Annotated in this window: 43 protein-coding genes and 3 pseudogenes; 28 read left to right on the top strand and 18 right to left on the bottom strand. The window is 43.7% G+C overall.

Annotated elements, in window-relative coordinates; all coding sequences use genetic code 11:
* Both LYNGBM3L_RS25755 and LYNGBM3L_RS25750 read left to right on the top strand, forming a co-directional pair.
* Positions 1-2,068: CBS domain-containing protein (locus LYNGBM3L_RS25755; protein WP_008188366.1), on the top strand; the 2,068-nt coding region annotated here is incomplete at its 5' end.
* 322 nt (positions 2,069-2,390) lie between these two features.
* Positions 2,391-3,548 carry a histidinol-phosphate transaminase gene (locus LYNGBM3L_RS25750; protein ID WP_008188364.1) on the top strand — a complete coding sequence of 386 codons (1,158 nt, stop codon included), beginning with the start codon at positions 2,391-2,393 and terminating at the stop codon, positions 3,546-3,548.
* Between the two features lie 96 nt (positions 3,549-3,644).
* On the opposite strand, the gene LYNGBM3L_RS25745 is transcribed toward LYNGBM3L_RS25750, so the two are convergent.
* The 3 genes from LYNGBM3L_RS25745 to LYNGBM3L_RS44320 all read right to left on the bottom strand — a co-directional run bounded on the left by LYNGBM3L_RS25745 (position 3,645) and on the right by LYNGBM3L_RS44320 (position 5,605).
* The gene (locus LYNGBM3L_RS25745) at positions 3,645-4,856 is read right to left on the bottom strand and encodes a site-2 protease family protein (protein ID WP_008188362.1); all 1,212 of its coding nucleotides are present in this window, start codon (positions 4,854-4,856) and stop codon (positions 3,645-3,647) included.
* 69 nt (positions 4,857-4,925) lie between these two features.
* The gene (locus tag LYNGBM3L_RS25740; protein WP_008188360.1) at positions 4,926-5,297 is read right to left on the bottom strand and encodes a hypothetical protein; all 372 of its coding nucleotides are present in this window, start codon (positions 5,295-5,297) and stop codon (positions 4,926-4,928) included.
* Positions 5,298-5,458: 161 nt separating this feature from the next.
* Positions 5,459-5,605 (bottom strand): hypothetical protein, encoded by a 147-nt coding sequence (locus LYNGBM3L_RS44320; protein WP_154659917.1) that lies wholly within the window; start codon positions 5,603-5,605, stop codon positions 5,459-5,461.
* A gap of 65 nt (positions 5,606-5,670) precedes the next feature.
* Here LYNGBM3L_RS44320 and LYNGBM3L_RS25735 point away from each other — a divergent pair, with 65 nt between their 5' ends.
* From LYNGBM3L_RS25735 to LYNGBM3L_RS25715, 4 genes are all read left to right on the top strand, one after another.
* Positions 5,671-6,516 carry a pentapeptide repeat-containing protein gene (locus LYNGBM3L_RS25735; RefSeq protein ID WP_008188357.1) on the top strand — a complete coding sequence of 282 codons (846 nt, stop codon included), beginning with the start codon at positions 5,671-5,673 and terminating at the stop codon, positions 6,514-6,516.
* Between the two features lie 569 nt (positions 6,517-7,085).
* On the top strand, positions 7,086-7,304 hold the full coding sequence (locus tag LYNGBM3L_RS46115) for a hypothetical protein (protein WP_131827195.1): 219 nt from the start codon (positions 7,086-7,088) through the stop codon (positions 7,302-7,304).
* A gap of 561 nt (positions 7,305-7,865) precedes the next feature.
* A complete protein-coding gene (locus tag LYNGBM3L_RS25720) occupies positions 7,866-8,957 on the top strand; it encodes a hypothetical protein (RefSeq protein ID WP_008188351.1) in 1,092 nt (363 codons plus the stop codon).
* A gap of 415 nt (positions 8,958-9,372) precedes the next feature.
* A complete protein-coding gene (locus LYNGBM3L_RS25715; RefSeq protein WP_008188349.1) occupies positions 9,373-10,626 on the top strand; it encodes a tetratricopeptide repeat protein in 1,254 nt (417 codons plus the stop codon).
* Here LYNGBM3L_RS25715 and LYNGBM3L_RS48975 read toward each other — a convergent pair.
* On the bottom strand, positions 10,603-10,728 hold the full coding sequence (locus tag LYNGBM3L_RS48975) for a hypothetical protein (protein ID WP_267872096.1): 126 nt from the start codon (positions 10,726-10,728) through the stop codon (positions 10,603-10,605). The two genes, LYNGBM3L_RS25715 and LYNGBM3L_RS48975, sit on opposite strands and share 24 nt — an antisense overlap.
* Positions 10,729-11,068: 340 nt before the next feature.
* Positions 11,069-11,224 (bottom strand): hypothetical protein, encoded by a 156-nt coding sequence (locus tag LYNGBM3L_RS44315; RefSeq protein ID WP_154659916.1) that lies wholly within the window; start codon positions 11,222-11,224, stop codon positions 11,069-11,071.
* A 194-nt stretch (positions 11,225-11,418) separates the two neighbouring features.
* Here LYNGBM3L_RS44315 and LYNGBM3L_RS25705 point away from each other — a divergent pair, with 194 nt between their 5' ends.
* Complete coding sequence (locus tag LYNGBM3L_RS25705; RefSeq protein WP_052308480.1) at positions 11,419-12,324, top strand: AAA-like domain-containing protein; 906 nt, start codon at positions 11,419-11,421, stop codon at positions 12,322-12,324.
* Here LYNGBM3L_RS25705 and LYNGBM3L_RS25700 read toward each other — a convergent pair.
* A complete protein-coding gene (locus tag LYNGBM3L_RS25700; RefSeq protein ID WP_008188345.1) occupies positions 12,267-13,487 on the bottom strand; it encodes an RNA-guided endonuclease InsQ/TnpB family protein in 1,221 nt (406 codons plus the stop codon). The genes LYNGBM3L_RS25705 and LYNGBM3L_RS25700 overlap by 58 nt on opposite strands.
* A gap of 64 nt (positions 13,488-13,551) precedes the next feature.
* Between LYNGBM3L_RS25700 and LYNGBM3L_RS50610 the strand changes: the two genes are divergently transcribed.
* From LYNGBM3L_RS50610 to LYNGBM3L_RS25685, 3 genes are read left to right on the top strand one after another with little or no spacing between them, the layout of a single operon-like run.
* Positions 13,552-13,725, top strand: a complete 174-nt coding sequence (locus tag LYNGBM3L_RS50610; protein WP_008188343.1) for a plasmid mobilization protein — start codon at positions 13,552-13,554, stop codon at positions 13,723-13,725.
* Positions 13,722-14,222, top strand: a complete 501-nt coding sequence (locus LYNGBM3L_RS25690) for an AAA-like domain-containing protein (protein WP_008188340.1) — start codon at positions 13,722-13,724, stop codon at positions 14,220-14,222. Before LYNGBM3L_RS50610 ends, LYNGBM3L_RS25690 begins: the two co-directional genes overlap by 4 nt.
* Complete coding sequence (locus tag LYNGBM3L_RS25685) at positions 14,219-14,563, top strand: hypothetical protein (protein ID WP_008188338.1); 345 nt, start codon at positions 14,219-14,221, stop codon at positions 14,561-14,563. The genes LYNGBM3L_RS25690 and LYNGBM3L_RS25685 overlap by 4 nt, the downstream gene beginning before the upstream one ends.
* On the opposite strand, the pseudogene LYNGBM3L_RS25680 reads toward LYNGBM3L_RS25685, so the two are convergent.
* Positions 14,524-15,746, bottom strand: a pseudogene (locus tag LYNGBM3L_RS25680) (IS4 family transposase). The gene LYNGBM3L_RS25685 and the pseudogene LYNGBM3L_RS25680 overlap by 40 nt on opposite strands.
* A 68-nt stretch (positions 15,747-15,814) precedes the next feature.
* Here LYNGBM3L_RS25680 and LYNGBM3L_RS47855 point away from each other — a divergent pair.
* Positions 15,815-18,163 carry an AAA-like domain-containing protein gene (locus LYNGBM3L_RS47855; protein ID WP_324293512.1) on the top strand — a complete coding sequence of 783 codons (2,349 nt, stop codon included), beginning with the start codon at positions 15,815-15,817 and terminating at the stop codon, positions 18,161-18,163.
* Between the two features lie 82 nt (positions 18,164-18,245).
* Here the strand turns inward: LYNGBM3L_RS47855 and LYNGBM3L_RS25670 are convergent, their stop codons facing one another.
* Together LYNGBM3L_RS25670 and LYNGBM3L_RS25665 are read right to left on the bottom strand one after the other, a co-directional pair.
* Positions 18,246-18,686: an FHA domain-containing protein gene (locus LYNGBM3L_RS25670; protein WP_008188331.1), complete on the bottom strand. Its 441-nt coding sequence runs from the start codon at positions 18,684-18,686 to the stop codon at positions 18,246-18,248.
* A 416-nt stretch (positions 18,687-19,102) separates the two neighbouring features.
* A complete protein-coding gene (locus LYNGBM3L_RS25665; RefSeq protein ID WP_008188329.1) occupies positions 19,103-21,502 on the bottom strand; it encodes a heavy metal translocating P-type ATPase in 2,400 nt (799 codons plus the stop codon).
* A gap of 674 nt (positions 21,503-22,176) precedes the next feature.
* Here LYNGBM3L_RS25665 and LYNGBM3L_RS25660 point away from each other — a divergent pair.
* From LYNGBM3L_RS25660 to tftA, 7 genes are all read left to right on the top strand, one after another.
* Positions 22,177-23,571 (top strand): methyltransferase domain-containing protein, encoded by a 1,395-nt coding sequence (locus LYNGBM3L_RS25660; RefSeq protein ID WP_008188327.1) that lies wholly within the window; start codon positions 22,177-22,179, stop codon positions 23,569-23,571.
* A 24-nt stretch (positions 23,572-23,595) separates the two neighbouring features.
* A complete protein-coding gene (locus tag LYNGBM3L_RS25655) occupies positions 23,596-24,201 on the top strand; it encodes an ureidoglycolate lyase (RefSeq protein WP_008188325.1) in 606 nt (201 codons plus the stop codon).
* Positions 24,202-24,724: 523 nt separating this feature from the next.
* Entirely contained in the window at positions 24,725-25,210 is a 486-nt protein-coding gene (gene panD, locus LYNGBM3L_RS25650) for an aspartate 1-decarboxylase (protein WP_008188324.1), read from the top strand.
* A 175-nt stretch (positions 25,211-25,385) separates the two neighbouring features.
* Positions 25,386-26,705: a TauD/TfdA family dioxygenase gene (locus LYNGBM3L_RS25645; protein ID WP_008188321.1), complete on the top strand. Its 1,320-nt coding sequence runs from the start codon at positions 25,386-25,388 to the stop codon at positions 26,703-26,705.
* 47 nt (positions 26,706-26,752) lie between these two features.
* On the top strand, positions 26,753-28,054 hold the full coding sequence (locus LYNGBM3L_RS25640) for a TauD/TfdA family dioxygenase (RefSeq protein WP_008188319.1): 1,302 nt from the start codon (positions 26,753-26,755) through the stop codon (positions 28,052-28,054).
* Between the two features lie 605 nt (positions 28,055-28,659).
* A complete protein-coding gene (locus tag LYNGBM3L_RS25635) occupies positions 28,660-29,766 on the top strand; it encodes a peptidoglycan-binding protein (RefSeq protein ID WP_008188316.1) in 1,107 nt (368 codons plus the stop codon).
* 233 nt (positions 29,767-29,999) lie between these two features.
* A complete protein-coding gene (gene tftA / locus LYNGBM3L_RS25630; RefSeq protein WP_044494802.1) occupies positions 30,000-31,313 on the top strand; it encodes a hormogonium tapered terminus morphoprotein TftA in 1,314 nt (437 codons plus the stop codon).
* A gap of 75 nt (positions 31,314-31,388) precedes the next feature.
* On the opposite strand, the pseudogene LYNGBM3L_RS50605 reads toward tftA, so the two are convergent.
* Positions 31,389-32,997, bottom strand: a pseudogene (locus LYNGBM3L_RS50605) (CPBP family intramembrane glutamic endopeptidase).
* A gap of 230 nt (positions 32,998-33,227) precedes the next feature.
* Here LYNGBM3L_RS50605 and LYNGBM3L_RS25620 point away from each other — a divergent pair.
* The 3 genes from LYNGBM3L_RS25620 to LYNGBM3L_RS25610 all read left to right on the top strand — a co-directional run bounded on the left by LYNGBM3L_RS25620 (position 33,228) and on the right by LYNGBM3L_RS25610 (position 35,497).
* Positions 33,228-34,589 (top strand): histidine phosphatase family protein, encoded by a 1,362-nt coding sequence (locus LYNGBM3L_RS25620; RefSeq protein WP_008188306.1) that lies wholly within the window; start codon positions 33,228-33,230, stop codon positions 34,587-34,589.
* Between the two features lie 161 nt (positions 34,590-34,750).
* Positions 34,751-35,047 (top strand): acylphosphatase, encoded by a 297-nt coding sequence (locus LYNGBM3L_RS25615; protein ID WP_008188303.1) that lies wholly within the window; start codon positions 34,751-34,753, stop codon positions 35,045-35,047.
* A 141-nt stretch (positions 35,048-35,188) separates the two neighbouring features.
* Positions 35,189-35,497, top strand: a complete 309-nt coding sequence (locus LYNGBM3L_RS25610; RefSeq protein WP_044494800.1) for a P-II family nitrogen regulator — start codon at positions 35,189-35,191, stop codon at positions 35,495-35,497.
* A 37-nt stretch (positions 35,498-35,534) separates the two neighbouring features.
* On the opposite strand, the gene LYNGBM3L_RS25605 is transcribed toward LYNGBM3L_RS25610, so the two are convergent.
* A complete protein-coding gene (locus LYNGBM3L_RS25605) occupies positions 35,535-35,945 on the bottom strand; it encodes a J domain-containing protein (protein WP_008188298.1) in 411 nt (136 codons plus the stop codon).
* 631 nt (positions 35,946-36,576) lie between these two features.
* On the opposite strand from LYNGBM3L_RS25605, the pseudogene LYNGBM3L_RS25600 reads away from it, so the two are divergent.
* Positions 36,577-37,754: pseudogene (locus LYNGBM3L_RS25600) on the top strand (pyridoxal phosphate-dependent aminotransferase).
* Between the two features lie 229 nt (positions 37,755-37,983).
* Here LYNGBM3L_RS25600 and LYNGBM3L_RS25595 read toward each other — a convergent pair.
* The 4 genes from LYNGBM3L_RS25595 to LYNGBM3L_RS25585 all read right to left on the bottom strand — a co-directional run bounded on the left by LYNGBM3L_RS25595 (position 37,984) and on the right by LYNGBM3L_RS25585 (position 40,741).
* Positions 37,984-38,415, bottom strand: coding sequence for a helix-turn-helix domain-containing protein (locus LYNGBM3L_RS25595; RefSeq protein ID WP_008188291.1), 432 nt, complete (start codon positions 38,413-38,415; stop codon positions 37,984-37,986).
* A gap of 79 nt (positions 38,416-38,494) precedes the next feature.
* Positions 38,495-38,695, bottom strand: a complete 201-nt coding sequence (locus LYNGBM3L_RS41730; RefSeq protein ID WP_131827196.1) for a hypothetical protein — start codon at positions 38,693-38,695, stop codon at positions 38,495-38,497.
* A gap of 235 nt (positions 38,696-38,930) precedes the next feature.
* A complete protein-coding gene (locus LYNGBM3L_RS25590; protein ID WP_008188289.1) occupies positions 38,931-39,251 on the bottom strand; it encodes an NfeD family protein in 321 nt (106 codons plus the stop codon).
* Between the two features lie 239 nt (positions 39,252-39,490).
* Complete coding sequence (locus LYNGBM3L_RS25585) at positions 39,491-40,741, bottom strand: RNA-guided endonuclease InsQ/TnpB family protein (protein ID WP_008188286.1); 1,251 nt, start codon at positions 40,739-40,741, stop codon at positions 39,491-39,493.
* A gap of 69 nt (positions 40,742-40,810) precedes the next feature.
* Between LYNGBM3L_RS25585 and LYNGBM3L_RS41725 the strand changes: the two genes are divergently transcribed.
* The 3 genes from LYNGBM3L_RS41725 (at position 40,811) to LYNGBM3L_RS25580 (ending at position 42,560) form a co-directional block, all read left to right on the top strand.
* The gene (locus LYNGBM3L_RS41725; protein ID WP_071986943.1) at positions 40,811-40,984 is read left to right on the top strand and encodes a ribbon-helix-helix domain-containing protein; all 174 of its coding nucleotides are present in this window, start codon (positions 40,811-40,813) and stop codon (positions 40,982-40,984) included.
* A gap of 66 nt (positions 40,985-41,050) precedes the next feature.
* Positions 41,051-41,176, top strand: a complete 126-nt coding sequence (locus LYNGBM3L_RS48970) for a hypothetical protein (protein ID WP_267872095.1) — start codon at positions 41,051-41,053, stop codon at positions 41,174-41,176.
* The gene (locus LYNGBM3L_RS25580) at positions 41,166-42,560 is read left to right on the top strand and encodes a sugar porter family MFS transporter (RefSeq protein WP_008188284.1); all 1,395 of its coding nucleotides are present in this window, start codon (positions 41,166-41,168) and stop codon (positions 42,558-42,560) included. Before LYNGBM3L_RS48970 ends, LYNGBM3L_RS25580 begins: the two co-directional genes overlap by 11 nt.
* A 171-nt stretch (positions 42,561-42,731) precedes the next feature.
* Here the strand turns inward: LYNGBM3L_RS25580 and LYNGBM3L_RS25575 are convergent, their stop codons facing one another.
* Positions 42,732-44,786, bottom strand: coding sequence for a M48 family metalloprotease (locus LYNGBM3L_RS25575; RefSeq protein ID WP_008188282.1), 2,055 nt, complete (start codon positions 44,784-44,786; stop codon positions 42,732-42,734).
* 870 nt (positions 44,787-45,656) lie between these two features.
* Between LYNGBM3L_RS25575 and LYNGBM3L_RS25570 the strand changes: the two genes are divergently transcribed.
* From LYNGBM3L_RS25570 to LYNGBM3L_RS25560, 3 genes are all read left to right on the top strand, one after another.
* A complete protein-coding gene (locus LYNGBM3L_RS25570) occupies positions 45,657-47,099 on the top strand; it encodes a sensor histidine kinase (protein ID WP_008188281.1) in 1,443 nt (480 codons plus the stop codon).
* An 80-nt stretch (positions 47,100-47,179) separates the two neighbouring features.
* Positions 47,180-47,593 (top strand): element excision factor XisH family protein, encoded by a 414-nt coding sequence (locus LYNGBM3L_RS25565; RefSeq protein ID WP_008188279.1) that lies wholly within the window; start codon positions 47,180-47,182, stop codon positions 47,591-47,593.
* The gene (locus tag LYNGBM3L_RS25560; RefSeq protein ID WP_008188276.1) at positions 47,581-47,922 is read left to right on the top strand and encodes a XisI protein; all 342 of its coding nucleotides are present in this window, start codon (positions 47,581-47,583) and stop codon (positions 47,920-47,922) included. Before LYNGBM3L_RS25565 ends, LYNGBM3L_RS25560 begins: the two co-directional genes overlap by 13 nt.
* Positions 47,923-48,026: 104 nt before the next feature.
* Here LYNGBM3L_RS25560 and LYNGBM3L_RS25555 read toward each other — a convergent pair whose 3' ends face one another.
* Positions 48,027-48,479: a MerR family transcriptional regulator gene (locus LYNGBM3L_RS25555; protein ID WP_008188274.1), complete on the bottom strand. Its 453-nt coding sequence runs from the start codon at positions 48,477-48,479 to the stop codon at positions 48,027-48,029.
* A 65-nt stretch (positions 48,480-48,544) separates the two neighbouring features.
* Positions 48,545-48,682, bottom strand: a complete 138-nt coding sequence (locus LYNGBM3L_RS44310; RefSeq protein ID WP_154659915.1) for a hypothetical protein — start codon at positions 48,680-48,682, stop codon at positions 48,545-48,547.
* Between the last annotated feature and the right edge of the window lie 481 nt (positions 48,683-49,163).

Genomic DNA, 49,163 nt, shown 5'->3' with positions numbered 1-49,163 from the left:
AACAACCAATAACCTTGGCCAAAAGGCCACGCTTCGCGAACAACCAACAACCGACACGAACCTACCCTACTCGAAGGCCAAGGGTGAACAACTGTCAACCTCAGTTACAAAGCTAACGATAATTGGGCGGACGCGAATTGAGGGAACGGATTTGAACCAGTTGTTGCAACCCTTAGGAGGGGGTGGACATTCCCAAGCCGCTGCGGTTACCTTACGAGACTGTGAGGCCCAGACAATCCTAGAGCAGCTGGTCAACCAACTAAAAGACCAAATTCCCCAACCTCTGACGGCTCGGGATTTAATGTCATCCCCCGTGCGCACCATTCGCCCCAATACCAAGATTAAGGAAGCCCAGAGAATTTTGTTGCGCTATGGTCATTCGGGGCTTTCAGTAGTAGATCAACAGGACCAGCTGGTAGGAATTATCTCCCGACGAGACCTGGATTTAGCCTTGCACCACGGTTTTGGCCATGCCCCAGTCAAGGGCTACATGACGAAGCATATTAAGACCATTACTCCAGAAACCTCGATGGCAGACATTCAGTCCTTGATGGTGACTTACGATATTGGGCGTTTACCCGTTCTAGAGGATGGGCAACTAATGGGGATAGTGACCCGCACTGATGTATTGCGGCAACTGTTTCAGGAAGAGTTGAATGTTAAGCAGTTGAAGGTTGACGGGTCAAACCTGAAACCGGCGAACCTTAAACCAGCTAACATCAAGCCTCTGTTGGCTTCGAGCCTGTGGGAACTTTTGACCATAGCTGCCGAAAAAGCTCAGGAGCGGGGTTGGCATCTGTACGTAGTTGGAGGAGCTGTCAGAGACTTGTTACTAGCGGATGGGAACAAGCCACTACTGCTAAATGATATAGACTTGGTCGTAGATGGCTTTCACCGCTCAGCGGATGCGATCGCAGGAGTCACCCTGGCCAAGGAACTCCGTAAAATTTACCGTAAGGTGCGCTTGGAAGTACACGGGTCTTTTCAAACCGCTGCCTTGCTATGGCATAATGACCCGAAATTTGGCTCCCTTTGTGTAGATATTGCCACTGCTCGTACCGAGTTCTATCCTTATCCCGCTGCTAATCCTCAAGTCGAAGCTAGTTCCATTCGTCAAGACCTTTACCGCCGAGACTTTACCATCAACGCCATGGCAGCAAGGCTGACAAAGGTTAATCCCCAAGCTCAATTGCCCCTGTTGGACTTCTTTGGGGGTATGTTAGATTTGCGATCGCAAAAAATTCGAGTCCTACACGCCAATAGCTTTATTGAAGACCCAACCCGAATCTATCGAGCGGTAAGGTTTGCGGTGCGATTGGGATTTGAAATTGAACCCCAAACCAGGGAATATATCCACTATGCCATTCAGAGTGGGGTATATGAGCGTACTAAAGCGGAAAACACCAAAGTCCCAGCACTCCAAACCCGACTCAAAGCAGAACTTAACTATATGTTGCAAGCCCCCTACTGGCAACCAGCATTGCAGTTATTGTCATCATTAGGAGCGTTGCGGTGTCTTCATCCTACCCTGACCCTAGATAAACCATTATGGTGGCGAGTGCGTTTGGTTGGGCGCTGGCTACAGAGATTTGACCCAAAGCAAACCTTAAGACACTGGCAGATGCGTTTGGAAGTATTGATTGCTGATCTAGCACCAGACGAACGGGTTAAGGTAGCCAAGAATTTACAGTTGCCCGTAGACAGTGTTGAGCGTCTTCAAAAACTTGAGGGATGGCAAGGGGATTTCCTAGAATCTCTACCAACATGCCAGCTAAACAGTCAAATCGTCCACATGTTGCGCGAGTATAAATTACCTACCTTAGTATTGATTGGGGTGTATAGTCCTAGAGCGATCCGACGTAAAATTTGGCAGTATCTCACCACTTGGAGGAATGTTAAAGCGCCACTGGATGGCAATGATCTCAGAAAGTTAGGCTATAAGCCAGGAGCACACTATCGGGAAATTCTGGATGCACTCTTAGAGGCAACCCTAGACAGGGTGATTCAGGATCAGGCTGATGCTAAAGCATTTCTAGCCATACACTATCCACCTCTTGAGAAAGAATAAGGTAAAAGGTATAAAGGCGTAAGCATTCAGCAATCAGCTATCAGCAATCAGCTGATGCGCTACGCCCACGCTAGGCGAACAGCTTTTGAATAAAACAGGTAAGGATTGGAATAATGCTGAGTTACCGGAAGCTGCGATGGGATTCATAGTCTTTGGCTGATGGGCAAATCCCCAGACTTCCAATTCTCATTAATCTCGAATTATTAAATTGTCCCGTTCGCCTAGCGTGGCCATAGGCCTGCATAGGTTTATTTTAAGCTGACGGCTGACAGCTGACGGCTGAATGCTTAGATAAAGGCAAACCGACAACAGAGAACTGATAATGCTAGAATTCATCCGGTCTGATCTATCCGCATTAACGGCCTACACACCTCATCCTGGGGGCGAGGAAGGGAAAACACCAGAATCAACGGTTCCCCTAGATCGCCTGGATACGAATGAATGCCCCTTTGACTTACCAGGAGAGTTAAAGGAAAAATTAGCTTGGAGCTATCAACAGCTGATTCAAGCTAATCGATATCCCGATGGCGGACAGGGGAAACTCAAAAATGCGATCGCAGAATACGTTAACGAATCTGCTGCCCTAGACGACCGAGTAACAGCAAACCAGATTTCCGTAGGCAACGGTTCCGATGAACTAATTCGTTCTATCTTAATTGCCACCTGCTTAGGAGGAGAAGGCTCGATCCTAATCGCTAATCCCACCTTCTCCATGTATTCGATACTGGCACAGACCTTAGGAATACCAGTAGTGAGTGTAGGGCGTCGGGAAGAAAACTTTGAAATCAAGATCGACGATGCCCAAGCAGCCATTGAACAGACCCTCACAGAAACCTCGACCCAACGAGCAGCAATACGAGTAGTATTTGTAGTTCATCCTAACTCTCCCACCGCCAACCCCTTGACTCCCCAGGAATTAGACTGGTTGCGTGGTCTACCAGAGAATATTTTAGTAGTTATTGATGAAGCCTACTTTGAATTCAGCCAAGCCTCAGTAGTCCAAGAATTAGCCGACCATCCCAACTGGGTAATATTGAGGACATTTTCCAAAGCATTTCGTTTAGCCACTCACCGTGTTGGTTATAGCATCGCTGACCCAGAACTAATTGCTGCTCTCGAAAAAATGCGCTTACCCTACAACTTACCCAGCTTTTCTCAAGCTGCTGCCATAGTCGCTCTCAATCACAGACAAACTCTGCTAGCATCAATTCCCCAGGTTATCGCCGAGCGAGATAAGTTACTAAAAGCCCTATCAGAACATCCAGCCTTACAGGTTTGGCCAAGTGCTGCCAACTTCATCTACCTGCGTCTACGACAATCCGGCAACGAGTCTACTAGCAAAGACCTGACTCAGGTAACTCAGGCCATGAAAGATCAAGGCACCCTAATACGTCATACTGGAGGAGGATTGCGGATCACTGTGGGCTCTCCTGAGGAGAATACTCGTACATTGCAACGATTACAAGCAGTTCTGGGCTGAAAAGCTATTCATAGTAAACTTTTGCCTTTTGCCTTTTGCCTTTTGCCTTTTGCCTTTTGCCTTTTGCCTTTTGCCCTTGCGGGTAGCGCTATATCCTCAAGTGTTTGTCACCGAACTTAGAGTTTTAGCAATCTCTACCAGCTGAAACCCAGGAGGATAAACCCCCTCAGCTTTGATGCGCTGGATAGCAGCCGGTGGGATAGCCAAATTTAGCTTTCTAGCAACAGCTCTGACTATATCACCCCGGTCAATGACACCTGCCACAGTTTCTGCGGGAGAAAGTACGCTTACACGCTTAATGTTAAGCTCCTCTAAGCTGTTAATCACCTCCACCAAAGGTGTTTTCTCCTCCACTGTGGGAATTTCTGATAAAGGACGCACTATAGTTTCCAAGGTCTCAGTGTCCCAACGACTACGCTCCACAAAATGTAAATCCTCAATTTTCACTAGCCCACGATAGCGTCCATTAGTTGCAGCGTAGTAGGGCATTGGGTTTTGCCTATCGGTTAAGATATACTCATCAGCAAAAGAACGTAAGGTCTGGTTGGCTTCCACCACCCGAAAGTCACGGGTCATGGCATTAGATGCCATCAGCTTAAGTAAGACTTCTTGCAAGGTGGTTAGCTGGTCATAGGCACTGGCATTGCGAAAAATAAACCAGCCAATCAGAGTTGGCCAAATGAATGCCAAGGTACCGGTCAGCAGAGTCATGCCTAATCCTAGGGATAGGGCTATCAGCCCAAACCCCTTACCCGTTCTGGCAGCCCAACGCACACCTGTAAACAGATCTCCAGTTAGTTTCCAGACTGCTGCTTTCAACACTTGTCCACCATCTAAAGGTAGACCAGGAATTAGGTTAAATAATGCCAAGACTAGGTTGATTCTCGCTATCTCATTGGCGATAGTATATGCCCAAGCCGAGGTGGGTAATGTCAGAGTTAGGACATAAAACAGACCAAAGAGGATGAAGCTCACTAATGGTCCTGCGATCGCTACTTGAAAGGCTTCTCCTGGAGTCTTCGATTCTCGGTCAATCGACGCAATCCCGCCAAATATAAATAGGGTAATCGAATTAACTTTGATACCCTGGGAGAGGGCAGCTAGACTGTGACCTAATTCATGTAAAAGTACAGAACTAAATAACAACAGTGCCATCGCCAATCCAGCTACCCAAGCTAAAATCGACCCTAGGCTAGAGTCGAACTCTCGCGCATTAATCATCGTTACCAGTAGCAAGATGAAAAACCACGATGGGTCTAGAAACAGTGGGATTCCGAATAGAGAGCCAACTCGCCAACCTGATAGCATCACATTTTCCTTATCTGAGACCTTCCATAGCTCTACATACCAGCATAAAGTAACTCCTATGTTCTGGGCTCATGGAACTGCCACAGGCATCCGCTCACTCAGACGAGTGTTTAGGTCTGCAAGTAGGTCATTGCCACTACGACGAGCTTGCCAAGGACCAGTGTTATACTGATCGATTATCCATTGCCCATTCATCAAGTCTTCTGACTCAGCCAAGGTACCAATGTACTGGATTGGAGTCGATGAGCTAGTGATGTATCGCTTAGTAAATTGGATGCGCCGTCCGATTACCTCTCCACTTAGCTGGGCTTCTCCTAAGTAACCGTCGTCCAAAATATTCCCAGTGATTGTATTCTTGCTTTGAACCAGAGTTGCTTCAAACCGGGTGGGTACTCCCCCTTGCCAGTAAGTTCCGAGCCAAGTGCCAGTTAAGTCTGCCATGAACACCAAATTTTAGTGAGGAGTTAACTAACCATTATAATATAATTTTGGTCTATATAGCAAATTTAGATAAGTAAGTGGTGAGATTAAGAAGAAACCGAAAGAGGAGGAAGACACCGGAACCAATCGCACCTTTATCTCTTGGTTAACACAAACACACTCTAGTGATTCCCCCGTCCAAATTCCCGATTCCCGATTCCCGATTCCCGATTCCCTAATATTTCATAATTGTCTGACCAATACACGATTACACTATCATTGCGCTTTTTGCTGGCACTTTGGCAAATAAAAGTAGCATAGTCTAGCAATAATAATTCATATTAGATGCCATAGAGCAATACCACCTAGCTTATTAGTTGTCAAGGTTACAGGAATGATGATGGATGGGGAAGAATTACTGAAGCGATATGCTGCTGGAGAACGGGACTTTCCAGAAGCTAATCTACAGGGAGTATCTCTGGCGGGAGTAAACCTGAGCCAAGCTAACCTACGACGTGCTAATCTCAGCCAGAGTTGTCTCAAGGGCGCTATTCTTAAAGGTGTCAATCTGCGAGAAGCGAATTTATCTGGTGCTAATCTACAGGGAAGTGACCTGTGTGAAGCCAACCTTATTGTTAGTAACCTGAGTCAGGCAAATCTAACTAAGGCTAACTTGAGTAATGCTAATCTACGCAGTTGCCGCCTGATTGGAGTCAACCTCAGTAAAGCTAATCTGAGTGAAGCAATTCTGAGTGAGGCAATTCTCCAGAATGCTAACTTGAGTCACGCAAAACTGATTAGCACATCCTTGAACCGAGCCAAGCTTTCCCAAGCCCTCTTGGACGGAGCGATTTTGGAGGGAGCATCCCTCAACAATTGTATTCTGATCGAAGCGAATCTGATTGGGGCAAATTTGTCCCATACCCTGCTCAGTGGAGCCAACTTGACTAAGGCCAATCTCAATCAAGCAGACTTGAGTGGTGCAATAGCAAGTGGCTGCACCATGAGAAACACTATCCTAACGGATGCGAATCTCAGAGGAGCAAGGATGAGTTGGACAATTCTCCATGGTGCTAATCTCACCAAGGCTAATTTATACCGAGCTAACCTGTGTTGGTCGAATCTTAGCGAGGCAATATTGATTGAAGCTGTTTTAATTGATGCTAATCTGAATCAGGCTAACCTGCGTGAAGCTAAACTTAGCAAAGCGATTATGCCAAGTGGCAGTCAGCATCAATAGTTGAACCCAGTTTTTGATCAGCCCTGGCTTGTTTCACACATCAAATCGAAACGCTATAGCAAAATTAACAACTGATATTATGTCTGGTTATAAATTACCACTTAATAATTACAAATAACCTGTTAATAATTAATTGTAAAATGTTACTAATTACCTTTTACAATTTACTAATTACCTGTTACCTGTTACCAATTACCAATTACCAATTACCAATTACCAATTACCAATTACCCTCAATCATTCCATTAATCAGCAAAGCTGTGCAACCCAAACCACTTATCCAGTAAAGGTCTTCAGCAGTAACAATTGTGCTAACTCGCAAAAGCCCTCAGATTCTTTAGCATAAGTGACATAGGCTGGCACGCATCTGCAACCAACTCGACAACATCCAGCCCTGGCCAGGGCATTAGACTCTGATTCGAGTGGAAAGTGTTCGACAATTCAAAAAGGGGAGGCAACACCGTCTGGAAAAGGAAACACGCTACTATGTTGCTTCTTACGCCCTTGTCTGCTGAGTCCTTTGCCCAGGGCATCCCTTGGATATTGGGGTGTAGAGAACAAGGTTGATTATGTGCGCTTCGGTTACTCAGGGTGAAGATGCTTCACGTATTCCCATGCATCAGTTACCTCAAATCTTTGCCGTTGCTCGTAACTTTGCTCTAAATATCTATCGTTCTCATGACTTTTCAAATATGGCTCAGGCTCAAAGACGGTGCCAGTTTGGACTAGACACACAAAGAGCGCATTTTCAGAAATGTTATAGCCCTGGAAACAAGCACTGTCTTTAACTAAGACTTTCAGCTAGTTTTGCGTTCACAACTCATTTAGAAACGCTATATCTGATCATTGTGTTGTTTTTTTAAATAAACTTTAACAAAAATTAACATAATGATCATGAATCACGTTTATCATGTGTATAAATAATACAAACACTAAATAAGTGAGGGCAATTCAAGGGAATCTGTTTGCAGAAGATGGCGAAGATGGGGAAGATGGGCAAGATGAAACTGGCGGAGATTTTAGTCATCGGTTGGAACCTCCGCAATTTTCCTGACCTCCTCTGACAAAATTTTATTTCTATGACAATGGGATGCACCTACTCAAATTACCCATGACTCATGACCCATTACCAATTCCTCATTACTAATTCTTCCCTAGCCATTACCTATTATTCAGGGGATTTATTTGTTGTAAATCTACCGAATAATTGGTATTTGCTATTAGTTGTCATGGAGTGCTCTACAGCTTTTTTAAAGCTTTCACAATTAATTGTTGGATTTAACGCCACAATGAAAAATTGACTTAAAGGGATTATAGAAATAGTTTTTTAGACATCCGAGGAAAAAGCTTTGCTGATCAACACTCCAAGATTCAACAAAACATCGGTTGAGCGATTAGTAAATTTTTGGTCAAATCGCTATGTACCCGATTTATCAATTATTGCTTCCAAAAATGGTGTTTTAAAGATTTATGATTTGCTAGAATTTGCTTCCAGAAAGGGGCGCAATAAAACGGTTACCAAGTTACAGCGTTTAATCCAGATTAACTGTGAGTGTGCGGGAATTAAAACAGATGCTATGTTCTCCTATATTCCTAATGTGGTTAATTTGACCGAGGCTAAGCGAATTGCTGAATTTGTTTGCTCCGTTTACGAAAAGGTACTGGAAATTTACCAAGAGCAATCACCGAATCCTAGTTTAATGGCAGCAATACGACTAGGGGAGACAATTAATTTCTTCACAGATTTCTCTAGCCCGTGGACAATGGTAGCGCTAGAGTTGCCAGCTATAGAAAAGCTAGCCACCTCTCTCGAACCTGTATTGCGGCAACTGCGGCAGCAACATATATCAGCAAAAGACCGTCGAGCCATTGGTTTTGTTACCACACAGTTTCACTTCAGCACTCAGTTAGTACTCAATCGGCTGACATTGCCAGAACAAATTTTGCTCAGTCCCTACTTTAAGTTTGTCGAGGAGCAAGTTTCTATCCCCTGGCAACGAATCTGTAATGCAGCGGCTTTGCATGATTTTAACTCACCTACCTTAGCCTTAGTGGAGCAACTCTTACCTGTTAGTCAGGATATTGCTCAGACTGTCTACCAACGCACAGAGGAATTGCACTCTGGTCATTTTAGCCGTCGGGGAGGGTTGGACGATCCAGGAATTAAGGCTTCGACTATCAGAGATTTAGAAATGTTCCAGGGTTACCTATGGCTATGTGCTTTGGAGGGGAATATGACATCAATAGAACAGGAACTGTTGCCGTTGTGTTTACTGGTATTTCCTAGCGTAGACGTAAGTTGGAAGCTGGCGGAAAAAATGTTGCAGTTGCTGGTGGATGAACTAAACGCTCGTATAGAGTCAGATCAGATGTACCTCTTGCTTCCTTATACTAAAGGACTGCTGGAGTTATTCTCTGACCTGGAGCAGAAGGCGTTATGATATCATCTAGCAGTCCTAAATCTTGGTGGCAGGAACAAACTTCGTCCCGGAAGCGGTCAGACTAGTGCAGGCAGGCAGAAATAATACCAATTCTTCAAAGTAGGACTACAGATGCAGATGGCCAGGGTGCATCTCATATTTGTAAAAAAGACGGGAAGTGTGGGGCCCGGGCGCGGGGCCCGGGCGCGGGAAGTCTGGAGATTTTATTAGAATTTTTGCCTAATTGCATGCATTAAGATGCACCCGATGGCCAGATGGGGAGATGGCCAGATGAAATTGATGTGTAGGTGTGTAAGCCCTAAGAATTGGTATAACTCCCCAGGCGGATCAGGTGGCTTACTGCAGAATAGGGCCAGATGTCAGTTTGAACCTAAAATCGCTAGTCTAACTGGTAGTAACCTTCTTTAGTTTCCTTATGGCTACCTTGGGCTTACATCATTTCGCACCCAAACTAAAAAAATATATAATTATAGCATTATCGGCTGCTATACTCCCGTTATGTTTTGCTAGTGTGACCTTATCCCAATCTAGTGATAATGATAATCCCAATCCATTGGAACTGACTGCTCCTGATCCCCTCCTTCCTTCCTTATCCCCAGACGAACCTCTCAACCCCTCCGAACGTTCTAGACTCAAGCAAGCGTTGGATGAACTGAATGCTGAAGCTGAAGCTGAATTCAAAGCTGGTAATCAATCCAAAGCCTTTGACATCTGGTATCGGGAAATCCGGCTGCGGCGAGTGCTAGGGGATCCCGTGGCAGAAGTGCAAACCTTGGGCAGAGTAGGAGGAGTTGCCTGGAATGAAAACAATAAGCAGTCAGTACAACTAATTACGGCACGCTTGGAAGAGATTCAGCAGGAAAATGAAGCAGAAGACTCGATCAATCTGCCACTGTTAAAAGCTTTGGGTAAGGCTTATGAACAGATTCGATTGCCAGGACAAGCTTTGACAGTCTATGAGCAAATTCTCGCTGATGCTCGAAACCAGGGCGATATGGCAGCGGTTGAGGCTACCTTGAAGACCATGGGTGAATTGCACATGGCTTGGTTTGATTATCCCAAAGCAGCAGAAACCTATGAGGAATTACTGGCTCAAGTTCAGACCGATGTTCCTTTGGAACCGCTTCGCGAACGCATAAATGAAGAAGTGGCTTATTTACAAGAGCTAGCTTATATCTACGACCAAGACCAACAACCGGACCAGGCATTGCCCAAAAAGCAGCAATTAGTGGACATTTACCTAAATCAAGGTAATGATACCCAGATTCCAGCCCTGAAAATTGCGATCGCATCTGACTACAACAGCCTCAATCAACCAGAAAAAGCTAGTCAAACCTATCAGGAAGCCTATTCCTTAGCCTGGTCTCTACAGCAGTTTGCCCATGCTAGCGAAGCACTACAACCTCTAGCACAACTTTACCTTACCTCTAAGCAGCCAGAGTTTGCCTTGCAAGTTTATGAGGTTTTGCTGCAAGTTGAACAACAGTCCTATAATTACTATGGCTTGATGAATACTTACGACAACATTGGTCAAATTTATCTGGATATGAACAATTATCCTCAAGCCTTAGCAGCATTTCAAAAGGGGCTAGACTTGGCTGAGTCATTGCAGCATCGAGAAGCTTATTTTGTCAATAAAATTCAGCTAGTCAATCGGCAAAATTTGTAGTAATATTTTAGGTCTATAGTTGTTAAAATAACGACTATAGTACAGGGAATCGGGAATCGGGAATCGGGAATCGGGAATCGGGAATCGGTACTTGTGTATCAAGTAGTTATCGATGAAGTTGGTATCTTGGCATTGCTGAATTAAGGAATGAATGCGCGATCATCTGTTTTTGTTAAAGCCCCCTAAATCCCCCAATTCTGGGGGACGCAAGAAAGTTTTGTTCCCCCACCGGTGCGCTTTCCGTCGGCGAATTAAATTCGCCACGGGTCGCACCGCAGAATTGGGGGGCTAGGGGGGCGAAACCATACCCATAATCAGGAACGCCGGTATATTTATACCAATGCTGGAAATTAGGAATAAAGATCAATTTCATTTCCCTATCTTCCTATTTCCCTATCTTCCCATTTCCCTATCTTCCCATCTCCGGAGCTAGACAACCGCTTCACTCCTCACCTTGATCTGAATCATCAGAGTCGCTCAAGAAATACAACAATGCACAAATAGCAGCAACAATACCTAACAATGGAGATTCACTAGAGAGGGTTAGAACTAGTAACACAATTTCCAGAAGGGTTTGGAAGCTTTCGAGATTGTTCATGAAAATTGTTTCAGGTGAACTACAATTTCATCAAACCCTGGGGCTAAAGCAGTTCAAACCTTGGAAGCTGTTGAGCTGACATGAGTTATGGCCAACTTATAATTCATTGCCGACTTGTACCTGAGTTGTACCTGAGTTGGGCTGAGTGACTATAAAAGATAGTTATAGTTTGAGTAGTTGATCAGACCGAACCTATGTCTCGCTCACTCAGAGTTCATCCCGAGTATATTGACCAGGTTAAATTAGCCCTTAAGCGCAACGGTTATCCTCGCCAGAAAGACTTAGCTGAGGAATTGGAGATATCTCTATCAACCCTCAATAATTACCTCAATGGCCGACCTGTCGATAACCTGAATTTTCAAGAAATTAGTGAAAAATTGGGACAAGACTGGAAAGCGATCGCTCTTCTAGATCTTGAAAGCACACCAAGCAATAGCAATGTTAATCCAGATCCGTGGAAACCGGATTTAGATCAGGACGAAGCTATCCCTGACGTTGACTATTATGTTGAACGTCCTCCCATTGAAACCACTTGTTATCAAACACTTTTACGTCCCGGTGCCTTGGTGAGAATTAAAGCACCAAGTCTAATGGGGAAGACCTTACTGATAGCTAGAGTGCTGAGAAAGTTGGTTGCCCAGCAGGGCTATCAAACTGTGTATATTAACCTGCACCTGGCTAACCACGCTGACCTTGCCAATCTTAATTCATTACTAAAGTGGTTTAGCTTCTGTGTCAGTGAGAGTTTAGGATTAGCTAATCGATTAGCTGATTACTGGTACGAAGGATTATCGACCAGTAAAATGGCTTGTACCAACTACTTTGAACGGTATTTGCTAAGGCAGGTTAACAGGCCAGTAGTCCTATGTTTGGATGAAGTTGACCGAGTTTTTCCTCACCGTGATGTGGCATCAGACTTTTTAGGAATGCTAAGGGCTTGGCATGAGAAAGCCAAGATGGGTAAACGTTTAGAACGCCTCCGATTAGTGGTAGTTCATTCCACAGAAGTTTATATTCCCGTGACATACTCCTACACTGATCTTTACAGATTCAGTGTAGGCTTCTTACCAAAACCACCTAACGGTTCGGTTACTCGGTAAGCTTTACTAGTGACGGGATGCCCCACCGCCAAATTCAATATATTCCTAGCCGCATTAACATCTCTATCCTCGATATATCCACAATGAGGACAGGAATGAATGCGGTCTTTTAATTCCTTTGGTACTTTTTGACCACAATTAGAACAGTTTTGACTGGTGTTCCGAGGATTTACTGCAATCGTGACCAACCCAGCATTTTCGGCTTTGGTTGACAGGATAGACAGAAATTGACCCCAGCCAGCATCTAGGACGGATTTGGCCATTTTAGTCTTAGCCAATCCCTTTATATTCAACTTTTCATGAGCAATTAGATCGTGATCATCTAACAACCCTTTAGCTGTCTTGAAATGAAAATCTTTTCTGGTATCAGCTACCTTTTTGTGAGCTTTACCTAGTTTAACAACAGCCTTCTTTCTGTTGTTACTGCCTTTCTTAGATCTACTGACAGCTTTCTGAATTTTCTTTAATCGTTTCTGAGCTTTCCGATAGTACTGGGGGATTTGCACCTCTGTCCCGTCGGACTTGGTCAAAAATGACTTGAGACCCATGTCTATACCAACAGGATTTGATACTTGTTCAATCGGGATCACCTCAGGGACAGTATCATCCTGTAATGACAAGGTCACATAGTATCCATCAGCTTTACGTGTAACCGTGGCAGTTTGAATTCTAAATCCGTCTGGAATTGGTCTATGGTAAACCATTTTGACCCATCCAAACTTAGGAAGGTTCAACCTGTTCCCTTGAATAGGGTTTTTGGAAAAAGCAGAAAAAGTTAAAGACTTATACCTGTTCTTACTCTTGAATCTGGGTTTGCCACTTCTCTTGCCATTAGAGTCACCTTTTATGAATCTCTTAAAGGCTAAATCAACCTTCTTGACGCAGTCTTGTAGTACATTGGCATGAATAGCTTTGTACCAGTGCCTATCTTTCTTTAATTGAGGTAAAGTTTTTTTCTGTGAAAAGTAATTAGGATTATTTCTAAGTTCAGGCAAATGGCAAATAAGAGGACAGGAGTTAATAGAGCAGCGATTTTGTTCGTACCAGCTAAACCTGTCAGCAAGTAAATAGTTGTATTGGTGGCGCAACATGTCCAGCCATCTTTCTATCTCCATCACTTGCAATTTTGTTAGTCTTAGTCTGTACTGGTACGCCGTTCTCATTGATTTCTCCTGTTTTTCGACCTACTATTAGTATAACAGTCGTGGCAACAGGTATCAACCCATAATGAAAGATCAAAAGCTCGTAGTCAGAGTGACCAATTTTGAGAAAAAGCAATTACAGGAAGAGGCTGATCGTAGGGGAATGACCTGCTCCGAATTACTCAGAAGCTTCATAGCTCGCCTCCCTGTGCCGAAAGACTCTGTGCAAAATTCCTCCCACACTCATACTACGTATTGAGATGTGGGGCTCCTTTTGCCAGAAAGCTGAACCTTAACGAATCCCCGTTTAATGTTGGTGTTCCGATTGAGTTACCGGAATTGACCCAAGAGCAAATTATTGAATTAGCGCAACAATACCAACTTGATTGTACAGCATCTGAGGTTGAGCAATTGCAGGGGTTAGTAGGGGGACATCCCTATTTAATTGGCGAATGCTTTAACCATCTCAAATTTAATGGTACTGGTTACCTTGAGCAAGTATTAAACAATGCTGCCACCGAAGCTGGGATTTATCGCAATCATCTACGACACCTCTGGCAGATGCTACAGCAACATCAAGCTTTGGCTGATGCCTTTAAAGATGTGATTGAGGCCAGTTGTCCGATTCCCTTAGAATCCCGATCAGCTTACAAACTACACAGTATGGGATTAGTGAATTTACAAGGACATCAAGTCACTCTCCGTTGTCAGTTGTATCGGGAGTATTTTCAAGCGCGATTCCAGCAGACCCCATGATGGAAACCCAGACTATGCAAATCTATCAAGTAGGCGGCGCATTACCCCTTAATGCTAGCAGTTATGTCAAACGTCAGGCCGATGAGGAGTTGTATCAATACCTAAAAGCAGGGGAATTTTGTTATGTCTTAAATTCCCGTCAGATGGGGAAGTCTTCTTTGAAAGTTCAAACAGTAAAACGGTTGCAACAAGAAGAAATTGTTTGTGCTTCTATTGATACTACCATGCTGGGGTCGCAACAGATTCCCCCACGGGAATGGTATGGCGGTTTGATTAGTGGGTTGGTGTCTGAGTTGGAACTCTACGACAGCTGGGGGGGCGACATGAGAGCTAAAAAGTAGACTGTATAAGCTTCATAGCTCTCATACCTCGTAAATAATTATCGAGCTTATGACGACTTAAACGCATCAAAGCATAAACTAATTCCCAACATTTATCCATAAAATTAATCCATTTGTGAGCATACATTCCAATATAAAAACTGCTATGCCTTTTAGTTAATCGCCCATAGTTTTTGACTCTAGTAACATAGTTCTGAACTCCTTTTTTATTAATTATTTCTCCTTTGATTGTGGCAATAAAATAAGCAAAAGACATGATGATAACTAAAGATATAAAACGTTTTCCGACTACATTGCTGCCTTCCATATTATATCCACCACTTTTATAATCTCGAAACATTTGTTCAATATTAAAACGTTTTTTATAAGCGGAGATTGCCTCAGAGGCTTCGTTCATATTTGTTAAAATAAACCAACCTTCTTTGGTCACGGATTTTCGATAACTTTTTTTCCATTTACAAGCGACACTAAATCCTGATATTTGTTGAGTTTTTGTGACTTTAACCTTTTCAAAAAATAATGAAATTCCTGGTTTTAACCCAGAGTTTTCTAAGGAGATCCACCCCTGATTTTTTAATTCAATTTGCTCAGATTTTTTAAGTCTTAAACAAAAGTTAAAGCCTTGTTTGTCGAGCCATTCAGCCAATTTTACTGAACAAAATTCTCGGTCTCCTAAAATTACAACTTTATAGTCATCAAATAGCCCTATGATATTTGAAAATAGTTGTTTCTGCTCCGAAAAGTTACTTGAGCCAAATTTTGATAGAAGTTCAAAATAAACGGGAAGTGCTCGGTTTTTATAAATTAAGCTAACCATCAATAAATTCTTGTTATTCCAATTAGTTCTATCGATAGCTAAATAAATTGTTTCCTGTTTATCAAATGTTTGATAGACCCATTCTCTAATAATTGGAAACCACAGTTTTTTGACTTTAAATATTGGTAATGACAAAAATCTCTGTAACTTTTTACGCCTTGAGTTACATTTAATAGGCAAAGGTAGCGGTGCAGCGCGGTCTTGGGGGTTTCCCCCATGAGCGACTGCACCAAGACAAGATTCAGCCATTTTTTCGAGTTTAACATTTTTGATATCTTGTACAATAATTACTACAAGGTAAAAAAACAATAATTGAGATTCGGAAAGTAGATTTTTTAGATGTTTTTGATATAATTCTTGTCTCATTCTCGATTGGTAGGTCGTATTGACAATTTATGACCTATCTTTTTTTACCATAATTCGCTCAATTTAATATATATCAAGGGTTACAGGCCGCTTGTCGCCCCCCCAGCTACGACAGGTTTGATGAATACCATTGGCTTCAACAGCACCAAAAGATTTCTCCGGTACAGTGCTTTGGTAAGTTTATCAAAGAGGTATTGTTTGAATATATTGCTCAACCAATTGTTATTTTTATTGATGAAATCGATAGTGTTCTGCAATTAAGCTTCAAAGATGACTTCTTTGCCCTAATTCGAGCTTGTTACAACAAACGGGCGGAAAATTCTGCCTATAATCGCCTTAGTTTTGTGCTGTTGGGGGTGGCTACACCAGGGGATTTGATTGGAGATAAAGACCGAACCCCTTTTAATATTGGACGGGCGGTAGAGTTACATGGCTTTCAAAGAGATGAAGTTGAGCCGTTAGTCAGGGGATTGGCGGGACAGGTCAGCAACCCCCAGGCTGTTATCCAGGAGATATTAGACTGGACAGGAGGACAGCCCTTTCTTACCCAAAAGCTGTGTCAGTTGGTGGTTAGTTCTGCCTCGGTTTTCGATCCCTTAAAAAAGGGGGAGAAGGAATGGATTGAGAAATTGGTGCGATCGCATGTGATCTCGAACTGGGAAGCTACCGATGAGCCAGAACATTTGAAGACCATACGCGATCGCATCTTGAGTAATGAGCAACGCTCTGCCTACTTGTTGGAATTGTATCAGCAGGTGTGGCAACAGGGGGAAGTTGTTGCTAATAACAGTTTAGAGGAAGGCAAGTTACAGTTATCTGGATTAGTGGTAAAGCAGAGAGTTGGAGCTTTTCCAGTTCTTAAAGTATATAACCGTATTTACCATCAAGTCTTTAATCAAGACTGGATTGAGCAAGAATTAGCTGCATTACGTCCCTATTCGGAAGGGTTTAGGGCTTGGGTGGCGTCGGGATTTCAGGATGAATCGCTGTTGTTGCGGGGGAAGGCTCTCAAGGATGCTCAGGCTTGGGCGAAAAGAAAGAATTTAAGTTATTTGGATCAGCAGTTTTTGGCGGCCAGTGAAAAGAAGGGGATTGAGGAGCAAATTGCTCAAGAGAAGCTGGAAGCGGAATTAGACAGAGAGAGGAAGGATCGGGCAGCGACCCAGAAGAGAAATCAGGTACTAACTGAGGCGAATCGGAAGGCTCAACGGCGGATTCAGATTGGCGCTGTGGTGCTAAGTATAGCTGTGTTGGGAGCAATTGTTTCAGGATTAGTGGCAAGAAAGGAAATGATCAAATTACAAAAAACTAAAGCTGATTATGAAATACTCAAAGAAGATATCGAACCCCTTAATCGCCTTTCTGAACTTGCCGAAGAACTCCAAAACAACGGGCTGTCTTCTGAAGCACAAGAGGCATGGCGTCAAGCCAGTCAGTCTACTAAAATCCTAGAAAACAAACGCCATCTCAAGCAAGCCATGCTCCTAGCTTCGATTTCTTTAGCAAATCAGCAACTTAGCCAGAAGTACCAAGAATTTGAACAGGATAGTAAAGCAACCGAACGGTGGAATGAGGCTAGGCAAAGGATTAAACAGATAAAGGAAAAAAATCTCTTACCCTCACAACCAAATCTAGATGTCCCCGAAGAATGGGCAATTTATGTTCATGTCAAAAGAGTCCAGGGGAGTAGGCTGAGGAAAGAAGGGAAGATAGAGGAAGCATTAAAAGTTTACAAGGAAGCCTTTGATAGACTTGATACTGCTTGGAAAAAGTTTCCAAACGTTGATCTCGATACAGAAATTCCTATACCTAGCTTTCTTCCTCAACAACAGTCAATACTTTCAACGAATGCCGTAGAAAATTTTCATCGAGAATACATTCAGTTACTATCTGAAAACGGTCAAGACTATCAAATGGTCAAAAACTCTCTTTTCAATCACTTCCTAGCTGAAATTCACTTCTTTATGAAGTCGGCAAACTGGAAAGATGCTGACCTAAAAAATGTTCGTATCATGCTTTACATCGCTGATCGAGAAAAAGAAGGTTGGCTCGATCGCCCAGATATCAAAAACTTCTCCTGCCAAAAGCTACGTACTCTTAACACGCTTTGGGTCAAACACTCAGATGGCAAGTTTGGCTTCAGTGTACAAAAGCAGATCTTGGACAAAATTATTGCTGAGCGTGGCTTACCCAAGGGAGAGTATGATAAATTATTAGATGAAACATGGTACGAGTGGTGGGAAAAAGTAAACTGGTTTGCAGAAATTTTCAACAAAAACAAAGCCGAGGAAGGTCACTTACCCCTGGCACCGTGGAACACCAAGGACAATCGTACTGCGACTTTCCGGGGAGAAGACCCAGTGACTGATTGGCGCAAGTCTTTTCTGAGTGTTCTATTCTCCCGTTGCGACTGGTAGACTTTAACATCCTGTAGCTAACCGCTCAAACTATAACCTTAAAATTATAAATTTTAAGGTTATCTTGGCGGTCATTTACTTACTAATTATCCCATTCTTCCGAATCATCAATCATACCGGGATTAATTAGGGTAATATCATACTCATCCATTTGATCTACTGGATCAGTTGGGGTATTCTCTCGCTTGAGTAGATAATATTTAGCACTGACCTTAGGCGCAAAAATTACCTCATCTTCATCTTCGAGATCATGGGCTTGAAGCTTACGACCATTGATTAAAATGCCATTGGAACTAGCCTTACCTTTGAGGTTACCATCAAAAATTCGGTAGTAGGGACTACCATCAGAACGTCTACGCCTTACTAAGGTGGCATGTCGGCGAGACACAAACTTTGAAAACAGGCGGATATCAGACTCTGGATCTCTACCGATAGAATATACCTCCTCTTCCAAAGGAATCTGCTTGCTTCCCTTGTCATCCTCAATAATCAATAAATGGTTGTGGTCAGATTGTGTAGCCATGAATCGCTCGTGATCAAAAGGGTAATTGGTTGAGAACAATGCTCTTATTTACTTACATTGACACAGCTCTCAACCAGCTTGCGACTGACTTAGGAATTGCACAGTAATAAGTTTACCATTTGTGCATACTAATTCAGAGGTGTAACTCTTGCTGCTCAAGGAATGGCGTTATTAAATCCTTGTTTCAACTAACCTGTAATAGGTAAGTTATTTTTGCGCGATTCCTTAGGTACTGATTTACCTAGAAAACTCTCCTGATTGCTGAGCATTATCTGATTATCCCTTGAATCAATAAAAGTAAACTACCAGACGCGAAGCTTACCCTATGGCGGTGGCTTCCGACGACCCAGGAAACTGTAGCCTTCTGAAACCTTGCTGCTCTGATGGTCTATTATAGGTATTCAACTGGACTTGATCTAATTCCGTAAACGGGTTAGCAACAGTGAGTTTGTGACAACACTAACTGAGCTGAAAGCCATTAAGGCACCAGCAGCAGCAGGAGAAAGTACCATCCCAAATCCTGGTAGTAGCCCACCAGCGGCCATGGGAATACCCAATATATTGTAACCGAATGCCCAAAACAGATTCTGGCGGATTTTGTTGAAGGTGGCTCGTGATAGGTCTATGGACTTGACCACATCGAGCAAGTTATTTCTGATCAGAATAATTCCTGCTGTTTCCGCTGCCACATCGGTTCCCCCATGCAAGGCAATCCCAACATCAGCTTGTGCTAGAGCTGGACTGTCATTGATGCCATCTCCCACCATAGCGACACAGTGTCCTTGGTCTTGAAGGTTTGCGATCGCATTAGCTTTGCCATCGGGAAGCACCCCAGCAATAACATCCTCTGGCTCTATTGACAAAGTTTTGGCCACAGCAGCCGCCACTACCGGTCTATCACCAGTTAGCATCATCACCCGCAATCCTAGGTCTTTGAGGTGTTCTACTGTTTGTTTAGCCTCAACTCTCGGAATATCATTCACAGCAATTAATCCAACTAGTAGCCCATCAACAGCTACGTAAACTACTGTTTTACCCCCATCTGCCAAAGCCTTGACTTCCCCTTGAGCAGTATCACTAATCGTAATACCCTGCTTACTCAACCAGTCTGCACTGCCAAGCACTACCAGTTGCTTTTCTACTAAAGCTGATACTCCCAATCCTGGTTCTGTGTAAAAATCTTGAGCCCCTAACATCGGTAACTGTTGCTGTTGAGCTTCGGTAAGAATTGCGCTACCTAAGGGATGGGATGTGCCACTTTCTGCTGCTGCTGCCAGTTGCAGCAATTGGCTAGCAGAAGATAGAGCAATGGTTTTCGTACCAATAGCGCTCTGTTGGTCATTCTCTGTCTCAGGTTGAATCAGCAGGCAATCGGTAACCGTAGGTTGACCCTGAGTTAGGGTACCGGTTTTGTCAAAAACCACAGTATCCAGCCGATGCACCTGTTCTAAAATGTCACCACCTTTGATTAATAAGCCCCGCTTTGCCCCCAGGCTGGTACCGACTAGAATGGCGGTAGGTGTGGCTAGACCCAAGGCACAGGGACAAGCAATCACTAAAACTGCGATCGCTAATTTCAAACTCAACAATAATGGAGAAGCCGCCATGGTTGACCAGACCTCTGGCCAGATTTTAGTCCCAGCCACGTACCAAAATAGGAAGGTTAAAAATGCGATCGCCATCACCCCATAGGTAAAATACCCTGCTACCAAATCCGCTAACTGCTGTACTGGCGCTTTCCGAGTTTGCGCTTCCTCCACTAGTGCTACAATTTGTGCCAGAGTAGTTTCCCTACCAGTACGGATTGCCTTTACCACCAGCACTCCCGATTGATTCAATGTACCACCAGTAACCATGTCCCCTGGTTGCTTCAATACTGGTCGGGATTCCCCCGTCAGCATTGACTCATCAATCGATGACACTCCCGTAATCACTTCCCCATCTACAGGAACTTTTTCCCCAGGTAATATCCTTAAGCATTCTCCCACCCGGACTTGCTCCACAGGAATTTCGATACCCGTTTGATCACCTTCTGTACTGTCTAATGTTCCAATCAAACGGGCGACCTGAGGCTGTAGGGATAGCAAAGACTCAAAATCAGCAGTAGCTTGATATCTTGCTCCTTGCTCTAAGGTCCGACCTAAGAGAATAAAACCCAGCAACATCACTGGCTCATCAAAGAAACATTCCCATCCCAGGTTAGGGAATAGTAATGCCACACAGCTAGTGGTGTAAGCCGTCACTGCCCCCAGTCCGATCAACGTATTCATATTGGGAGCACCGTGCCACAAACCGCGCCCACCCTCCACTATAATAGAGCGTCCAGGTAATAATAGCGCTAGAGTTGCCAGTCCCCAATGGAACCACAAAGTACTCAATACTGGCAGCATTGGTCCATGGAACCAATGACCGATATGTCCGACTGTAGAGAAGACAATCAGGACAGCAGCAATCACTAGTTGCTGGCGGTATGCTCTAGCTTCTTGCTGATGTCTCTGGGCTGGTGTTAACCTATCCTGGCTCTTAGTTCCCTGTTCAGTTTCAGGTAAACGGGGTTGACTAGGAAACCCTTTTGATGTAAGCAGCTCAGCTAAGACAGTTGGTTCCACCTCACCAGCTTGATACTCGACCACAGCTACCCCAGTTACCAGATTGACACAGGCTTTCGATACTCCAGGGTTACTGCTCAGTTGCCGTTCCACCACACCAACACAACCAGCACATTTCATGCCAGTTACATCTAATGTGATCGTTTCTACAGGCAAAGCTGGTTGGGTTAAGGTAGTCTTGGGATAAGTTGGGATAGATTTTGGCATAGATTTAGTGAACAGCTTCAGGAATAGTGGCAAAGCCTAGAGGATTAAGAGCAACATATTCCTCTAATTTCCAGCTTAAGCTAAGAGCTGCTCAACTAGGCTACAGTGGGTATTATTAATGGTTATCATTATTTTATTTTTTATGTTAATCACGACAGCAGAACACTTGGAAAAAAAGCTCCGTCAGCTTAGATAATCGAGATAGCACTAACTTAAGGGTTTCGACAAGTTTTGGAGGTATGAATAGTGTAGAAAAAAAAGCCCCAAATCAATGAGCTTTGCCAGCAGCTTAGTCAATAGAATTGCGATTGCAATTTCCCCATAGGTAAAGTACTCGGCTAAACTATCCCCTAGCTGCTGTAATGGAGCTTTCCAAAATTAATTGATACTCCCAGGTCGCGCTAACATTGGATTTTCAGAGTTGACCCCAGGGCTAACGATACCTTAAAACGCCCGATCCCGATTTTTAAAAAATCTGTTCGCGTAGCGTGGCCGAACGCGCACGCGTGGCCTAAAGGCCAAAAGGCCAGGAAATATGAAGGAAAATATCAAGGAAATATGAAGGAAATATGAAGTATTTCAAGAAACGAGCACTTATGAATTTACTCTCATGAAGGGAACTTCCCTGAAAATCTAGTAAGTCTCACTTGTAAGTCTCAACTTAGACGGAGCAAATGACACAGAAATATACAGAAGCAGACACAGAAGCGTTTTACGATCACGAAGACAGCATGTATCGTAGCTTCTGGGATTCTGAAGGCAGTTTACATTGGGGCTATTTTGACAACTTAGCTGACGCTCGTGCTCAAGACTTTGTCCCAGCTTGCCACCGTTGGAATGAATATATGCTCGCCTGCAGTGGGCTGACTAGTGAATCTCGGGTACTTGATATCGGTTGCGGCAACGGCAACACCGCTATCTGGCTAGCCCAGCAGACAGGATGTGAAGTTGTCGGCATTGACATCAGTGCAGTCCGGGTTGGCAATGCCAACGCTTTGGCTCAGGAGTATCCCTCCCTACGCCTGTCCTTTCAGAAAGCATCAGTAACTAGCCTACCTTTCTCAGACAATTCCTTTACCCATGTGTGGAGCCAAGCCACCATTTACCATGTCCACCAGCGAGAGCTAGCTCTGAAGGAGATTTACCGTGTTCTTCAGGAACAAGGCATCTTCCTGTTCGATGATCTGATCACTCCAGTGTCCGAGATCAGCCCAGAAGGCCAAAAGCACGTTTATCAACGACTACTGTTTGAACCAACATTTAGCTATGAGTCCTACGCAAAAACACTCAGAGAAATTGGCTTGATGGTGTTGGAAGCTAAAGACTTGAGCGAACACCTCAATAAGAGCTACCAACTGTTGTCAGAGCTAGCTCTGAGCAAGTATCCGAAACTTAGCGCTTCCTATGATAAGATGTGTGCGGCGATTGTAGCTCGGGAACTGGGATGGAGTTTCTATCGCTCTCAAAAGGTCAGCGATCGCCTCTCGTGGATCTACGAAACCAATGAGGAAAAAACCTTACAGGATAAGTACGATGCTTGGGCTACCATTTACGATGCTGACTTAGACGAGCCCTATCGCTGCTCTCCCGTTCAATCCGCAAAGGCTCTGGCAAACGTACTGCCAAATAAAGCAGCAAGCATTCTTGATGTTGGTGCAGGTACAGGAATGGTGGGTGAGGCTCTGGCAGAGCTAGGATACACCAACATTACAGCAGTTGACCTCTCCGAGGAAATGCTAGAGGTAGCTAGGAAAAAGCAAGTTTACACTGCCTTGCACCAAGCAAACGTGTCAGAAGCTCTAACCTTCTCTACTCCTGAGGCATTCGACGGGATTTTGGCGGTGGGGGTATTCACCTTTGGTCACGCCCATCCTCAAGGGTTGCGAAACTTATTCGAGCTATTGAAGTCTGGAGGATATTTTGTCCTAACCCTGCGAGTTGACTACCACGAAAGCAACGATTCATTACAAGAGGTTGTCCAAGAGCTTTCATGGAGTATAATCGATCGAGTAGAGTTTAACATCTTTGAAACAGAACCAATGGTTGCTCTAGTGCTGAAAAAGCACTAATTGCTGATAGTTTAAGGGAAAATCATGGCTACACCATGCAAATACTATGACGTTCCATTAAAAAAGCTGAACTCAAAAAATGCTGAAGGATTAGGAACTGTATTCACGGATTTTGAAGATGTTGAAATAGAGTTGTGTAAATGGCCAAACCCAGGAAAACGACCTCTTATTGCTAGGGGGGGTTATGGTACATTTATTGAAGACGAGTTCAAAGTATATTGGCGTGGTTCTACCGTGCTTTCCGCTGACCATAAAAATGCTCGCGGTGGTGCAGCAGGAAAGGCTATAGTTGATCCTGAGACTAACTCTAACTATGTGCTAGTGAATTGGCTTAGCGCCCATCTAGATGCAGGAGAGGCTTTTATTCCTAAAAATGGTGAACCTAGCATTTTTTTATTAGCTCCTCCTGGGGACAATGTCAAACCAGAAGATTTTGTAGCGCTTTACTCCGATGGTAGTTACGGCATATCAATTCATCCTGGAGTATGGCACACAGCTCCCCTACCGCTTTCTGGAGAAGTAGTCTATAAAAATAAGCAAGGCAGTATCTATGCTACAGTAGATTGTCTATTGTTGAAGGAGCAAGATACTTGTCTAAAGATTCCCCTTCGTAAACCTGAAGAAGACTGACAATATAGATAGCCAACACAGCACGGAATAGATAGAAACAGATGATTTTCTATAATTTGAAGTGCAAGTATTTTCCTTAGCCGCTTCTAAAGGAGCTAGAGCGCCAGTTACAAAAAAATTCGCCCCCCTAGCCCCCCAAGTTTGGGGGGAAATAGACTTAAAGTCCCCCATAATTGGGGGATTTAGGGGGCTTAGGGTGGGAGGGAGAAAGGTAAATCGATGTATTTTCTGGAAAATGATGTGTAAAAAAATGTGTCAACTTCTATTACTGAATAGCTGCTAAAAATCGCCTATTTAGTAATCATGGCAGACGAAAAAAAATCCGTATTTATAGACTCATAAATCACTGAAGAACCGAAGTGATTTAGGTTTTTAGTGATTAGTGGAGCGATGGTATAGCAATCTCAAATAGAGAGCGTAAAATGCCAATGGCTAAGTCCAGAAATAGGCTCGTTCACGTCAATTGAATTTCAATTCATTCAATTCATTCAATTCATTCATTCAACTCAACGGAGAATAAATCATGGCGACCATCAAACTAATGCACGCCAAGCTACATCGAGTGCGTGTAACTGAGGCAAACCGCCACTATGTGGGCAGTGTCACGATTGACTCCGACTTGCTGGCACAGGTAGGGATCCTACCCCTCGAAGAAGTAGAAATTGTCAACATTGACAATGGCAATCGCTGGTCAACCTATGTTTTGCCAGGAGAAGCAGGTTCAGGAAAAATTTGTCCCAATGGAGGGGGAGCGCTACTGTGCAAAGAGGGAGATACCTTGATTATCTGGGCAAACGAGCAATGCGATCGCGCTGAAATTTTGAGTAGCGGACACCAAGCGCGGGTACTGATTGCTGATGAAAACAACTGCTGTCAAGAAGTTTTTTACCAGACTCTCACCCCTACTCTCACCCCTAATGGAGAGAAACTGGAATACAACGGCTATCAAACCAGTAACGGCAAACAATTGACCTCTAAGTCAGAGGTAATGGTGGGGGCTGAAGCCTAGTTTTCCAGGAATTACGCATTTGCCTCCTAAATTACCCAATTTTGGGGTATTTTGACATCATTACTTTCCATAAATATCCATAATTTGGTAGATAGGGGTGCTAAATACACTTAAGCGCGTAAGTCCTGTTTTCAAATAAATCGGAAGCAAGTAATACAAAGCATAAAGGTGAAAGATGACAACCCTACTTCGGCAACTCAAAGCCGCTTTTCGGATTGAATCAGTTGCAGTGAACAACAACGGTGTACAAGTCACTTGGAAAGATGGTCATCATAGCTTTTACCATAACCTCTGGCTGCGGGATGCTTGCCACTGTCCCGAATGCTTCCAGCAGGATACATTGAGCCTTAACAGCTCAGAAGGGGAAGGACATGACCCCCTGAAAATGCCACTCAATCCCATCACTGAAGCGGTCAAGATTGATCGTGAAGGCAATTTGGATATAGTCTGGGGCGGTCAAGAACCTGGACATCACAGTGTATTCGATCCATCTTGGCTGCGAGTTCACTGTCAAACAGACCCCGCTCTCAAACAGCGACGAAAACCCCAACTGTGGGATTCATCAGTGTCCATCCCTCATTTCGATTACTACGAAGTGATGAAAGACGATTGGGCACTGTTGCTGTGGTTGGACAAGATGCTGGAATTGGGAGTAGTCATCATTGACAACGTGCCCAAGAATCGAGAAAGTTTTCAGGCACTGATAGAGCGGATTGGACCGATCCAAGAACGATATCATCCCACCCATATCTTTACGTTGGATACAGCAAACAAACTGGCAGGGAATATTCACCACGCCTATCAGTATATGCAACGTTTACATAATCACACAGACCATGTGTCTTACAACGTTCCTCCCAGACTGCAATTTCTCGGATGTATCCAATACGACAACCCAGACTATGACAAACAGGCATATTCCACGTTAGTGGATGGATTTAAAATTGCCCAAGTTCTCAGAACCCAACAGCCAAAATTCTTCGAGTTGCTGACCACAGAGTATGTGCCAACAGGTCGCCGTCGCCTGGGTGTGGAAGAAAAAGTATCTAAGCATGAAATTGGCACCAAGAAGTACCAATGGGAAACTTATCATCGTCAGCATGTAATTAATTTGGATGAAACGGGTGAAGTCTACCAGATTCGTCACCATGAAACAGACCGAGTGCCACTAGAGGTTTCTCCTGATAAGATTCAAGACTTATATGCAGCCTACCAAGCATTTACAGCGCTAGCTGAAGCTCCTGAATATAACGCCGAATTTCTGATCGCTCCGGGACAAGTATTAGTTAACGACAACTGGCGATTACTCCACGGGCGTACCGCCATTCATAATCCTCAGCTGCGACGAGTTTTACTGGGAGCCTACATGAAGCCAGAAACATTCCGTAGCAGGCGGCGACTGTTACTAGGTAAGAAAAGCGGTATGTCAGATATCTGGTTAATGGGATGCTCAGACCGTGCTTTAGAAATTCTGGCAGACCGCACCACAATCTAAAGAAACGACATACATAGCAGCTTGATACATAGGAGCTTGAAATTAACATGACCACGCTACTTCGACAACTCAAACCTGCTTTTTGTATCAAATCCATGGCAACCAGTGACAATGGCGTAGAGATCACTTGGAAAGATGGCCATCAAAGCTTTTACCATAATCTCTGGCTCCTAGATAGCTGTCGCTGTCCTAAATGCTTTCAGCGAGATACCTTAAGCCTCAATAGCGGACATGACCTCCTCAAAATTCCTTTAAACCCAACTACTGAAAAGGTGACAATTGATCCTGAAGGGAATTTGGATATTGTCTGGGGTGGTCAGGAAACAGGGCATCACAGTGTATTCGATCCTTCCTGGCTACGAGTTCATTGTTACAATGACCCAGCCCTTAAACAAAAATCAAAACCTCAACTTTGGGATGCATCAGTATCTATCTCTTATTTTGATTATCATGAGGTGATGAATGATGACGACGTTTTATTGTCTTACTTAAATCAGCTCGTCGAACTAGGGGTAGCAATAATTGAGAATGCTCCAAATGACGAACAAAGCTTTCGGGCATTGGTGGAACGGGTGGGGCCTTTACGGCAACGTTATCATCCCACCAATGTATTTACTATGGATAGACAAAACACAGTTGCTCAAGCTATCCAACACTCTTATCAATTGGGGCGTTTAAGAAATCATACAGACGTTACTGCCTTCGATATTCCCACTGGAATCCAATATCTGCAATGTACCCTCTACGACAACCCGGATAACGACAGACAAGCCTATTCTACCGTCGTTGATGGTTTCAAATTAGCAGAGGTAATCAAAACAGAAAACCCCTACTTCTTTGAGCTACTTACCACAGAATATATACCAGCAGGTCGTCGGCGACTCTCTGTAGAAGAGAAACTATCGGAAAATGATTTCAGCCCCCGAAAATACGAATGGGAAGCTTATCGACGTAATCATCTAATTAACTTAGATGAAAATGGAGAAGTTTATCAGATTCGGTATAACCACAACACCAGGATACCTCTAGAAGTTTCCTACGATAAGATTCAAGACCTATTGACAGCCTACCGAAGATTTTCCCAACTGTTACAAGATCCTGACTATAATGCCGAATTTCTACTGACTCCTGGACAGGTGTTAGTAGTTGACAACTGGCGAGTGCTCCATGGACGTACTGGTATCTGGAGTCCTTTCCTGAAACGAACCTTGCTAGGAGCCTACTTGGAGGAAGAAACCTTCCGCTGTAGACGGCGAATTTTGCTAGGGGAGAAAACTGGGATGTCAAACCTGTGGTTAATGGGATGCTCAGACCGTGCTTTGGAAATTCTCGCAGATCGCTATGTTTGAGATGCATAATCTTAATCGATGGGAAGTGAAGCGCTGTCAACAACAAACAGCGCTTGCATCAGAAGATTAAAGCTATTTTTAGGGCGCACCGAGGTGCGCCCTAACTATTATAATAGTTGCTCATTATCACAAATCGGTAATTTATTCCTAAATAATATGCTAGTTATTAAACTGGCACAAGCAAAAAAAATTTTTGTCCTCCCATTTTAATAGAGGTTCCCGAGGGATTGTTAAAGCAGACATAATAGGACTTAAGGCTCGAATGCTGATTACAGTAACAGGGATTGGGCTTAGGAATCGAGTCAGTAGCTGCTCACTGTCTAACCAAGCACCAACATTGATATCCTCTTGACTCTAACCGTTACCAGAGGAGGATTATGGCTAATTTTTCAAGGATTTGCCCATAATCCCAGGCTCTAGTATTGAATATAAATATATAGTGTAAGAGTCTTGAGTTAGGTACCGCTAACAACAGCTAGCTTGAAACGTCCTAATAACTCCTCCTAGGCAGGAGTGTACTTGAACTAACAAACACCAATTACCACTCACCAATCACGACTCACCAATCACGACTACTGCCACCATTTCATCTATGAGGGAAACTGATGGTCTTATCTTTGAAAATCGTACATGATACCTTCCTAAAACAGCAACCTGTACCCAGCCAGAAGATCGAAAATGAAGAGGATAAAGTTTGGGTCAAAAAAGGCAGGGAACTAGAGCTGCACAGCTGGGTAGACCTCAAAGAAGAGAAGTCTTACCTGCGGGTTGCTTTGACCAAAGATGAATTTAATGGCAAGAATACCTGGTACGTCTACGAACCCCATGTGGAAGTTTGGGATGACGACAAGCAGTTGTTCCCTAAGAAAATATCCATCAAGGTCAGGAATGTTACCTCCTGCTCCACAGAAGTGGTTCGGGGGCTAGACAAACAGATTATTGATGAAATGAACCGACTCATCCCGAATGTACTAATCAGTTTTGATGATTTAGATGTGGAACTAGGTCCTGCTGTCTGGGCTATGCTGCAACCCGCTGCCAAAAGAGCCCTCGAACGTGCTATTCAAGACCGGGGCGTTCCCATGGTAATCAATTCAGCCTATCGCACCATTGCCCAGCAATTAGTGTTATATAACCACTACAGAAATCGCCGTTGCGGTATTCCCATTGCTGCCCGTCCGTCTCGAAGTAATCACCAAAGTGGTCTAGCCATTGATATTTCAGATTACCTGAGCTGGCGACCTTACCTCCAGAAGTACGGCTGGCGATGGCTCGGTTGGGGGGACCCAGTTCATTTCGACTACGTAGGCGGACGGACCCGAGACATTCGCTCCCTAGCAGTGCGGGCATTCCAGCGAGTTTGGAACCGCTATAATATCAATGACCGGATTGCCGAAGATGGTTCCTACGGACCATCAACCGAGAGACGACTAAACAATAGTTTTTCAGAAGGGTTTTCGATCTCGGTACCCCCCAAGACCGAATCTGACAAGTCAATACAATTTCGGGTACTGCGCCTAAGCCAACCTTACATGAAGGGAGAAGACGTACGTGCTATTCAACAAGCCTTGGCCAAAGCAGGCTATAGTCTGGAGCCGGATGGTGTCTATGGACCAGGTAGTGAGGGAGTTGTAAAGCAGTTCCAAGAACAAAACGGCTTAGATGTAGATGGAGTTGTCGGCCCAGCAACCCGTGCCAAGATGGGACTTTAATCGAGAACCATTGACCCTAACCCAATGGTCAATGGCAAAACAATGTATCATTCATTCACAAGTTCCAGAGGTATTCATCATTCCTAAGTCATCATTGATTGTTTCATTGATTGTTTCTCCGTAACTGACAATTTAAATGCGAAATGCGTAAGCTATTAGCACGACTTTTTAAAGCTATCTACCGAATTATTTTCCGACCAAAAAACGGTAAACTAAGGAGAAGAGACCAACCCATGGCACGTATTCTAATTTCCGCTGGTCATGACCTCAAAGACCCGGGAGTAGTGGCTTTAGGCACAACAGAATCTCGGGAAATGATACTTACCCGTAATGAAATTGTTAAAGAGCTTGAATTACGGGGAGTAGATTGTATTGTTGTTCCTGACTCTCTCAGTCGTCGAGACACGATTCGATGGATCAATACCAATGCTGTGCCTGGTGACGTAGCCTTGGAAATCCATGGTAATGCCTTTAACGGTTCCCTGCGAGGGGCTCAAGCTTTTTACATCTATGGTAACGATGAAAGGCAGCTGGATGCTCAGCTCTTACTGAATGCCTTACTCCAAGAAATTCCTGAACTTCCCAGTCGTGGCGTTCAACCCGATATCCACTCTCCAAATCGGCGTGGCTTATCCTTTTGTCGTCAGGTAGCAGTCTCTTCGGTACTCATGCAGTTGTGTTTTATCGACAATCCTCAAGACCTAGAGTTACTGCAAAATCAGCGGGAAAAATTTGCCAAAGGGATTGCTCAAGGGTTAATTCAATGGAGCGGTCAGACTCCAAAAACTCCTGAATTTCCTACTATCAATATCTTTATTAAACAACAGAAGTATGACGAAAAAGGTATTTTAATTAATAGCAATGCCTTTATTCCCGTTGATTTAGTGGAAATGCTCGGGATTAGCCTAACTGATCGGGAAGATATTCGGCAAATCAGTTACGGAAATGTGGTATATGTCAAAGCGGTAGACTTACAAGAGTTTAATATAGCTGCATCCTGGGAAAATCAGACAAAAACTGTAATTTTAAATTCACTTCCCCGCACCTTACTGGAAGATGGTGACCAAATTATGGGGATGGGAAATGCCACGGAAAGCCAATTGAAAAGCTTTCTTGAGAAAAACAATGAAGACGGTTTAAAACAATTTCCTGACTTACCCAGACTTTACATAGAAGAAGCGGAAAATGAGTTAGTTAACCACGATGTTGCCTTCTGTCAGATGTGTTTGGAAACCGATTATTTACGCTTTGGAGGGAAGGTCAAACCTGAGCAGAATAACTTCTGTGGATTGGGTACTGTTGAGGCTAGTGCTGCTGGTGCTACATTTCCTGACCCGAAAACAGGAGTTAAAGCTCACATTGAGCACCTGAAGGCATATGCCAGTACTGATATGATTAACGAGCCCCCGATAGTAGACCCTCGTTTTGACTATGTGCCCAGAGGTGTTGCTCCTTCAGTTTATGACTTAGGCAGACGTTGGAATCCAGATTTGGAGTACGGGAATCAGATTATGGTACTTATTAAACAGCTTTATGGTGTTTTTTGAAGGATGAAGAATGTAATACGTCATACTTCACACTTAATACTTAACACTTGATACTTCACACGTCATACTCAATTGTTAACTACTGCCTAAAACAAACAAACTCAGAAGCGTACCACTATTCCAGAGACTATGGAGCAGCATGGGAGCTAGGAGATTACGCGATCGCGTGTAAACGAATCCCAAGACAATTCCCAATGTGGCTAGGGGTAGGACTTCTGAGAGACTCAAATGAGCGATCGCAAAAATCAGACTACTTAATGCGATCGCTCCCCAAACTGGTAGATAACGAGTCAAAGAGGGTAACAAGAACCCTCGAAAGATTATCTCCTCAAACACTGGTGCTGCCACAGCTGCTGTCAGAAAAAATATCGTCAAAGCTATGCTGTCCTGTCCCTCCAAAGCTAGGGGCAACAGTGGGTTACTACCGCCATTTCCTTGCCATAACTGTTGGTTAATCAGAGATACCACAATCACCAAGGGGAGTGCTATCAAATAGCCACCGACTCCCCATACAATCCAGTTGCTGCGCCACTTGAAACGAAACCAATCCTGTGGCAGGGGCAAAAAGGGCTTAATGGAAAGGTACATCACTAACAAGCCCCCAAATGCCATGATTAGGTAAGTTAGCAACACATAGAAAGCACTCATCTGTACCGTAAAATTGGCTGGGTTAATCCCAACAATCCCCAGTGAGAGCCCAATTAAAAGCGGTAACAGGAGTTGACCGATGGCGAAAAAACCAAAAATCAGCACTTGCCAAATAATTTCCCCATCCCAAGCTTTTCCATGGGAGATTATGATTGGTTGCTAGAAGGGATTGCTGACCTTGAAACAACAACTGACCAACCAAGCACACTAAGATTATCAAACCCAATAGGGTGTTAAATCCTGGGATGACAGCGATAACGAATAATTTGACAATTGCTTGTTCAGCCGTTTCTTGTTCTTGGGTTTGGAGTGACAATAGGTCACTTTGGCGCTGCTGCACTTGATACAGCTGACTCAAAGCGCGATAGCGGAACCAATTATCTAAGTTTTGTTCAATTTTTTCCTCAGCATCTGGTAGTACCAGGGGTGGCTCACTCCATAGACCCATTAATACCCCAGCAGTTTCTAATGAGCCATTAGGGTATGTCTTTGCATCCCAGGTTTCAATAGCAGCATCGGTTTTTCCTTGTTGAGCTTGGAGAATTCCAATACGCAAATCCAGCCGAGCAATCAGCTGTTCGATGTCAGACAATGACTCTTGCAATTGCTGCTGCTCTGAGGGATAGGAGTTTTCGGTCAGGGGAGTGGCTGGTGATTGTGATGGCGCTCCATCATTTGGTGTGGTTACCTTCCCTATGGAAAATTTTTGGAGTTTGGTCAGAACCTTTGACTGATTGGTCTGAGCCAATTGACGGGCTGTTTCATACTGTTTTTGAGCAGATTGAAACGGCTCAGCACCAATTAAAGCATTTCGAGCCACAGTCCAATCTACCTTAGACTCCTGATTAGACTGCTCAGATGTAGCAGAATCAGAGGTTGTTTTCTGCCACTCCCAGCCATGAAGTACTAGATTGGTTTGGCGAAGTTCCAGATTAGTTTGAATCTGGGGCTGACCCCAGCTTTCTACCAGAGAAAGGCCAATTCTAGCGATCGCAAAAATCGTCAGTACAATTAAAACCAACCGTTTTATAGTCATCGAACCCCCCAACACACAAGCATTTTGCTCATTAGTTACTAGTTATTTTTTGCTGCTCAATGGACTACTAACCAATAACTAGTCACCAACTTTACACTGCCAGTTTAGGGATGATCTAGCTAGGTTACAATGACCTTGATGATTCGGAATCATCTGAGTATACCCAGTATACATTTGTCACCCTAGCTGACCCGGCTGAACCATATACCTGCTCATGGAGGAATAAGAGATTGGCTACCCGCGTCGTTATTGTCCGTCACGGTCAAAGTACTTACAACATTCAGCAGATCATTCAAGGACGCAGTGATCAGTCAGTCTTGACCGAAAAAGGTCGTGCTGATGCCCAAAAAGTTGGTACTGCCCTCAGTAGCCTCAGCTTTGATGCCATCTACTGCTCCCCTTTACAACGGGCAAAGCAAACCGCAGATATTATCCTATCCTATTTGCCAAACCCTCCCCAGTTACAGCCATCAGATCAGCTGATGGAAATCGATTTACCCCTTTGGCAAAATCTCCAAAAGAACGAAGTTAAGGAAAAATTCCCAGAAGACTACCAACGCTGGAAAGAACGCCCCCACGAATTTTCCATGGTCATTCCCACAGGGGTCGGGTCTAAAGAACACTTTCCTGTGCTTGAACTATACAAACAAGCAGAGCAGTTTTGGCAAGAGGTTATCCGCCTCTATCAAGGAGGTACGATTTTAATCGTAGCCCATAATGGTATCAATCGCTGCTTAATTAGCAGTGCCATTGGGGTAACTCCTGCTCGTTACCATAGTATCAGGCAATCCAATTGTGGCATCAATGTGCTCAATTTCACTGGTGGTTGGGGAGAAACCGTACAATTGGAATCCCTCAATCAAACCTCCCACTTGGGAGAAACCTTGCCAAGGTCAAGCGCACCTAAGGGAGATATTGACCTTGGGTTGCGTCTGTTGTTGGTGCGCCACGGTGAAACCGATTGGAATCGTGCCTCTCGCTTCCAGGGACAAATTGATGTACCTTTAAATGAAAATGGTCGTAAACAAGGACAGCAGGCGGGTGAGTTTCTAAAAGATATCCCCATTGATTTTGCAGTCAGTAGCCCCATGCTGCGTCCTAAGCAAACTGCTGAAATTATTCTCCAGTCTCACCCCAATGTCAATTTACAAGTTGATGATGGACTCCGGGAAATCAGTCATGGCTTATGGGAGGGCAAATTAGAATCAGAGATTTCCCAAGAGTATGGTGACTTGCTCAATCAGTGGAAAGTTGCCCCAGAAACGGTACAAATGCCAGAAGGAGAGAACTTACAGGATGTTTTGGAAAGGGCAGTGCCATCCTGGAATGGGATAGTTAAATCAGCTACGGCATCTGGTTCTGGATTTCAGACTGGCTTAGTGGTGGCTCATGATGCTATCAATAAAGTAGTACTTTGTGACATTCTTGGCTTGAGTCCAGCATTAATTTGGAGTATCAAGCAGGGAAATGGGGCTGTCAGCGTAATTGATTATCCCCAAGGCTTAGACAAAGCCCCAGTATTGCAAGCGATGAATATCACCACACACCTATCTGGAGGTGTATTGGATAAAACAGCCGCTGGTGCGCTGTAGCTAAACAATACGATCAATTTCCATGCTTTGGGGTAAGTATGTTGAAGGTTGGTTGAAGGTTGACCCTAAGCCAAAGTGTTACAGTCAACCTCGCCGACAAAGGATGCTTAAGGCGAACAACCTTCAACATTAACTTGATGTAGTCAACAGCAAACTGCTAAATGCAAAACTCATCAACACCACACAAGCAAATCCGCACCCATGTTTTCATTTCCGGAAGAGTTCAAGGAGTTGGTTATCGCTACGCCACAATGCTTCAAGCTAAGCATCTAGGGGTGAATGGTTGGGTGAGAAATCTTCTTGATAAGCGTGTGGAAGCAGTCTTTGAAGGGAATACCACAGCAGTAGAAGCTATGGTGCGTTGGTGTCATACCGGACCGTTAAATGCTGTGGTTGACAATGTACTGGTTAAGAATGAGACACCGGAAGGTTTGCAGGGATTTGAAATTACGCACTAATCGGTATAGTTGAGCTTGGTTGTAAATCCGTTTTCGTAGCGTGACCGTAGGTCAATCCCATTGATAACTAAAAATTAACATCTATTTAGTCTAAACTAGAAGATTCTACACTAGTAGATGTCAGGAATTAAGGAATTTCCTATGTCTACAGAAGATGCTCCCATCAATAATGCTGTCTTAGTCACCATCATTGGTGAATCAGTAATTCGAGAAAGCCTTGTGAAGCTGATCAAAAGCCACGGGGCTACTGGTTATACTGTTAGTGATGTACGGGGAGAGGGGGGTCACGGCAAACGCCTAGGAGATATTCCGGGCTACAACACCAATGTTGAAATTAAGACGATCGTATCCCGGGAAGTGTCTGATGCAATTCTGCGTGCTATAGCCGAATACCGGAAGCGTCACGCTTTAATTGCCTACCGACAGGATATAGAAACGTTAAGCAATTAAAGCAGCGATCAAGTGATCACAAGTAATCACCAGTTAGTTAATCTAACCAATCATCGATTTTCTGGCTGCGATAGACACGCCTAGACTTTGGACTTCCCTGATTCTGACTCCCAGTTTTACTTTCACTAGCTTCGGTGGTTACAGGATTAACTTCCCGTTTATATAAGTCTGACTTACGATATTGGTTCTTTAATGGTGATTGCTTCTGGGGTTTAGGCTTGGGGTGTCTATTTTTCCAACCGAGAGTTCTTTGTAAAGACCGCAATTGGGCATGAGCTTCATTGATTTGTTGCAGCTTGCAGTGAGCTTTCTGTTGTAGCCGGGGATTACCAGAAAAACGGTCAGGATGCCATACCCAGGTCAAATCGAGGTAGCCCTGGTGAATCTCCTCCTGTGAAGCTCCAGGCTCCAGCTCCAGGATTCTGTAGTATTTCTCTACCTCTAACATTTACAATATCCTCTTCCGACAGTGACAGGAAAATCAATTAGTAGACACAAAGAAGCCCAAACAAACTTGTCGGGGCAAATTTCACGCTGTGATGAAAGTCCTTGAGTCAGTTCCTAACTAAAAAACTCAGGACTTTGACACTTAGAACTAACAAACTTTTTCTTTTATAGCTACCTACTTAGTGCAGGGTAAACACATCTTGTTTTGAAATGCTTACTCGATATAAGAGTGATTTGATAAGTAATTTTGCTTATTAATTTGACAATCTTTTCTGAGTAAGGCTTCTAGAATTTAGATGCGTTTGCCCTGCTAGTTAGTCAAGTAAACAATAAATTTAAGTCTGAATTAATTGCCAGTCAATTGCAGCAAAAAAACACATCAATTTAAGAAATATATAGTTTCTAGTCTTTAGTTAACGTAAGTTCATGGTTTGACAGCAAACCTCTACAGCCTTGATTAGCCCTGATTAGCCCTGATTAGGTAACAAAGGGACAAGGCTGAAAAATAAAATAAATATTAAAATAAATCTAAAATAAATCTAAAATTAGTCCAAAATGGCTATGCATTATGGGATAATTATAAGATTGTCAAGGCAATCGCATTAACAATTCCTCAGTTATTATTTGTGAGAATGAAGCTGGCATCAAGAGTTGGTCAAGTTACCCCTTCCTTAACTTTAGCCATTGCTGCTAAAGCCAAAGCCATGAAGGCAGATGGGATTGATGTTTGTAGTTTTAGCGCTGGAGAACCGGATTTTGACACTCCCGCTCATATTAAAGCAGCCAGTAAGCAAGCCCTGGATGAAGGAAAGACTAAGTATGGTCCAGCCGCTGGGGAACCGAAGCTAAGAGCTGCGATCGCAAATAAACTGCGCCATCAGAATAACCTCAATTACGATACACAGAACGTTATTGTCACCAATGGCGGTAAGCAATCCCTATTCAACTTGATGCTGGCTCTGATTGAAGTGGGAGATGAGGTGATTATTCCTGCTCCCTACTGGCTTTCCTATCCAGAAATGGTGAAGCTGGCTGGTGGCAAACCTGTGATTGTTCCTACAGATGCCACTCAAGGGTACAAAATTACACCGGCTCAGCTCCGTTCATCCATTACACCCCAAACTAAATTATTTATTCTCAACTCTCCGTCTAATCCCACCGGTATGGTTTTATACTCCGGCAGAGCTAAAAGCCTTGGCGGAAGTAGTGGTAGAGCAAGAATATTCTGGTGGTTTCTGACGAAATTTACGAGAAAATTCGGTACGATGGGGCTCAACACCTTAGTATTGGGGAAGTAAGCTCAGAAATATTCAAGCGCACTATCATTAGTAATGGGTTTGCTAAAGCTTTTGCTATGACTGGCTGGCGTATCGGTTATATAGCAGGTCCAGTAGAGCTAATTAAAGCAATGACCACGATTCAAAGTCATAGCACCTCCAATGTTTGTACCTTTGCTCAGTATGGTGCGATCGCAGCTTTGGAAGGTTCCCTTGACTGTGTAGAACAGATGCGCCAAGCCTTTGCCCAACGGCGACAGGTGATGTTAGAGCGGCTCACGGCCATGGCTGGACTGACTTGTCTGAAGCCAGACGCTGCTTTCTACTTATTCCCTAACATTAGTCAAACGGGTTTAAGCTCTTTGGAATTTTGCGATCGCTTACTCAGTTCCGAGCAAGTTGCTGCAATTCCTGGTATTGCCTTTGGTGCTGATGATTGTATCCGTCTTTCCTATGCTACGGATATGGCTTCCATTGAGAAGGGGATGGATCGCTTGGAAAAGTTTTTGCATCAAGTCAATGGCCACGGATAAAATTCGGGGGCTTTCCATAGCTTTGTGATCACAATTTTGTGATCAGTTGTTGCCATTCTCGACAAACGTTGATACCTCTGTTCTGCTGTCGATAACTAGCAACTTTTGCTTCAACCACGAGCAGAAAAACTACCACCAGCGATGCAGAGGTGCGACCCGTGGCGAATTTAATTCGCCAACGGAAAGCGCACCTAAGCGGTCTTGGGGGTTTCCCCCATGAGCGACTGCATCAAGAAATAAAGTGAACATCACTGAAGGTTTCGATCCACAGACGAGCGCCACAAGGCAGTGGGTTATCCGGCTGATACGTAATCCGGCAAGGACCAAGGATTTCTACTTGGTTGCCGTATAAATTGTTGCCACTTCGTTTTACTGAAATCACTGGCTTGCGCTCTTCCGGACTTTTGTGGATATTGGAGCCAATGTGATTGCGGTTGACATTAATCTTGGCTAGACCTGGAGTACGACTGGTACGCCATTTTCCTTTTGGTCCTCTAGTACCTTTAATGATTTGGGGCAGATTGTTGAACAGGGGAATAATCCAGAATTTCCCACTTTTATAGGCACCCCGGACGCGACCCTTTTCAAGGAGTTGGCGCAATCGCCGAGGAGAAATACCTAAAAGAGATGCGGCTTCAGTAGTACAAACGCACTTATTCATAGTTGTATCCAAAAACTATACCGATAAAACTATTATAACTTAAAAAGTTACCTTATTGTCAAAGTTCTAGTAAACTCACTTATAAAGTAGGATGATTATTAATAACTAACTTTAGCGGTAGAGTTATTTTTGGCGTTGCGTCAGTCTTCGCGCTGAATAGGAGTAGAGTGGGCATCCTGCCCGCCCGACAATAAGCATGAAACTGGCAAGATGCCAGTTCTACACAAGATGCCAGTTCTACACAAGATGCCAGTTCCACGCAAACATGCCCATTCCACAAAACTATTAAAAATTAAGCAACGCCTTATTTTCTAAGTCCGTCAAAAAGTGATCTTTAGGGATCAGTGTAGGAATTGTGATAATTTTTGTTTTCTACTCCGAGATCCGCTGTTCCCTATTCCCTTTGCTATTAGTGCCAAAGTTCAAGTAAACCCAGAAGCCCAATACTGACCCGTGGACAGTATTGGGCTTCTGAAGTTAATTAGTTTGGTTTAATGTGAAAATACTGTAAACACTCAAGCTAATCGTTGAGTCCAACTCAACAAGCGTGAGACAATCCCTGTGGCTAGGTTTTGGCTCGACTCTTGGGAATCGTCGGGAAAAATATAACCCACTGGTACCACAATCAGGGTAATGCCCCGCCGACCAACAACTGTAACTGGGTCTTCAGGTTCAAGGGTGACTTGAAAATCGGAGCATACTTCTGCTGGCCAGTAAGTTGCTTTATACTTGACTCGTCCTGGCTTATGAGGAGTAATTGTCTTTTCTACCTTGCCAGTGCCAGGCTCTGAGAATAGGTTCATCTCTTCCATGGTGGGGTTTTTAGTTGATTCCATTTGCTGCCTGCTCCCTGAGCTTTACCTTACCTTTAAACTCTACTTTCGTTATCTAAAGCCTGGTGAGGTATCCCATGCCACTATTTAAACCTGTACACAATCCCGTGGTAGTTAGGGTCTTGGCAATATTTGGCTCTAATCCTAGCTCTGTCTATTATTGGAGCCTGCTATGCCTAAGGTGATAGGTCGTTCTTTCGATAGACAGTTGCTTAACTGGCAACTTCTCCACGTGACAGCTCCTACAGTGAACCTGTAAGGTCAGTGTAGGCTTCCCAGCCAATCCGGGTATCCCTTAGGAGGCGCTGGGCTTTAAGAACGGACTGCCCTTCCGCTCTATTTTTTATGTTTATTGCCGCATTGTGATCACGTTCGCGTAGCGTCGCCTTCGGCGAATCAAGACTGCATCCACAATGGGGACAATCATGCCAACGGATATGCAGCTTTTTAGGTACTTTTTTGCCGCAACTGGAACAATTCTGCGAAGTATTTCGGGCACTTACTGGGATCGTTAACAAGCCAGCATTTAAGGCTTTGCTTGATAGGATTGTCAGAAAGCTTGACCACCCGGCGTCTAACACAGACTTAGCCAATCGGGTTTTATTTAGTCCCTTGACGTTTAATTTTTCGTGAGCAATTACATCATATTTTGACAACAAATATTTGGCGGTTTTAAAATGGAAGTCTTTCCGCTTGTCAGCAACTTTTTTGTGTTGTATTCCAAGTTGCTTAATAGCCTTGAGCCGATTTTTTCCTCCCTTCTTCCTTCGAGATACTCGTTTTTGTATTACTTTTAAGCGTTTTTGCGCTTTTCGGTAATATTGAGGAGTCTTAATGGTTTCCCCTTCGGAAGTAGTTAAAAATTCTTTAAGTCCAACGTCAATACCGATGATTGAGCTAGGATTAAGGTCAGCCTTGGTTTCAGGAATTGTTTTGTCTTCTAGGGACAAAACCAAATAGTAGCCATCACACTTTTTAGTGACTGAGGCTGTTTTTATTTTGAACCCATCAGGAATGGTGCGGTGTAAGACAATTTTGACTTTTCCTATTTTAGGCAAATCAATCAATTCACCTTGCAAGCACCCCTCTTTCATTTGGGGATAAGTAAAGGTGCGATAACGGTGTCTCTTTTTGAATCTGGGTCTGCCGCTTTTATTTCCGTTTTTGTCTCCCTTGATGAATCGATCAAAAGCTAACTTAACCCTTTTGACAGCATCCTGAAGTACTTGGGAATGAATGTCCTTGTACCAAGGACGAGCCTTTTTGAGATCGGGTAAAGTCTTTTTCTGGCTGTAATAATCTGGATTATCTCTTAGCTCCGGAAGATGACAGACGAGGGCGCAAGCATTAATAGAACACCGATTTTGTTCATACCAAGAGAATCGGTCTGCTAGCAAGTAATTGTACTGAGCACAAAGCATCGACAACCAATTATCTATGATAGCTTTTTGTGATTTTGTCGGCTTTAACCGGTATTGATATGCAGTCCTCATTTGACTTGCTTTTTAAGCTTTTAGACCTATAATGATAGTAACACAGGTACGGCCACATGGCAAGCGAAAATGAAAAACAAAAAATTAACAATCCGAGTTACCGATTTTGAAAGAAGGCAATTGGAACAAGAAGCGAATCGACGTGGAATGACTCAATCCGAGTTGATCAGGAGTTTGATAGCTCGCTTCCCTGATCCAAAAGACCCTGTCCGCGATTCATCCCACACTCATGCTACGCATTGAGATGTGGGGCTTCTCGCGGGTTCAAGCTAAAGAATGAGGGCAAAAAGCTTCCAGGTATGCATCAACATGGAAAATTCAAAAGCGATGCAGCGCTACTCCCTACTCCCTACTCCCTACTCACTACTCCCTACTCCCATTAACCCAAGACGAAAGTACCTCACCCCATTGAGAACTGCTATAAATGATAAATGACAAACAACAATACCATATATCTTTTGTACTCCTGATTTCCGCAGTAGCTGCCATTGGTGGTTTTTTATTCGGTTTCGACAGTGCAGTGATCAATGGCACGATTACAGCACTGCAAAAAGCCTTTCACTCCACTAGCGTCGGGACGGGATTTTCAGTATCTTCGATGCTGCTAGGTTCTGCAGTTGGGGCGTTTTACGCTGGACAGATGGCGGATTGGTATGGCCGCAAAAAGGTGATGCTGATGACTGCTGCTTTATTTACTATCAGTGCCATTGGCTCTGGTATAGCGATCAGTATCTGGGATTTTGTAGTCTATCGACTGGTGGGTGGCATTGCTGTGGGTGCCGCTAGTGTAATTAGTCCAGCTTACATCGCAGAGGTTTCTCCAGCTCACCTGCGGGGAAGGTTAGGTTCTCTGCAGCAATTGGCAATTGTTATTGGTATTTTTATTGCTTTTGTCAGCAACTACTTGATTGGTATGGCTACCGGTTCAGCAGAAGCACCACTTTGGTTTTCTATACCGGCTTGGCGCTGGATGTTCTGGATGGAGCTGATTCCAGCAACTGTTTATTGGGTGGGGGCTTGGTTGATTCCTGAATCTCCCCGGTTTTTGGTCTCTATTGGCCGATTGACAAAAGCTGCTGCTGTTTTCGCCAAGATTGAGAGTGGTGATGTCCAAGCCAAGGTCTTGGAAATTCAGCAAACAGTTCTAAAAGAGCGCAAGCCTAAACTGTCTGATCTGATTGGGAAAAATGGTATGCTGCTTCCCATTGTCTGGGTAGGCATGGGGCTATCTATATTTCAACAGTTTGTGGGAATTAATGTAGTATTCTACTATGGTAATGTGTTATGGCAAGAGGTAGGGTTTTCAGAAGGGGATTCCCTGCTAATTAATGTTATTACTGGCGCTATTAATCTTCTTACTACCCTTTTAGCGATCGCATTCATAGACAAGTTTGGACGCAAACCCCTTCTGCTCCTTGGGTCTATTGGCATGACCTTGACCTTGGGGATAATGGCATTTATTTTTACTTTCGCCCAGTTGGATAGCGCTGGTGAATTGATTCTGACTCACTCTCAAGGGATTGTTGCCCTCTTAGCCGCTAACCTGTATGTGTTCTGCTTCGGCTTTTCCTGGGGACCAGTGGTCTGGGTGATGCTAGGGGAAATGTTCAACAACCAGATTCGAGGCTCTGCACTGTCTGTTGGTGCTTCAACTCAATGGCTGGCCAATTTTTTCATTACCATCACCTTCCCCATTCTCCTGACTAGATTTGGTTTAGGTACTGCTTATGGTCTTTATACCATTGCTGCTGCTATCTCCTTTTTCTTAGTTGTTTTCGCAGTTCGGGAAACCAAAGGTAAGGAACTCGAAGCAATGTAATCGTAAGTATTCAGCTATAAGCTATCAGCTATTGAATAAAACGTAAGCATTGGTTTAATCTCAGTGAAGTCACAGGCTGGAAGCCTGTGCCACAAAGCTGACCGCTGACCGCTGATCCCTGTTCGCGTAGCGTGCGCGTAGCGCATTAGCTGAATACTTACAATATTACTCCTACTGTTGTTGCTCCTGCTCATTTTCTGGTTTTAGCTCCTGTTCTTTATCCTGTGTTTGCTGCTGCTCATCTTCTTGTTTTTCCTCCTGTTTGCCCTCCTCTTCTTCCTTCTGTTTTTCCTCATACTCTTTCAGGAGTTGAGCAACTCGCTTCTGAATCTCTAGGTGCTTTTCTACACCTTCATAAGTATAACGGTTATAACCATTACTGTCGATTATAGCTTCTAAATTATTAATCCGTTCTTTAGTTTCTGGGTGGGTTGAAAGCCAAGGAAATAATGGTTTTGGTCCACCTTGATCATGGAGGGTAATCATCAAATTGCGCAATCCATCTGCTGCATAGCCACTAGCAGTAAGAATTTTATTTCCTAAATCATCAGCCTGACGTTCCATATTTCGGCTGTAGTTAAGTACAATTAAATTAGCAGCAGTGCCACCATAGGGAATAAATTGGGCAATGTTAGCGGTCAAGTTACCTTGAGTGACTAACTGGAAACCGTGGGATAAGACAGCATGGGATAGTTCGTGAGCCAGTAAACCAGCTAATTCTGCTTCGGACTTGGTTTTTAGGATAGCCCCAGCGTTGATAAATATTTTACCTCCTGGTAGAGCAAAAGCATTGAGTTGGTCATCCATGACTACATAAAACTCGTAGTTAAACTCATCGCGACCTGTTACCTTGGTAAGTTTATTGCCTATCTCGCGCACATACTCCAACACTTCTTCGTCTTCTAGCATCGGTAATTGCTTTTGTGCTTGCTTAGCAATTCTTTTCCCAATCCCTGATTCTCCCTGGAGCATTAATACAGTTGACTCTATTGCCGATAGCGGACCAAAAAGATTGCCAGTAAAAACATAACCTAATGTTCCAGTAATCACATTCATTATTGTATTACCGGTCATTTCATTCCGGAGATGGGAAATGTGGCGGTCTAGATGTTGATCAGCGAGCTGGAGAAACTCTTCCGATTGAGGATGCTCAGTATTAAACAGGGCAAATTCACGAGCTACCAGAGATGCTTCAAACCAATTTTCTGATTCTGCTAGCATTGCCATGGTTACCTTGATTAATTCCGGCTCATGGGGATATAGATTTTTAGCTTGCTTTAAAACTAATAAGCCTTCATCAAGCCGCTCATAATCTTTTAGAGCTTGAGCGTAGCGTATATGACCGGGAATAAATTCTGGTTGCTGCTCTACTAAAAACTTGAGGGGAATCAGAATTTTACTTTCTAAATTCTTTTCTAACCCTGACTCATAGTTACGCCAATACACTCCCCCAGCAGGAGAGAGTTGAGCGGTGTCGTAAATTGCCTCCGGTAGTTCTTGAACTGGTTCTGGAGTATCAAAAGGATTCTTTGCTTCACGATATAACTGTTCAGCAGCAATTATATCTCCACTTAGATAAAGTCTATCGGCTTCAATAAGTTTCTGCTGTTTTGCCAGTTCTTCTGGGCTAAGTTCTTCAGCTTCTGCTTCCAGGTCTTTTTCTTCAGCGTCTTCAGCAGTTGTGCTTTCTTCTTTCTCTACCTCTGTATCCGAAGTTTCTGTATCGAAAGTTTCTGTATCCAAAGCCTCTGTATCCAAAGCCTCTGTATCCAAAGCTTCTGTATCCAAAGCTTCTGTATCCAAAGCTTCTGTATCTTTGGTATCTGAGTCTATTGTAGGTACAGTTGTCGTAGAAGTGTCTGTTTCTGGAAGTTCCCTATCCACTAAGATATCTGGCTGCTCGGTGTCTTCAGTGGAATTATCCGGTAATGGCACTTCTATATCTATAGGATTTATAGGTATAGGTATACCAGTATCCGAAGTTTCGGTAGGGGCATCGGTAGTCGGTGCTTCAGTCTCAGATATATCCTCTGACCTAAGGACTTCAGTATCCTCTGACATGTCAGAAACCTCAGTAGCCCCTAAATGTGAGACAGTTAGAGGTTCACTACTGTGTTGGATTGGTTCCGATTCCCCGATTTTAGGAGACTCAGCTAAGGCAGTTGAGGCTTCACCCGCCATTAGGATTCCTGACAAAATTAGCACTAAATTTCCAAAACGTTTCATAATTAAATGGTCGCTAATGACTAGAACGGGATATTGATAAAACTAGAAACTAGACTTCTTACAGAAGTAGAAAACTTCGGATATCTGATCTCGGAAGGATTATGGAGACTACTTTTGGACTTTGGCAAGAGGTCTAATATACCCAAGCTTAGATCAGGTGATAGGGTAATAGAGTTATCGGGTGATAGGTAAGCCTCTCACCACTTGTTATTGTTCACAAATGAATTACGATTGGTAGATAGTATAAATATACGTTATTTTACTGATTACCGATACACATAATTGCGCTATGTTCATCAAATGAAATATAAGCATTCAGCAGTCAGCTGTCAGCCGTGAGCTAAAGGCTCACGCTGCGCGAACAGCAGATTGAACTCAGATTAAACGAATGGTTGCTTGTTTTATTCAAAACCTTTTGTCGTAGCTTGCCCAAGCGGCCATAAGCTAATAGCACCATCTGTAGCACCATCTGTCGCCCATTAGCACCTCAAGTAACACCTCAAGTAGCCCATTAGCTGATAGCTTAGACTGTTACTAACCTTAGGCTGGGTGCATCTCAATGGATGAAATTAGGAAAAAATTATTATAATAAAATTCCCACACTTCCCACACTCCCCACACTCCCCTTCTTTTTGACAAATATGAGATGTACCCTTATCGGTAGTGTTTCTAGTCCAGTAGTTATGGATAAATAGTAATTATAGTTACCAATTCCCAATTCCCAATTCCCAATTCCCCTAGCTTGACAATCCCCATGGTCCCGAACAAGATATTAGTTATCTGATTCTAACTAGTCTATCAGTAATTTCTCAGATTGTTCTGTCAAACTGATAATCAGTAATATTAATATAAATATTCCTACAAAGACTGATGAAGTTCCCCAGCCGTTTGCTGGAAAAATTCTTGAATAACTCCTACCTAAAGCTTGATTTACGTTCCCTACGGGTAAGACTAACCTTAGGAATTGCCGCTGTTTCAGCCTTAGGTATGGGCAGTTTGGCAATTTGGACCAGCTGGAAAATGCAGCATATTCTGGTTTCCACTCACAAACAGAGTATTAGTTATATTGCAGAGCGCTTCCCCCAGGATGTGGAAATCTATAGCGATATGGTTACCCCGGAAACCGGGATGCAAAAGGCAATTGATAAACTCAGCAATAGTAACACCCTACTCTGGGTAAAGCATCCCAACAATGGTATTGTTGCTCAATCTGAAGCCCTAGAGGTTATGGACACTCTGACTTCTCCAAAGTATTTGTCACGGATACCGCCCATGCCAGAAGTCTTGGAAGTAAATGGAAGTTACTGGGTGGTTTGCGGCACTACTTTGGAAGTTAAGCAAGCCAATCTCGGTAAGTTTTACATTGCCCAAGACATTACTAGTGATCAACAGATGTTTTTGCAGCTGATCCGGAGTCTGGGGATTGCTACAGCACTGGCTATTGGAGGGATGTGTATTGCGATCGCATTCTATATTAAGCGATCGCTCCAACCACTACAGTTGATGAGTCAGCTAACTGAGAGTATTTCTGCTGATGATTTGGGGGATGTGCAAATACAGCTCGATAATGCTCCCACTGAAGTCAGAGAATTGGCACAAACCTTTGACGAAATGCTAGTGCGTCTGAATGAAGCCTTAGAAAATCAACGGCAATTTGTTAGCAATGTATCCCATGAATTGCGCACTCCTTTAACCTTAGTCTCTGGCTACGTCCAAAGTACCTTACGTCGCGGTGCTAATTTGAGTCCACCTCAGCGCGAAGCCCTAGAAATTGCTTCTTCAGAAGCTGACCGCACTGTGCAAATGTTGCAGGATTTACTGGATTTGGCACGAGCGGATAGTGGTCATATACACTTCAATCTAGAATCCTTTGTCCTAGATGAGTTGGTCGAAGAGGTGGCTGAGATGGCAAGACAATATACTAAGCGAGTTATTAAGGTTGAGTGTATTAAACCTGGAATTTGGGTCAAAGGTGATATCAATCGCCTCAAACAAGTCCTACTGAATTTGATTGATAATGCCGTAAAATACTCTAGTGTCGATAAACCAGTCACTGTTAAGTTAACTCAGGTGGATGGCCGTGGCAGAATTGAGGTCTGTGATCGTGGTATTGGTATTCCTTTAAAACAACAAGCCCGTATTTTTGACCGCTTCTATCGGGTCGATGAAACTAGAACTCGTTCTACCGGTGGCGCGGGTTTGGGTCTATCCATTGTCAAGACTTTGGTCGAGGGGATGGGGGGGAGTGTGAAAGTGCGATCGCAGTTAAACAAAGGAAGTATATTTACGGTTTGCTTACCGTTACAGTGGTAGGGAATACTGCCGGGCATCAGGATTTTGGTATCACTATTTTATTATCGGTAGGGTTTTCCAGGAGATGTTGCTATTCTACTATGGCAAGAGACAAGTATCATGAATTAGTAAAAGCAGCGCTAGTCAAGGAAAGATGGTTGATTACGGATGACCCCCTCATTGTAGAAGCTGGCAAACGTAAGATTCAGGTTGATTTAGGAGCTGAACGGTTAATTGCTGCTGAAAAAGATGGTGAAAAAATTGCTATAGAAATAAAAAGCTTTATTGGTGTCTCAACGCTTCATGATTTTTATCAAGCTTTGGGTCAGTTTAGTTTTTATAAGTATGCTCTTGAAAAAAAGATGCCGGAACGAACATTATTTTTAGCTGTACCAGATGATACCTATGAAGATTTTTTCAAGGAAGACTTTATTACAGAACTACTGGCTCGCTATCAGGTTAAAATGTTGGTGTATCGGATCGATGAAGCAACTATTGAGCGATGGATAAACTAGGGAAGTATAAGTCAATTGTTCGTAAAATTACCATAGAAACTGGGAAGCTGGGTGAGCGTCCTGATGATCAGGTTAAGAGTCAGATTATTTTAGATGATGAGAGGGGACACTACCTGCTGTATTTCAACGGATGGCGTGGCTCTAAACGCACTTACGGTTGTTATCTACATATTGATGTTAGTCATGATGGAAAAGTTTGGGTACACTACGATGGCACTGATTTGCGTATTGCTGAGAAATTGGTAGAGCTATCAATTCCTAAATCAGATATTGTATTAGGATTTATCTCACCAATTAGGCGAGCAGATACTGGTTTTGCTATCAGGTAAATCTTAGGATTGGCGAATGCGTTCGCGTAGCGGCTCGTACCGAGCATCGCTTAGCATAACCTAGGGTCAATCCCGTTTACAGTCCCTGACTCTGACTATGATGATCAGCTACTAGCCGGGAAACTGCCACCAATGAAGTGAATATCACTGAAAGTTTCGATCCACAAACGAGCGCCACAATCAAGTGGATTATCCGGCTGATAAACAATCTTACAAGGACCGAGGATTTCGACTTCGTTGCCGTAGAGATTAGTGCCCTTTCGTTTTACTGAAATCACTGGCTTCCGATCTTTGGGGCTTTTCTTGATATTCGAGCCAATGTGATTGCGATTGACATTAATCTTAGCTAAAGCGGGGGGACGACTGGTACGCCATTTGCCCTTTGGTCCACGGGTACCTTTAGTAATTTGTGGCAAATGGTTGAACAGAGGAATAATCCAGAATTTCCCGGTTTTATAGGCACCCCGGACGCGACCCTTCTCAAGGAGTTGTCGCAATCGTCTAGAGGAAATTCCTAATAAAGATGCTGCTTCAGTAGTACCAACACACTTGTTCATCAGTTGACTCTCCTTTAACTATTCCTATAATAATAGTCTAATAGATAAAAGAAAAATTGACAATGTCAGGGAATCGGGAATCGGGAATCGGGAATTGACGGAAGATTTAGGATATGGTTGGTGGATGCGTTCGCGCAGCGGCTCGTACCGAGCATCGCGTAGCGTGGCCTAAGGCCAATCGCGTAGCGGCTCGTACTGAGCATCGCGCAGCGGAGCCAATCCCTATCGCAATAGTTAGTTCACTAAAATAATTAATCAATTAATTATTGAGCTTGGTACACAGGATTTTTCCCCACTCCACAACTCCCTGCTCCCTGCTCCCTGCTCCCTATTCCCTACTCCCTACTCCCTACTCCCTAAAAAATTTGTTACAAAAATTTTCAAAATATGTTATAATTAAAGATTATTTGTGTTATAATAAAAATACCGTGGGCGCTAAAACGCTCCACGGTAAGAGCCAGCCGACAGTTTCTCCAGGACCCCAGGCTGGCTCTAGACCCCCAGTTAAGGAGATACCTAATATTTTATGTCCTACTCTCAACGCCTATATCCATGGGCGCTCATTCGTCTATTGCCGAAGATGCAGCGGATGGTTGTGCGTCGTTTTCGCAACCGATCAGATGCGGAGGGGCACTTGCAGGCTCTGAAACGACTGATGCCTGATGCTGATTTTATTATTTATCT

The sequence above is a fragment of the Moorena producens 3L genome, assembly GCF_000211815.1.
Lineage (GTDB): Bacteria > Cyanobacteriota > Cyanobacteriia > Cyanobacteriales > Coleofasciculaceae > Moorena > Moorena producens.
This window is presented reverse-complemented; position numbering and strand designations above follow the sequence as displayed.

Coding starts and splice junctions, on each gene's coding strand:
- LYNGBM3L_RS25750 (WP_008188364.1), top strand. CDS start 2,391: ATGCTAGAATTCATCCGGTCTGATCTATCCGCATTAACGGCCTACACA.
- LYNGBM3L_RS25745 (WP_008188362.1), bottom strand. CDS start 4,856: ATGCTATCAGGTTGGCGAGTTGGCTCTCTATTCGGAATCCCACTGTTT.
- LYNGBM3L_RS25740 (WP_008188360.1), bottom strand. CDS start 5,297: ATGGCAGACTTAACTGGCACTTGGCTCGGAACTTACTGGCAAGGGGGA.
- LYNGBM3L_RS25735 (WP_008188357.1), top strand. CDS start 5,671: ATGATGATGGATGGGGAAGAATTACTGAAGCGATATGCTGCTGGAGAA.
- LYNGBM3L_RS46115 (WP_131827195.1), top strand. CDS start 7,086: ATGTGCGCTTCGGTTACTCAGGGTGAAGATGCTTCACGTATTCCCATG.
- LYNGBM3L_RS25715 (WP_008188349.1), top strand. CDS start 9,373: ATGGCTACCTTGGGCTTACATCATTTCGCACCCAAACTAAAAAAATAT.
- LYNGBM3L_RS44315 (WP_154659916.1), bottom strand. CDS start 11,224: ATGAACAATCTCGAAAGCTTCCAAACCCTTCTGGAAATTGTGTTACTA.
- LYNGBM3L_RS25705 (WP_052308480.1), top strand. CDS start 11,419: ATGTCTCGCTCACTCAGAGTTCATCCCGAGTATATTGACCAGGTTAAA.
- LYNGBM3L_RS25700 (WP_008188345.1), bottom strand. CDS start 13,487: ATGAGAACGGCGTACCAGTACAGACTAAGACTAACAAAATTGCAAGTG.
- LYNGBM3L_RS50610 (WP_008188343.1), top strand. CDS start 13,552: ATGAAAGATCAAAAGCTCGTAGTCAGAGTGACCAATTTTGAGAAAAAG.
- LYNGBM3L_RS25685 (WP_008188338.1), top strand. CDS start 14,219: ATGATGGAAACCCAGACTATGCAAATCTATCAAGTAGGCGGCGCATTA.
- LYNGBM3L_RS25670 (WP_008188331.1), bottom strand. CDS start 18,686: ATGGCTACACAATCTGACCACAACCATTTATTGATTATTGAGGATGAC.
- LYNGBM3L_RS25665 (WP_008188329.1), bottom strand. CDS start 21,502: ATGCCAAAATCTATCCCAACTTATCCCAAGACTACCTTAACCCAACCA.
- LYNGBM3L_RS25660 (WP_008188327.1), top strand. CDS start 22,177: ATGACACAGAAATATACAGAAGCAGACACAGAAGCGTTTTACGATCAC.
- LYNGBM3L_RS25655 (WP_008188325.1), top strand. CDS start 23,596: ATGGCTACACCATGCAAATACTATGACGTTCCATTAAAAAAGCTGAAC.
- panD (WP_008188324.1), top strand. CDS start 24,725: ATGGCGACCATCAAACTAATGCACGCCAAGCTACATCGAGTGCGTGTA.
- LYNGBM3L_RS25645 (WP_008188321.1), top strand. CDS start 25,386: ATGACAACCCTACTTCGGCAACTCAAAGCCGCTTTTCGGATTGAATCA.
- LYNGBM3L_RS25640 (WP_008188319.1), top strand. CDS start 26,753: ATGACCACGCTACTTCGACAACTCAAACCTGCTTTTTGTATCAAATCC.
- LYNGBM3L_RS25635 (WP_008188316.1), top strand. CDS start 28,660: ATGGTCTTATCTTTGAAAATCGTACATGATACCTTCCTAAAACAGCAA.
- tftA (WP_044494802.1), top strand. CDS start 30,000: ATGGCACGTATTCTAATTTCCGCTGGTCATGACCTCAAAGACCCGGGA.
- LYNGBM3L_RS25615 (WP_008188303.1), top strand. CDS start 34,751: ATGCAAAACTCATCAACACCACACAAGCAAATCCGCACCCATGTTTTC.
- LYNGBM3L_RS25610 (WP_044494800.1), top strand. CDS start 35,189: ATGTCTACAGAAGATGCTCCCATCAATAATGCTGTCTTAGTCACCATC.
- LYNGBM3L_RS25605 (WP_008188298.1), bottom strand. CDS start 35,945: ATGTTAGAGGTAGAGAAATACTACAGAATCCTGGAGCTGGAGCCTGGA.
- LYNGBM3L_RS25595 (WP_008188291.1), bottom strand. CDS start 38,415: ATGAATAAGTGCGTTTGTACTACTGAAGCCGCATCTCTTTTAGGTATT.
- LYNGBM3L_RS25590 (WP_008188289.1), bottom strand. CDS start 39,251: ATGGAATCAACTAAAAACCCCACCATGGAAGAGATGAACCTATTCTCA.
- LYNGBM3L_RS25585 (WP_008188286.1), bottom strand. CDS start 40,741: ATGAGGACTGCATATCAATACCGGTTAAAGCCGACAAAATCACAAAAA.
- LYNGBM3L_RS41725 (WP_071986943.1), top strand. CDS start 40,811: ATGAAAAACAAAAAATTAACAATCCGAGTTACCGATTTTGAAAGAAGG.
- LYNGBM3L_RS48970 (WP_267872095.1), top strand. CDS start 41,051: ATGGAAAATTCAAAAGCGATGCAGCGCTACTCCCTACTCCCTACTCCC.
- LYNGBM3L_RS25580 (WP_008188284.1), top strand. CDS start 41,166: ATGATAAATGACAAACAACAATACCATATATCTTTTGTACTCCTGATT.
- LYNGBM3L_RS25575 (WP_008188282.1), bottom strand. CDS start 44,786: ATGAAACGTTTTGGAAATTTAGTGCTAATTTTGTCAGGAATCCTAATG.
- LYNGBM3L_RS25570 (WP_008188281.1), top strand. CDS start 45,657: ATGAAGTTCCCCAGCCGTTTGCTGGAAAAATTCTTGAATAACTCCTAC.
- LYNGBM3L_RS25565 (WP_008188279.1), top strand. CDS start 47,180: ATGGCAAGAGACAAGTATCATGAATTAGTAAAAGCAGCGCTAGTCAAG.
- LYNGBM3L_RS25560 (WP_008188276.1), top strand. CDS start 47,581: ATGGATAAACTAGGGAAGTATAAGTCAATTGTTCGTAAAATTACCATA.
- LYNGBM3L_RS25555 (WP_008188274.1), bottom strand. CDS start 48,479: ATGAACAAGTGTGTTGGTACTACTGAAGCAGCATCTTTATTAGGAATT.
- LYNGBM3L_RS44310 (WP_154659915.1), bottom strand. CDS start 48,682: ATGCTCAGTACGAGCCGCTACGCGATTGGCCTTAGGCCACGCTACGCG.